General features: G+C 69.3%; 40 protein-coding genes, 4 pseudogenes and 1 riboswitch. Of the genes and pseudogenes, 23 read left to right on the top strand and 21 right to left on the bottom strand.

The window, feature by feature from the left end:
- From Q8A52_RS47225 to Q8A52_RS47215, 3 genes and pseudogenes are all read left to right on the top strand, one after another.
- Positions 1–195: hypothetical protein (locus Q8A52_RS47225; protein WP_316764643.1), on the top strand; the 195-nt coding region annotated here is incomplete at its 5' end.
- A gap of 29 nt (positions 196–224) precedes the next feature.
- A pseudogene (locus tag Q8A52_RS47220) lies at positions 225–695 on the top strand (transposase); the annotation flags it as partial.
- Positions 696–762: 67 nt separating this feature from the next.
- Positions 763–975: a hypothetical protein gene (locus Q8A52_RS47215; protein ID WP_316764640.1), complete on the top strand. Its 213-nt coding sequence runs from the start codon at positions 763–765 to the stop codon at positions 973–975.
- A gap of 246 nt (positions 976–1,221) precedes the next feature.
- Here the strand turns inward: Q8A52_RS47215 and Q8A52_RS47210 are convergent, their stop codons facing one another.
- On the bottom strand, positions 1,222–1,809 hold the full coding sequence (locus Q8A52_RS47210) for a TetR/AcrR family transcriptional regulator (protein WP_316764637.1): 588 nt from the start codon (positions 1,807–1,809) through the stop codon (positions 1,222–1,224).
- A 160-nt stretch (positions 1,810–1,969) separates the two neighbouring features.
- Here Q8A52_RS47210 and Q8A52_RS47205 point away from each other — a divergent pair, with 160 nt between their 5' ends.
- A complete protein-coding gene (locus Q8A52_RS47205; RefSeq protein WP_316764635.1) occupies positions 1,970–2,929 on the top strand; it encodes an alpha/beta hydrolase family protein in 960 nt (319 codons plus the stop codon).
- A 261-nt stretch (positions 2,930–3,190) separates the two neighbouring features.
- Here Q8A52_RS47205 and Q8A52_RS47200 read toward each other — a convergent pair.
- The 4 genes and pseudogenes from Q8A52_RS47200 to Q8A52_RS47185 all read right to left on the bottom strand — a co-directional run.
- Positions 3,191–3,976: pseudogene (locus tag Q8A52_RS47200) on the bottom strand (Tn3 family transposase); the annotation flags it as partial.
- A gap of 226 nt (positions 3,977–4,202) precedes the next feature.
- Positions 4,203–4,748, bottom strand: a complete 546-nt coding sequence (gene grpE, locus Q8A52_RS47195) for a nucleotide exchange factor GrpE (protein WP_316764632.1) — start codon at positions 4,746–4,748, stop codon at positions 4,203–4,205.
- A 2-nt stretch (positions 4,749–4,750) separates the two neighbouring features.
- Entirely contained in the window at positions 4,751–6,619 is a 1,869-nt protein-coding gene (dnaK, locus tag Q8A52_RS47190) for a molecular chaperone DnaK (RefSeq protein WP_316764629.1), read from the bottom strand.
- A 38-nt stretch (positions 6,620–6,657) separates the two neighbouring features.
- Entirely contained in the window at positions 6,658–7,023 is a 366-nt protein-coding gene (locus tag Q8A52_RS47185; RefSeq protein WP_316764627.1) for a J domain-containing protein, read from the bottom strand.
- 245 nt (positions 7,024–7,268) lie between these two features.
- On the opposite strand from Q8A52_RS47185, the gene Q8A52_RS47180 reads away from it, so the two are divergent.
- The 3 genes from Q8A52_RS47180 (at position 7,269) to Q8A52_RS47170 (ending at position 8,393) form a co-directional block, all read left to right on the top strand.
- Positions 7,269–7,649 carry an STAS domain-containing protein gene (locus Q8A52_RS47180; protein WP_316764625.1) on the top strand — a complete coding sequence of 127 codons (381 nt, stop codon included), beginning with the start codon at positions 7,269–7,271 and terminating at the stop codon, positions 7,647–7,649.
- Positions 7,646–8,032, top strand: coding sequence for a hypothetical protein (locus tag Q8A52_RS47175; protein ID WP_316764624.1), 387 nt, complete (start codon positions 7,646–7,648; stop codon positions 8,030–8,032). The genes Q8A52_RS47180 and Q8A52_RS47175 overlap by 4 nt, the downstream gene beginning before the upstream one ends.
- A 208-nt stretch (positions 8,033–8,240) precedes the next feature.
- Positions 8,241–8,393, top strand: a complete 153-nt coding sequence (locus Q8A52_RS47170) for a hypothetical protein (RefSeq protein WP_316764620.1) — start codon at positions 8,241–8,243, stop codon at positions 8,391–8,393.
- Between the two features lie 515 nt (positions 8,394–8,908).
- On the opposite strand, the gene Q8A52_RS47165 is transcribed toward Q8A52_RS47170, so the two are convergent.
- A complete protein-coding gene (locus tag Q8A52_RS47165) occupies positions 8,909–9,331 on the bottom strand; it encodes an Hsp20/alpha crystallin family protein (RefSeq protein WP_316764617.1) in 423 nt (140 codons plus the stop codon).
- Positions 9,332–9,781: 450 nt separating this feature from the next.
- Here Q8A52_RS47165 and Q8A52_RS47160 point away from each other — a divergent pair, with 450 nt between their 5' ends.
- Positions 9,782–10,126 carry a DUF6343 family protein gene (locus Q8A52_RS47160; protein ID WP_408649388.1) on the top strand — a complete coding sequence of 115 codons (345 nt, stop codon included), beginning with the start codon at positions 9,782–9,784 and terminating at the stop codon, positions 10,124–10,126.
- A 58-nt stretch (positions 10,127–10,184) separates the two neighbouring features.
- Here the strand turns inward: Q8A52_RS47160 and Q8A52_RS47155 are convergent, their stop codons facing one another.
- Together Q8A52_RS47155 and Q8A52_RS47150 are read right to left on the bottom strand one after the other, a co-directional pair.
- Positions 10,185–10,550: an STAS domain-containing protein gene (locus Q8A52_RS47155; RefSeq protein WP_316764615.1), complete on the bottom strand. Its 366-nt coding sequence runs from the start codon at positions 10,548–10,550 to the stop codon at positions 10,185–10,187.
- A 50-nt stretch (positions 10,551–10,600) separates the two neighbouring features.
- Complete coding sequence (locus tag Q8A52_RS47150) at positions 10,601–11,830, bottom strand: PP2C family protein-serine/threonine phosphatase (RefSeq protein WP_316764613.1); 1,230 nt, start codon at positions 11,828–11,830, stop codon at positions 10,601–10,603.
- A 376-nt stretch (positions 11,831–12,206) separates the two neighbouring features.
- Here Q8A52_RS47150 and Q8A52_RS47145 point away from each other — a divergent pair, with 376 nt between their 5' ends.
- From Q8A52_RS47145 to Q8A52_RS47120, 6 genes and pseudogenes are all read left to right on the top strand, one after another.
- Entirely contained in the window at positions 12,207–13,214 is a 1,008-nt protein-coding gene (locus Q8A52_RS47145; RefSeq protein ID WP_316764611.1) for a YihY/virulence factor BrkB family protein, read from the top strand.
- Between the two features lie 674 nt (positions 13,215–13,888).
- Positions 13,889–14,320, top strand: coding sequence for a phage holin family protein (locus Q8A52_RS47140; RefSeq protein ID WP_316764609.1), 432 nt, complete (start codon positions 13,889–13,891; stop codon positions 14,318–14,320).
- Positions 14,317–14,793, top strand: coding sequence for a DUF3618 domain-containing protein (locus Q8A52_RS47135; protein WP_316764607.1), 477 nt, complete (start codon positions 14,317–14,319; stop codon positions 14,791–14,793). The genes Q8A52_RS47140 and Q8A52_RS47135 overlap by 4 nt, the downstream gene beginning before the upstream one ends.
- A gap of 4 nt (positions 14,794–14,797) precedes the next feature.
- On the top strand, positions 14,798–15,064 hold the full coding sequence (locus Q8A52_RS47130; RefSeq protein WP_316764605.1) for a DUF4235 domain-containing protein: 267 nt from the start codon (positions 14,798–14,800) through the stop codon (positions 15,062–15,064).
- 438 nt (positions 15,065–15,502) lie between these two features.
- Positions 15,503–16,221: pseudogene (locus Q8A52_RS47125) on the top strand (IS6 family transposase).
- Positions 16,222–16,555: 334 nt separating this feature from the next.
- A complete protein-coding gene (locus tag Q8A52_RS47120; protein ID WP_316764603.1) occupies positions 16,556–16,948 on the top strand; it encodes a DDE-type integrase/transposase/recombinase in 393 nt (130 codons plus the stop codon).
- 48 nt (positions 16,949–16,996) lie between these two features.
- Here the strand turns inward: Q8A52_RS47120 and Q8A52_RS47115 are convergent, their stop codons facing one another.
- The 7 genes from Q8A52_RS47115 to Q8A52_RS47085 form a co-directional block, all read right to left on the bottom strand.
- Positions 16,997–17,896 (bottom strand): phosphate ABC transporter ATP-binding protein, encoded by a 900-nt coding sequence (locus Q8A52_RS47115; protein ID WP_316764600.1) that lies wholly within the window; start codon positions 17,894–17,896, stop codon positions 16,997–16,999.
- Between the two features lie 25 nt (positions 17,897–17,921).
- A complete protein-coding gene (locus Q8A52_RS47110) occupies positions 17,922–18,767 on the bottom strand; it encodes a sortase (protein WP_316764597.1) in 846 nt (281 codons plus the stop codon).
- A gap of 92 nt (positions 18,768–18,859) precedes the next feature.
- Entirely contained in the window at positions 18,860–21,478 is a 2,619-nt protein-coding gene (locus tag Q8A52_RS47105) for a hypothetical protein (protein ID WP_316764594.1), read from the bottom strand.
- Positions 21,475–23,136: a substrate-binding domain-containing protein gene (locus Q8A52_RS47100; RefSeq protein ID WP_316764592.1), complete on the bottom strand. Its 1,662-nt coding sequence runs from the start codon at positions 23,134–23,136 to the stop codon at positions 21,475–21,477. Before Q8A52_RS47100 ends, Q8A52_RS47105 begins: the two co-directional genes overlap by 4 nt.
- Positions 23,136–24,371, bottom strand: a complete 1,236-nt coding sequence (pstA, locus tag Q8A52_RS47095) for a phosphate ABC transporter permease PstA (RefSeq protein ID WP_316764589.1) — start codon at positions 24,369–24,371, stop codon at positions 23,136–23,138. The genes Q8A52_RS47100 and pstA overlap by 1 nt, the downstream gene beginning before the upstream one ends.
- 4 nt (positions 24,372–24,375) lie before the next feature.
- Positions 24,376–25,380 (bottom strand): phosphate ABC transporter permease subunit PstC, encoded by a 1,005-nt coding sequence (gene pstC, locus Q8A52_RS47090; RefSeq protein WP_316764586.1) that lies wholly within the window; start codon positions 25,378–25,380, stop codon positions 24,376–24,378.
- A 103-nt stretch (positions 25,381–25,483) separates the two neighbouring features.
- Positions 25,484–27,547 (bottom strand): Ig-like domain repeat protein, encoded by a 2,064-nt coding sequence (locus tag Q8A52_RS47085; protein WP_316764583.1) that lies wholly within the window; start codon positions 27,545–27,547, stop codon positions 25,484–25,486.
- Between the two features lie 746 nt (positions 27,548–28,293).
- Positions 28,294–28,403: riboswitch (SAM riboswitch) on the top strand.
- A gap of 259 nt (positions 28,404–28,662) precedes the next feature.
- Between Q8A52_RS47085 and Q8A52_RS47080 the strand changes: the two genes are divergently transcribed.
- The 7 genes from Q8A52_RS47080 (at position 28,663) to Q8A52_RS47050 (ending at position 36,292) form a co-directional block, all read left to right on the top strand.
- Entirely contained in the window at positions 28,663–30,303 is a 1,641-nt protein-coding gene (locus tag Q8A52_RS47080; protein ID WP_316764581.1) for an ABC transporter substrate-binding protein, read from the top strand.
- Positions 30,300–31,382, top strand: coding sequence for an ABC transporter permease (locus Q8A52_RS47075; RefSeq protein ID WP_316764579.1), 1,083 nt, complete (start codon positions 30,300–30,302; stop codon positions 31,380–31,382). Before Q8A52_RS47080 ends, Q8A52_RS47075 begins: the two co-directional genes overlap by 4 nt.
- Positions 31,383–31,385: 3 nt before the next feature.
- Positions 31,386–32,333, top strand: coding sequence for an ABC transporter permease (locus Q8A52_RS47070; protein WP_316764576.1), 948 nt, complete (start codon positions 31,386–31,388; stop codon positions 32,331–32,333).
- Complete coding sequence (locus Q8A52_RS47065; protein WP_316764574.1) at positions 32,326–33,999, top strand: ABC transporter ATP-binding protein; 1,674 nt, start codon at positions 32,326–32,328, stop codon at positions 33,997–33,999. Before Q8A52_RS47070 ends, Q8A52_RS47065 begins: the two co-directional genes overlap by 8 nt.
- Positions 33,996–34,370, top strand: coding sequence for a membrane dipeptidase (locus tag Q8A52_RS47060; RefSeq protein WP_408649387.1), 375 nt, complete (start codon positions 33,996–33,998; stop codon positions 34,368–34,370). The genes Q8A52_RS47065 and Q8A52_RS47060 overlap by 4 nt, the downstream gene beginning before the upstream one ends.
- Before the next feature lie 83 nt (positions 34,371–34,453).
- The gene (locus tag Q8A52_RS49400; protein ID WP_408649386.1) at positions 34,454–34,606 is read left to right on the top strand and encodes a DUF6059 family protein; all 153 of its coding nucleotides are present in this window, start codon (positions 34,454–34,456) and stop codon (positions 34,604–34,606) included.
- A gap of 423 nt (positions 34,607–35,029) precedes the next feature.
- Positions 35,030–36,292: a vanadium-dependent haloperoxidase gene (locus Q8A52_RS47050; RefSeq protein ID WP_316764569.1), complete on the top strand. Its 1,263-nt coding sequence runs from the start codon at positions 35,030–35,032 to the stop codon at positions 36,290–36,292.
- Positions 36,293–36,835: 543 nt separating this feature from the next.
- Here Q8A52_RS47050 and Q8A52_RS47045 read toward each other — a convergent pair.
- From Q8A52_RS47045 to Q8A52_RS47035, 3 genes are all read right to left on the bottom strand, one after another.
- Positions 36,836–38,464, bottom strand: a complete 1,629-nt coding sequence (locus Q8A52_RS47045; RefSeq protein WP_316764567.1) for a S53 family peptidase — start codon at positions 38,462–38,464, stop codon at positions 36,836–36,838.
- A gap of 177 nt (positions 38,465–38,641) precedes the next feature.
- The gene (locus tag Q8A52_RS47040; RefSeq protein ID WP_316764564.1) at positions 38,642–41,476 is read right to left on the bottom strand and encodes a helix-turn-helix transcriptional regulator; all 2,835 of its coding nucleotides are present in this window, start codon (positions 41,474–41,476) and stop codon (positions 38,642–38,644) included.
- Between the two features lie 711 nt (positions 41,477–42,187).
- On the bottom strand, positions 42,188–42,811 hold the full coding sequence (locus tag Q8A52_RS47035; protein ID WP_316764561.1) for a TauD/TfdA dioxygenase family protein: 624 nt from the start codon (positions 42,809–42,811) through the stop codon (positions 42,188–42,190).
- A gap of 442 nt (positions 42,812–43,253) precedes the next feature.
- On the opposite strand from Q8A52_RS47035, the gene Q8A52_RS47030 reads away from it, so the two are divergent.
- Positions 43,254–44,969 carry an eCIS core domain-containing protein gene (locus tag Q8A52_RS47030; RefSeq protein ID WP_316764559.1) on the top strand — a complete coding sequence of 572 codons (1,716 nt, stop codon included), beginning with the start codon at positions 43,254–43,256 and terminating at the stop codon, positions 44,967–44,969.
- 54 nt (positions 44,970–45,023) lie between these two features.
- Here Q8A52_RS47030 and Q8A52_RS47025 read toward each other — a convergent pair.
- Positions 45,024–45,814 (bottom strand): annotated as a pseudogene (locus tag Q8A52_RS47025) (IS5 family transposase); the annotation flags it as partial.
- 147 nt (positions 45,815–45,961) lie between these two features.
- Here Q8A52_RS47025 and Q8A52_RS49395 point away from each other — a divergent pair.
- Positions 45,962–46,249, top strand: coding sequence for a transposase (locus Q8A52_RS49395; RefSeq protein WP_361620257.1), 288 nt, complete (start codon positions 45,962–45,964; stop codon positions 46,247–46,249).
- Between the two features lie 28 nt (positions 46,250–46,277).
- Here Q8A52_RS49395 and Q8A52_RS47020 read toward each other — a convergent pair whose 3' ends face one another.
- Both Q8A52_RS47020 and Q8A52_RS47015 read right to left on the bottom strand, forming a co-directional pair.
- Positions 46,278–46,925 (bottom strand): tetratricopeptide repeat protein, encoded by a 648-nt coding sequence (locus Q8A52_RS47020; RefSeq protein WP_316764556.1) that lies wholly within the window; start codon positions 46,923–46,925, stop codon positions 46,278–46,280.
- A gap of 39 nt (positions 46,926–46,964) precedes the next feature.
- A complete protein-coding gene (locus Q8A52_RS47015; protein ID WP_316764553.1) occupies positions 46,965–47,153 on the bottom strand; it encodes a hypothetical protein in 189 nt (62 codons plus the stop codon).
- Between the last annotated feature and the right edge of the window lie 190 nt (positions 47,154–47,343).

Below are 47,343 nucleotides of genomic sequence, written 5' to 3'. Positions count from 1 at the left end.
GAGGAAACGCCTGTGTCAGCACCCCGACCGCGACCCGATCCGACAGTCGCCCACCTGATGACTTCAGTTGACCTGCTCTTGGCACACCACAACAACGACCAGATTGCCCCTAAGTTACCGGTATTGAAGTTAACCTCGCCGTTTCGCTCGGGTACGGCGGCTGTTGAGGCGGAAAATACGAAAGTGCTTTCCTGACCTGGGACGATGAACCTTGCTGAGGGGGACTGTCGGTCCAGGCGGAGGGCACTTTCTACGTGCAGGCTATCGGGTTGCGTCCCAAGGTTCAGGTCGGTGCCGATGGTTCGGGGGTGGTCGGGCATGCCGGGGCACGGCTGCTGGCGGATCTCGCTGATGCCACCGGGCTGACCGCCGCGTACTCTGCCGCTCTCCGGCCGCTTCGGCCGCGCGGGACCGGACATGCTCCAGGCCGGATCGCTACCGACCTGGCGGTGATGTTCGCCGACGGCGGCGAGGCCATTGCTGACCTTGCCGTACTGCGGGACCAGGCAGCAGTCTTCGGACCCATCGCCTCGACACCGACGGCCTGGCGGCTGCTCGCCGACGTCGAGGAGACTGCCCTCGCCTCGCTGGCTTCTGCCCGCGCCCGGGCCCGGGAAGTCGCCTGGCTGCAGGCCGCCGAGCACGGTGAGGGCATCCCCGCAGCCCGGGCCGCAGGGCGCGTGCTGCCCGGTCTGGGGAAAGGTTGAAGGAGGCTCGTACCGCCCGCCGCTCGGAGGGCTCCCGGCTCGCGCCGTCGAGGCGTTGCAACTCGTCCAGACGCGTGTGCTCGTCGCGCAGGTCGGCGGCCAGGAAGGCCGCAGGTCGGTGGGGGGCGGCGGCCAGGATCGCGGCGGCAATGCGCAGGGCCAGCGGCAGGCCGTCACACAGGGCGGCGATGGTCTCGGCCGCCCGGGGGTCGTCGATGATGCGGGTATCCGCGTCGCCTCGCGTGGCGCGCAGCGCAGCGTCCATTAGGCCGCGTGAGGCGGGCCACCGGCAGGAGGGGCCGGATTCGCCCGCAGAACGGGCCTGCTCGTCCTCGTCCCAGGCGTCGCGCGTCTACCCCGTCGAGAGTGTGGCGAGAGGTGCGTCAGCTCCATGGCGGCAGTCTCTCAGAAGTGCCTCGCACAACGCGCGAGTTTCGAGAGGACTTTTGCGAGCGGCGACCGGGGGAAACGCGATCGCTGCGAAGGCTCTCGCAGAACTCTCACAGATGGCCGTTTATGAGAGTCGCAGCCCTTGGAGGAGTAGTTCGATCAGCCTTCGAGGGTCGTAGCGGGGGTCGCTGTCGTGCCCGAGGCAGAGGTTGCCGATGCCGCGCATGAGTTCGTAGGGCTGTATGCCGGGCCTGATCTCGGCGGCGTCGACGGCGGCGTCGAGCAGCTGGGCGCAGACGGGCATCAGCCGGTCGAGGAAGTGGGTGTGCAGCGTGGCGAAGCGGTCGCTGTCGGACTGGAGGGCGTCGGCGAGTCCGTGCTTGGTGACCAGGAAGTCGGCGAAGAGGCCGACCCACTGGCGCAGCGCGTCGATCGGGGAGGCGGCATCGGCCAGCAGCTTCGGGCCGGCTTCGGCGCAGGCCTCGATCTGATGGTGATAGACGGCGGTGACCAGGTCCGCCCGGGTGGGGAAGTGGCGGTAGAGCGTCCCCAGCCCGACACCCGCCCGGGCTGCGATCTGGCGGATCGGTGCGTCGATCCCGGAGCTCACGAACACCTCCGCTGCGGCGTCGAGCAGCGTCTGCTGGTTGCGTACCGCGTCTGCTCGCTTGTTGCGGGCGGACGCTCCTTCGGCCGGGCCTGCTGCGGGCACCACGCTCTCCTTCCGGCGGCCGTTGACGAAACGGATCAGCGTTCCGTATCGTAAATGGAACAACGATCCGCTTTCAGGTTAGCTGACTGCGGGCACTCCGCCATACCCGCCGCCGCCGTACGCGGCCAAGCGGCGGGTGTCATCGAAGGGCATGCTCCTCATGAGTGCACCTGCTTCCACAGCCCACACCTTCCACTCGCCCACCCCCGTCCTTTCCGTCAGCCCGGTGGTGCTGCCGGCCCCCGGCCGCGCCGTGGACCTCCAGGTGCGCGTCTCCGCGCCGGTGACCGGGAGCGAGCTGCCGGTCATTCTCCTCTCGCACGGCCTCGGCTTCTCCAACAACCTCTCCTCGCTGAATGGCTACGCCCCGCTCGCCAACTTCTGGGCCGCACGGGGCTTCGTCGTGATCCAGCCCACCCACCTGGACTCCAGGACGCTGAGCCTGGACCCCGATACCCCCGGGGCCGCCGCGCACTGGCGTACCCGGGCCGAGGACATGACGCGCGTCCTCGACCAGCTCGACGCCATCGAGGAAGCCGTTCCGCAGTTCGCCGGACGTCTCGACCGGAGCCGGATCGCCGTCGCCGGGCACTCCATGGGCGGGCACACCGCGAGCCTGCTGCTCGGCGCCCGCCTCACCGATCCCCACGACGGAACCGAAGTGGACCTGGCCGACCCGCGGATCAAGGCGGGCGTGCTGCTCGCCGCACCCGGCCGGGGCGGCGACGCCCTCACCGAGTTCACCGTCGAGAACTACGCCTTCTTCCTGACCACCGACTTCTCCACGATGACCACCCCCGCACTCGTGGTCGCCGGCGACAAGGACGACTCCGCCTTCCTGACGGTCAGCGGCCCGGACTGGCACACCGATCCCTACACCCTCGCCCCCGGCCCCAAGTCCCTGCTCACCCTGTTCGGCGCGGAGCACGGGCTCGGCGGGGTCTCCGGATACGACGTCGCTGAGACCACCGACGAGAACCCTGAGCGGGTCGCCGCCCTCGCCCACCTCGCCTGGGCCTACCTGCGCAGCGCGTTCCACCCCGAGGACCCCGCCTGGCAGACGGCGCGCGACGCGCTGGCGGCCGACTCCGACCCCATCGGACGCGTCGAATCAAAGTAGGCCAGGAAGCCCGCCCAGTCGAGCCAGGGCTCACCGGCCCGGCCCGGCCTCACTGTCTTCTTCGTCTGCGGCGTCGGTCGGATCACGCAGAGGCCGCAACGCCCCGCCGACCGGACCAGAACCGCGGAAGCTGTGGCGGCCCAGCACGTTGAGGTTGGCGTGGCGAAGCGGGGAAAGCCGGGCGACGTCCTCGTCCAGGACATCGCGGAACTCCTCACCCCGCACCTGCGGGAGGACGCCTTCGAGACAGACTGACCGAGACTATTCCTCCTCCTCACCGTCCTCGCGCGCGTCCGGGTCGCGGAAGGGACGCAGGCCCTGGCCGGGGCCGCTGGCGGTGATGTTGAACAGGTAGCGGCCCAGGAAGTTGATGTGCCGGTCCTTGAGCGGGGAAAGGCGGGCGACGTCCTCGTCCTTGATGTCGTGGTTCTCGGTGCGGAGCCGGGCCACGGCGGCGTCCAGGTAGCGGGTGTTCCAGAGCACCACCGCGTTGAGGACCAAGCCCAGAGCGGCGAGCTGGTCCTCCTGGCCTTCTCGGTACGCCTGGCGGATCTGGCCCCGGCCGCCGTGGCAGATCGCACGAGCGAGCCGGTGGCGGGACTCCTGCACGGTGAGCTGCCGGTTCATCAGCCGCCGGTAGGTATCGTCCACCGGGTCGACCAGGGCGAGCAGGTGCATGGTCTTGTCGATCTGCCCGTACTCGGCGAACGCCGCCCCCAGCGGGGTCGGGTGCCCCTCGCGGCCGAACATCCGCAGCAGGTCGTAGGCCCGCACCTGGTTGGTGATGAGCGATCCGGCCACCCGCAGCATGTCCGGCCAGTGCGTGGCGATCTTCTTCAGGTTGACCTTGTTGCAGGCCACGGCCTCCAGCGGCCCGTACCCGGCGGCCGGCTCCTCGCCGTCGGGCAGGTCGGCTCGCCAGAACCGCTGATCATCCAGGTCTCGGAAGCGCGGGGCGAAGCGGAAGCCAAGCATCTTGTACAGGCCGAACGCCATGTCGGAGTACGAGGCGTTGTCGGCCGCGACCATCTCCGGCCACACTCCGCCCGCGTGATGCTGGTCCGGGCTGGTCTCAACCCGGCTAGTGCTGATCGCGGAAGACCAGACCAGGCGCTGCCTGGCCTGGCAGCGTGAGCTAGAAATCCCCGATCAGCCCTGGAGGGTGAAGAATCCCCTCCCTTCAGGGAGGGGAGGTTTCAACTCCGCTTGCTAGCGATCTGATGGCATCGAATGCGACGCCCTCTTCCCCGGTACCCACGTGGGGGCAAGCCTGTCAGCTCCGCACGACAGGCAGGGGCGGCTTTTCTGCGCGGGCGGATGCACCCCGTACGCCGCGCTCCGGCGCCGGTGCGCTCTTCGCGGGCGGGGCCGGCCCGGTGACCTCCACAGTCGCCGGGCGCAGCAGGTTCTCGCCCAGACGGTAGCCGAGACGCAGAACCGCCGAGCACACCAGGCGGTCCGCGGCGGCGCAGACGTGGTGGGTGAGAGCGTCGTGGCACGCGGGATCGAACGGATCGCCCACCCGGCCGAACGACGTGACGCCCAGCGAGCCGAATTGCTCCTGCAGGCTGTCGGCGATGTCTTTGAGACCGGGCGTGAGCGGCTCGTTGGCGCACGCCCGGTCAACGGCGTCCAGTACGGGCAGCAGCGCCTTGAGCACGTTGGCCACCGCGATTTCGCGCACGGCCAGGCGGTCCCGCCGCACCCGCTTGCGGTAGTTGTCGTACTCGGCCTTGATCCGCTGCAGGTCGGCGGTCCGCTCCTGAACCAGGCGCCGCAGCGTGTCCAGCTCGGTGCTCTGCGGACCGCTCCCGGTCATCGTCAGCCAGCCTCCGGCTTGTCGTCGTCGACGATCTCGGCGTCCACCACGTCATCATCGGACGAACCACCGCTCGGATCACCGTCCGTGGACGCGCTGGCCGCACCCCCCGGCTGCTCGGCCTGGGACTGCTGATACAGGGCCGTGCCGATCTTCTGCGCGGCCTGTGCGGTACGGTTGATCGCCTGCCGGATCGCGGCGGTGTCCTCTCCCTTCAGCTTCTCCTTCAGCTCGGCCAGCGCCGTCTCCGTCTCGGACCTGGCATCCGCCGGGATCTGCTCGGCGTTGTCCTTCAGGAGCTTCTCGGTGGAGTAGACGAGCTGTTCGCCCTGGTTGCGGGTCTCGGCCGCCTCACGCCGCTTGCGGTCTTCCTCGGCGTGCTGCTCGGCTTCGTGGACCATGCGGTCGATGTCGTCCCTGGGCAGCGCCGAGCCGCCGGTCACCGTCATCTTCTGCTCCTTGCCGGTGCCCAGGTCCTTGGCGGAGACGTGCATGATGCCGTTGGCGTCGATGTCGAAGGTCACCTCGATCTGCGGCACCCCGCGGGGCGCCGGGGGCAGGCCGGTCAGCTCGAACATGCCGAGCTTCTTGTTGTACGCGGCGATCTCCCGCTCGCCCTGGAAGACCTGGATCGTCACCGACGGCTGGTTGTCCTCCGCGGTGGTGAAGATCTCCGAACGGCGGGTCGGGATCGTGGTGTTGCGCTCGATCAGCTTCGTCATGATGCCGCCCTTGGTCTCGATGCCCAGGGACAGCGGGGTGACGTCCAGCAGCAGGACGTCCTTGACCTCGCCCTTGAGAACACCGGCCTGCAGCGAGGCACCCACCGCGACGACCTCGTCGGGGTTGACGCCCTTGTGCGGATCCTTGCCGGTCAGCTCCTTCACCAGGTCGGTGACCGCGGGCATGCGGGTGGAGCCGCCCACCAGGACGACGTGGTCGATGTCGGAGACCTTGATCCCGGCGTCCTTGATCGCGTTGTGGAACGGCGCCTTGCACCGCTCCAGCAGATCGGCGGTCAGCTGCTGGAACTGGGCGCGGGTCAGCTTCTCGTCCAGGTGGAGCGGGCCCTCGGCCGAGGCGGTGACGTACGGCAGGTTGATGGTCGTCTCGGTGGATGACGACAGCTCGACCTTCGCCTTCTCCGCCGCCTCGCGCAGCCGCTGCACGGCCATCTTGTCCTTGGACAGGTCGACGCCGTAGTGGTTCTTGCACTGCTTGACCAGGTGGTCGACGATCCGCTGGTCCCAGTCGTCGCCGCCGAGGTGGGTGTCGCCGTTGGTGGCCTTGACCTCGATGACGCCCTCGCCCATTTCCAGCAGCGACACGTCGAAGGTGCCGCCGCCCAGGTCGAAGACGAGGACGGTCTGGTCGTTCTCCTTGTCCAGGCCGTAGGCCAGGGCCGCGGCGGTGGGCTCGTTGATGATGCGCAGGACGTTCAGGCCCGCGATCTCACCGGCCTCCTTGGTCGCCTGCCGCTGGGCGTCGTCGAAGTAGGCCGGGACGGTGATCACCGCGTCGGTGACGTCCTCGCCCAGGTAGGACTCGGCGTCCCTCTTCAGCTTCTGCAGCACGCGAGCGGAGATTTCCTGCGCGGTGTACCGCTTGCCGTCGACGTCCCCGTGCTCCGGGAACCGCCACGTGTGGTCACCCATGTGTCGCTTGACCGAGCGGGCGGTGCGCTCGACGTTCGTGACGGCCTGACGCTTGGCGACCTCGCCGACGAGCACCTCGCCGTTCTTGGAGAACGCCACCACCGACGGGGTGGTCCGCGCGCCTTCGGTGTTGGTGATGACGGTGGGCTCGCCGCCCTCCAGGACCGAGACCACCGAGTTGGTCGTTCCCAGGTCGATACCAACCGCACGTGCCATCTGTGCTCTCCTCCTCGTCCCTTACCTCGTCTTTCGTCTCACCGGCCGGGAATCCACCGGACCGGCCCCGCACGCAGCGGCGGCTCGGGGCGCACGTCCCCGAGTACGCCCGCGTACCGCCACGTGGGCCGCACGGGCTGTGTTGGGGCAGGGCCCCGACGGGCCGCCGGCCCTGGTTGGCGCTCGTGGCGCTGGTCGTAGGCCGCCCGCAGGATGGGATCGCGCAGCGTCTCGTACGCGGCCCGCACCTGGCCGAACCGTGCGGCGGTGTCCGCGTCCACGCGGGTGTCGGGGCGCAGTTCCCACACCCGGGCACGGAAGGCCGAGGTGATCGCCTCGCCCGTCGCCGAGGGCTGTACCCCCAGCACCGCGTACAGGTCCGATTCCTGCTCCCGCACCCGCACGTCCGGCCACCTCCTTGCCTATGCTGAGCTGCGGTTTCCAACCTGCTTGCCCACCTATCTGGAATAAAACTTGAGTCTTTCCTTGTCAAGTCTGGGCGGGGTATAGAGGGAGCTGTCCGCGGTACTCCGTGATTGCAGAACGCAGAGGGGTGCGGTGGGCGAAGGAGTTGAAAACCAGGGATCCGGGGACGCCGGCCGTGGGCGGATCGCGCAGGCACTGGGAAGCGGAGAGTGGGGTGCGAATCATGGCACTGTTCCTCGCGGCGCACTGGCACAACGGCTGGGCCGTGATAGAGATCAAAGGCGTCCTGGACGCGGCCACGGCCCGGGAACTGCGTGACTTCGCAGCCTCCGTCACCGCGCAGCACCGGCACCAGCACCTGATCCTGGACCTGTCCGAACTGACCCATGCCGACGCCGACGGCATTGACGCTCTGATATCCGTGCGGACGCTGCTGGACCAGGACCAGGGGGAGCTACGCCTGGTATGCCCACAAGGGCGGATGGAGCGGCTGCTGCACAGCAGCGGCGCCGCTGCCGCTTTGCCCGTGTACCCCTCTCTCGATGCGGCCCTGTCAGCACCCTGGACCGTTCCCGCACATCGGATGGGAGGTGGAGTTCAGTGATCACCGAACTCGCTGTCGAACGTGTGGAGTTCACCTGCGGCTCGTGCTGGCACAGCTGGAGCGTCGACTACGACGTCCAGCGCTACCAAGATGCTCTCGACGCCGAGTGGGAAGTCTTCTACCGCGATAACACAGCCGTTCCCTCCCCGTACACGCCGCAGGGCGCCCCGCCCTGCGAGCACTGCGGCCGCCGCTGGGTCGGACGCTTGGTGGCGCGCCGGCCCGTGCCGCTGCCCGACGCCGAGGCGCCGCGCAGCCTTGTCCCGGCCGAGGGTGCCGACCGTCCCGAGCGGCACGCCGCGCCGATGCTGCACGCCGCCGGCCATCCGCAGCCGCAACCCGGCGCACGAGCAGCCCAGCCGTCCACGAAGCCGTCCCGGTGATCCGGACAGTGCGCGCCCGCCCTTGACGGCGGGCGCGCACTGTCTGCCAGGAACTTGGAGCGCTGACTTCTTGGGCGCTGCGGCGGGACCCTCGGATGAAAAGCGGGCGTCAACGATCGGCGCTCACGTGTGAGCTGCGGCATTGTCGGTCCACGCGGTCGGCCTCCACGATGACCGGACCAGACGAGGTCAAGGAAGGCAGCTCCTCATGGGTGATCATGTGCACGTGCGGCTCGGCCAGGGTTTGAGCGTGTCGGCCGAGGGAGAACTGATCGAGCACTCCCGCTGCCGGTGCGGGGCCACCTTCACGAAGGTGTTCGACGTCGACGGCGGGGAGCCGGAACGCCTGCCCGGGGCCTGATGCCGGCCCCGCCGCCGTGCGGCCGGTCGCAGGTCAGTCGCCGGGGCTGGCGTGCTCGGATCTCCCAGACTGGGCAGCGTTTGTGGCCCGGTCGCGGGCCTGGCGTTCGCGTTCGCGTCGGCTGTAGGTGGCCTGGCGCACGGCTTCCTCGGTGTCCAGGCTGGAGCCGAGAGCACCGGCCACAATGCCCATCGAGGACGACAGCCAGGCCGGCGTTGCGTAATCTCCGACGCCGGTCGAGTGCCCGAGCCGGGAGGCGAGCTAGCTGGAGTCGATGACGATGAATGCCGACACCAGCGCCAAGGCGTACAGCAGTACGTACATGGGCACAGCCCGCCGAGGAACAAAGTGGTCAGGGTCAGCCGCGTACCCCGCGCACCCCGCCCGTCACCTGCTCATAGGCGGACGCGCGTCGGGCTCTGCAACGGCTGGCACGTCCACGGCAGGCCACGAACGGCTTCAGGGCCCGGGAGGTGATGCCCGAGGCCCTGAAGTCCTGTGATGTGGCCGTGGCGTCAGCTGCCGAGTTCCTTGCGGTCGCTGTCGCCACTGATGGCGATCTTGCGCGGCTTGGCCTGCTCGGCGACCGGGATCCGCAGCTTCAGCACACCGGCCTCGTAGGAGGCTTCGATCTTGTCGGTGTCGAGAGTCTCGCCGAGGAACAGCTGTCGGCTGAACGTCCCCGCGGGCCGCTCGGTGACCACCGTCTCGGTGCTCTCGCCGTACGACGGCTTGCGTTCGGCCTTCACCGTCAGGACGTTGCGCTCGACATCGAGGTCGATCGACTCCAGGTCCACGCCCGGCAGGTCCAGATCCACGAAGAACGTCTCACCCTCGCGCCATGCATCCAGCGGCATGCCCGCCGGGTGAGCGGCCGTGCCCCAGACCCGCTCGACGAGCCGGTCAAACTCGCGGAAGGGATCCGTACGCATCAGCATCTTTCAACCCTCCTTGACGTTTCCCGCGTCCTTCGCTCTCCTTCTGATGTACCACTACGCCAGAAAATTGACAATACCCGACTCAATCTGTCGGGCATTCCTCGCTATGGCCTGTCGTAACCCGGCCGCGCGGCCCTTTGCGGCGGAGGCGGGCGGTCGAAGGTCGTCAGCCCGCGGTTGTGGCACGCGCAGTTCATGGCAGTGCCGCGATGGGGTTCGGACTGCCGTCCCCAGGTCCATCTGGCGGCACACCCCATCGGGTCGGGCCGCCAGGTTGGGTCGGCCGGCCCGCGCTCGGCGAGTGCCACACAAGCCGCTGTCCCACACTCGCGGGCACGGACTCCCAGCTGTGCCCGAGTTGAACAAAATGAAGCGAATTCGAACCAGTTTGCTGGCGTCGCTGCGGGCTACGCGGACAACACGGCGGCGCCTGTGACAGGAGGGCCCCACATGCGCGATGATCAGCGTGGCCGAGCATCACCGACGCCCCAAGCCCGCTCCGGGGTGACAAGGCGGCATCCGGTACGCACCGGCACCGAGCCCGTGACCGCACGCAGCGCCCTCGGTTTGCGGGTGGTGCTGTCGGCCGTTTTCCTGCCGATCTTCACCGCAGCCACCGCAGGTTTCGCTGTCTGGGCCGCACACCAGGGACCCGGTGACAACCCGGGCAACGGCCCGCTGACTGTGCTCGCGGTGGCCTGCGGGGTCCTCGCCTTGGCAGCGGTCGCCGACCTCCTGGTGGTGACGGCACGAAGGCGTCGAAGCGAACATGCCGGCGGCACGCCACGCCGGTAGCGGGGGCCGATCGACTCGACGCAACCTGCTCCAGGTGGCCCAGCCCGGCGGGCACGATTCAGGGTGAGGTCCGGGGGTCGCTCAGAGCGGTGAGGGCCTCGTCGGTGGTGGTGAACAGGTCAAGAACGCTGCTCGCGCCGGTGAGGGTGAGCAGCCGCATCACCTGGTCCGGGATGCAGGCCAGCGCCAGGGTGCCGCCGGTTGCTCGGGCGTGGCGGTGCAGGCGCAGGAGGGTGTTGAGGCCGGAGGAGTCGCAGAAGGCGACGCTGGACAGATCCAGCACCAGTTCCCGGTGGGTGTTCAGCAGGCCGGCGGCCTGCTCATGCAGGGCGGGGGTGGTGTGCAGGTCCATGACGCCCCGCACGGCGGCTGCCGCCAGATCGCCCCGGGTTTCCCGGATGATCACGTTCAGGTCGGTGCTCATGGGCGGGGGCTCCCTGTGCTGGCTCTCGGCCTCAGGGCAGGGATCGGTGGTCATGGCGGGGTGAGTCCGGCCAGGGCCTCGGCCTCGGTGGTGAAGTCGGGGTCAGGGCCGAGCCATTCGCAGAACAGCACGGTGGCGTCGTCCTCCAGCCGGCCGTCGTGGTATTCAAGGACGGCGTGGATGAGGCGGCGCAGTGTCTCGGGTACGGGCAGGCCGTCGGCGTGATGGCGCAGGAGGAAGTCGGTGAACCGCTCCAGACCGAATTCCACGTCACCCAGGCCACGGGCTTCGGTGATGCCGTCGGTGTAGAACACGATCCGGTCGCCGGGCTCCAGCTGCTCATGGCACAGGGTCGTCTTCAGTCCCAGGCCGGTGCCCATGGGGTGGGCCGGCGGGCAGTGCAGCTCGCTGGTCCAGCGTCCGCCGCGGATGATCACCGGCGGGTGGTGGCCGCGGTTGACCCAGGTCAGCATGCCGGTGCTGGTGTCGAGGTCGGCCAGGATTCCGGTCGCGTAGCGGGTCTTGCCGTACTGCTCGATCAGAGCCTCCTCGATCCGTTCGGTGATCTCCACCAGTCCGGCGTTGCGGCGGCGGGAGTTGCGGCAGGTGGCCATGGCGAGGTTCGCGGTCAGCCCGGCGGCGGTGTCGTGCCCCATCGCGTCGAAGATCGACAGGTGCATGACCGGTCCAGCCGTCGCATAGTCGAACGCGTCGCCGCTGATGCGGTAGGCGGGCTCCATCGCCGCGGAGATCACCACCCGTCCGTCGGCGTACGTGCGCGGCGGCATCAGATGCCACTGCATCTCGGCGGCGATGTTCATCGGTTCGGTCCGCGTCAGCCGCTGGTAGGAGTCGCTGTGCCCGCGCTTGCTGACCAGGATCAGCGAGACCAGGGACGCCAGCCCCACCATGTCCTGCCGTATCCGCGCGGTGTCGGAGGCCGCGGTGATGCGCAGCACTCCGAGGCGCTCGGTGCCGTCCAGCAGCGGCACCCACCACCGGTGCTCGCGCGTGTCGGCGGAGCTGTCGGTCAGCACCTGGGCGTACTGGTAGGCGCGTCCGGGCAGCGTCCCTTCGACCTTCAGCTCGGCTTCTTCGCTTTCCCCTGCCGGGCCGGCATCCTCAACGCACCCGGCCAGCAGCCGCAGCACGTTGCGCTGCACGTCCCCGACGTAGATCAGCACGTCGGCCAGGTCCGCTGCAGCCGCGTGCTCGGCCACCCGGGCGGGCAGGCGTTCCAGCGGCATCAGGTGGCTGGCGGCCAGTAGCCCTTCCAGCATCCGGCGACCACCACCGTTGCGGTCCTCCACAGCAAGCACCCTCTTTCCTAGGCTCAGCTCAACGCCGTCCGCAAACAGGTGCGCCTGTATCCGAGTCCCCCCTTCGGCCGGCCTGATCCCCACCGCGTCCCGGTACTCCTGCCGTCCAGCTTCCCGGTCACGATCACCACACAGTGGTCAGGTCCCCGCTGCCGGGCCGCAGCGCGCAACGTCGGGCACGCCCCCTTTTCTGTGCTGATGCGCCTGTGCGTCCAGGGAACCCTCAGATGACGCGATGGTGATCATCCGGGCTGGTGTCGGATGGCGCGACCGGGGCACCGGGAGGCTGAGCGTCCGCCGTGGTGCGGACTCGCACCCCCATGGTGTGGGAGGGCACATGAATGTGCTGCTGCGGCTGGACCGGTATCAGCGACGGCACAAGAGGGCGGGCCTGCCGATCGCGGTCATGTACAAGTTCTTCGACGACCAGGCCACCTACCTCGCCGCACTGCTGGCGTACTACGGCTTCGTCTCCCTTTTCCCGCTGCTGCTGTTCCTGGTGGCGATCCTCAGCGGCGCCCTGCACGGCAATCAGCATCTGCAGCAGTCGGTGCTTCACTCCGCGCTCGGCGAATTCCCGGTGATCGGAGACCAGCTCGGCCAGAACATCCACTCCTTCCACGGCAGCGGAGCCGCCGTCGCGGTCGGCGTCATCGGCAGCTTGTACGGCGCCCTCGGCGTCGCCCAGGCCGTCCAGCAGGCACTGAACAAGATCTTCGCCGTGCCGCGGCACGCCCGGCCGGACCCGCTGCGCTCCCGAGTGAAGAGCCTGTACTTCCTCCTTCTGCTCGCGGCCGGGCTGTGCCTGACGACGGCGCTGTCCACCGCCGAATCCGCCGCCCCCCTCCTGGGAACCCGGCTGGCAGTAGGGATCCGCATCGTCGTCGGTGTCACCGGCATCGTCCTCAACGCCACGCTGCTGCTTGCGAGTTACCGGCTTATGACCCGGCGCAAGCTGCCGCTTCGTCCCATGTACGGGCCGGCGCTGGGAGCCGCATGCGCCTGGCAGGGCCTGCAATGGGGCGGCGCGTACTACGTCGGACACGTGCTGCGAGGTGCCACGGCGACCTACGGCATGTTCGGCATCGTGCTCGGCCTGCTGGCCTGGATCTACCTCGCCGCCATCGTCTTCCTCACCGCAGCGGAGATCATCGCCGTGCGCTGCCTGCGCTTGTGGCCGCGCAGCCTCGCCGCGCCCTTCACCGACCACGTCCACCTCGCGACGGGCGACCTGCGCGCCTACCGCTCCTACGCGGCCACGGAGTCGTTCAAGGGCTTCGAGAAGATCTCCGTCCGGTTCGGCGAGCCTCCGTCGCCGGCCATGGGTGACAAGGCGCCACCCTAAGTTCCTGCGGAGTCATCACGAGACAGTGGTCATCGGCCTGGGTGCGACCTGGCTCGTCCGCCGCAGCCCCCGCTGGGCGCTGCGGTGGCGGCTGCCGTAGCCGCGCCGACCGGAGGACGCGGCACGCACGAGCGTGTGAAGGTCCCGTGGGCGATGGCATTCCTGTCGTGGAAAGCGCCCCTTACTGGGCAGAAGTTCCATCAGCACTTCCCCGTGCCTGCGCGGTGCGGCCAGTGGGGCAGTGGCATCGCGTGCTCGCCACCCCGGCCGCACCGCTCAGGCAAAGCCCGCGAAGTGCAGCGCACGCGGTCGCGGCCATGTGGCGTCCCCGTGCCCGTGGCAGCGCTACCGGCGCCACGGCTCAGGTCACAGTAGGCGCGACTCCGAGTGCTCCCAGTTGGACTGGGTGATCAGGGCCCTCGGTGCGATAGACCTCTCCCGCCCGGGAGCTCCTGCTTCCCCGCGGAACCCTCTTCCCCCTCTGTGCCGAGAGGGAAAGACCGTGCCAGCCCGTCCTGCTGGACACCGTGGACGGGCCAGGCGCAGTGACGCCGCGTGCGCCAGCGAACCCACATCGGTGCCCTGAACTGTTCCGTTCGGGGTACTCGCGCGTACACCAGGAGGTGCCGCGGCGCCCTTCTGGGCGAAGAAACCAGTACAGGGAGGTGATTGCCATGTCGTCCAGCACGCAGCCGCACCACGACCCAGGCCGGCAGACGCCCGGGGCGGAGCCGGTGGGCGAACTGGTGCAGCGCGCCTCGCAGCAGCTGACCGAGTTGGTGCGCGGCGAACTGCGCCTGGCGCAGGCGGAGATGAAACAGAAGGGCAAGCGCTACGGCAAGGGCGGTGGGCTGTTCGGCGGCGCCGGAGTTGTCGGCTTCCTGATGCTGCAGGCGCTGGTCGCCACCGTGATCGCCGCGCTGGCGGTGGCGCTGCCGGTCTGGGCGGCGGCGCTGATCGTCACGGCGGTGCTGGGTGTGATCGCCGCGGTGATGGCCATCAGCGGAAAGAAGCAGGTCGACCAGGCCGCCCCGCCCACACCCGAGCAGACGGTCGAGAACGTGAAGGCCGACGTGGCCGAGATCAAGGAGAGTGCGCACCGATGACCCAGCCGCCTCACGACGAGCCCACCGCCGAGAACACCGAGGAGCTGCGCGAGCAGGGCGAGCAGACACGCGAAGAGCTCGGTCAGACCGTGGAGGCCCTCGCCAAGAGTGACGTCAAGGCCCGCGCCCAGGAGAAGGCCGCCGAGGTCAAGAGCCAGGCCGCCGACAAGGCCGGTGAGCTGAAGGACCAGGCCGCGCTCAAGACCAGTCAGGTGAAGCAGAAGGCGGCCGAGGCCGCCTCCAAGGTGCAGGACAAGCTGCCGGACGCGGTTAAGGACACAGCCGCCCAGGCCGCCGAGCAGGCCCGGGCCACGGCGGCCCACGCCGGCCAACTGTGGGAGGAAAAGGCCCCGGAGCCGGTGCGGACCAGGACGGCCCAGGCTGCCAAGGCGGCCCGGGACAACCGTCTGCCGCTGGCGGCCGTCGGCGCGGCCGTCCTGGGCTGGCTGGTGTGCCGCCGCCGGAAGGGATGAGCCGATGAAAGGGGCCAAGATCGCCTATAAACCGGTCGGTCTCGCTCTCGGCGCGGTCAGCGGCATGCTCGCCGGCGGCCTGTTCAAACAGGCGTGGAAACTGGTGGGCCATGACGAAGACGCCCCGGACGCCACCGACGAGAACCGCGGCTGGAGCGAGGTCTTGCTCGCCGCTACGCTGCAAGGCGCAATCTTCGCAGGCGTCAAGGCGGCCGTGGACCGGGCAGGAGCAGCCGCCACCCGCCGCCTGACCGGAACCTGGCCGGGCTGACCAGCAACAAGGAGAAGGAGACCGGTAGGAACCTCGAACCGGTCCCTCCCACGCCACTACTCCGACGAAAGCCCCCACAGATGTCCGATCAGAACGCGGCCACCTCGCTCACAGCCGCCGGAGTCATTGCCTTGATCCTGATCGCTAGGGCAACAGTCCTTCATCACAGCCGAGACCGCGCCGCCCGCACGGCCTATCCCCGGCCCCACCACACCAAGCCCAACGCCGATACGACTCCAACCCTTGCTGCCGCACCGCCGGACGACGTTGCTCTCTGCGCGGTGCGCGAGGCTGAACAGTACGTCCATCGCTGCTGGCAACAGTTTCAGGCCCATACCGACCCACCCGAGTGACCTTGGAAAGCGTTGGACGGCACTGTCACATTGGCCGATGAATGAGATGATCTTCGGGTTGGGCCGTGGCTGGGAGGGGTTTGTCGTGGGGAGCGGGTCGCCGTCGTACAAGGGCCACCGCTGCCCGGTCGAGGTGATTTCCCACTGCGTGTGGCTGTCCTTCTGGTTCCCACTCAGCTTCCGGGAGGTCGAGGAGCTGATGCTTGAACGCGGTGTGGTCGTCTCGCATGAGACGGTCCGCCGCTGGTGCGGGAAGTTCGGGCAGGCCTACGCGAACGCGCTGCGGCGCCGGCGGCCCCGGCCCGGGGCACGTGCCACGTGGACGAGGTCTTCATCACGGTCAGCGGTGAGCGGAAGTACCTGTGGCGGGCCGTGGACCAGGACGGCATGGTGCTGGGCATCCTCGTTCAGTGCCGCCGGGACAAGGCCGCGGCCAGGCGCTTCTTCCGGAGGCTGATGCAGACGAGGGGTGCGGTGCCGCGGGTGATGGTCACGGACAAGCTCCGCTCCTACGGCGCCGCCCACCGGGAGGTCATGCCCTCGGTGGAGCACCGCTCGCACAAGGGGCTGAACAACCGGGCCGAGAACTCCCACCAGTCCACCCGGCAGCGCGAACGCGCGATTAAGGGCTTCCGCTCGGTCGGCGGGGCACAGCGGTTCCTGTCCGCGTTCAGCGGTATCTCACCCCCCTTCCGGCCCCGCCGGCACCTGATGACCGCCGCCGAACACCGCCTCGAGATGACCGTTCGCTTCACCATCTGGGACCAGATCACCGAGAGCATCGGCCTGCCCGCCACAGCCTGACCCAGAATCCTGCACCAGGCCCCACCCGCTCGAACGCGCCGTCAGGCACCCACGCACCCAACAACGTGACAACGCCCGCAATCGCCTTGCACGACAGGCCAGGTGATCACTATTCAGCCGGATGGCGTGGTGTTCTGGAGGCGCCGTCCCACGGCGTGGTTGGAGCGCGGAGCCTGGTCAGGGAGCAAGTTGGCCTCAGGTCTTCCTGGGTGGATGACCCCAGCCGGGGTTCCCGGGACAGAACCGCTCGTGGAGATCGGCGGTCTCGGCATACACCTCCGGCTCTCCAGGCCGGCGGAGAACGACGTGCGACGGCGTCGGCCGCCTGCCTCCAGTGTGGCGCTGGGCCGGGCTCGTCGTCGACGCGCTGAGGATGGCCGCCGGCCGAGGCGGGCTGAAAGAGGGCTGCATCGCGCACTCGGATCGCGGTTCGGAATGCACCTCACGCGAATACCGCATTCTCATAATGGAGTTGGGACTTCGGCAGAGCATGGGCAGAACGGGCTCATGTTGCGATAACGCCGCAGCTGAGAGCTTCTTTGGTCTGTTGAAAGCGGAGATCGGCACCACCATCTGGCCATCCCACGAGGCGGCTCGCGTCGATGTCTTTCGCTTCATCGAGGTCGAGTACAACCGCACCCGCCTGCGGAAGCATCCCGTCTACGGATACGTCACCCCGATCGAAACCAGGGCCCTGGCAGCACAAGACCTCGCCGCAGCGGCGTAACCATCCCCTGTCCACGATCACGGGGGAACTTCACTGCGCGCGTGCCCCTCAGCCGAAACGCCCGTTGACGTAGTCCGCCGTGCGCTGGTCCTGTGGGTTGTGGAACATGGCGTCGGTCGGGCCGTATTCGACGACGCCGCCCGGGACGCCCTGCTCGGCGAGGAAGAAGGCACACTGGTCGGAGACGCGTGCGGCCTGCTGCATGTTGTGAGTCACGATGACGACGGTGACTTCCTGCGACAGGCTGTGGATGGTCTCCTCCACGCGCCGCGTGGACGTCGGGTCCAGCGCCGAGCACGGCTCGTCCATCAGCAGCACGCGCGGGCGTACGGCGAGGGCCCGGGCGATGCAGAGACGCTGTTGCTGGCCGCCGGACAGAGCTCCGCCGGGTCGGCGCAGCCTGTCCCGTACTTCCTGCCACAGGCCCGCGCGGGTCAGGCATTCCTCGACCAGCGCGTCCTTGGTCGAACGGCCGGCCTTGACGCCGGTCAGCCTGAGCCCCGCCACCACGTTGTCGTAGATCGACATCGCCGGGAAGGGGTTGGGCTTCTGGAACACCATGCCGATGTCCCGCCGTGCCTGGGTGAGTCTGCGCCCGGGCGCGTACAGGTCGGCGCCGTCCAGCAGTACCTCGCCCGCGAAGGCCGCGCCGCTCACCAGCTCGTGCATGCGGTTGAGGGTGCGCAGGAAGGTGGACTTGCCACAGCCCGATGGACCGATCAGGGCTGTGACCCGGCCGGCGGGCATGGTCAGGGAGACCCGGTCGAGCACCTTGTGACTGCCGAACCAGGCGGACACGGTGCGGGCGTCCAACTCGGCAGGACCCGCACCGGTCGGCGGGTCGGAGGCCCGGACGGGGGGCTGCCGGGCCGTCCCGTCCTGGTCTTCTACGGCGGTCAGGAGCCTGGTCTCTTCGGCGACTTCAGTGGCAGCGGGGATGTCGGTCATTGTTGAATCCTCGGTACTCGACGGGTCAAAGCAGATTGGGGAGGAGCCGGGTGACCTGTTCCGCCATCTGCAGGCCGATGGCGCCGAGCAGCCCGGTGAACACGATCCAGGTCTGACGGCGCCCCCAGCGGAACCAGGCCCAGACCGCTGCCACGGAGGCGGCGGCCAGCGCCTGGAGCCAGAGCACCAGCTCCCACCAGATGACGGAGCCGCCGCGGAGCGGGAGTTCGTTCGACGGCAGGGTTTCCGGGGCGATCCTCAGCGCCGGGGTGTCGGCCGCGTTGCCGACCAGGTCGGCGTCGAGACGCAGCACGCCCTTCGGCAGGTAGGGCGGGCCGGTCGCGGTCATCAGCACGACCCGGCCCTTGCCCGCGGCGGGTGCGGCCGGGGCGCGGTCGCCGGCGTGCCGCAGGTCGAGGACCCGGAAGGTGAAACGTCCCTGACCCGTCGTGATCCGGAAGGTCGTGCCGGGGGTCAGGTCCTCCAAGTGCCCGAACGGTCCGCCGTAGGCAGCGGCCCGGGCCATGATCACGCTGGTCCCGGCCTGGCCGGGCAGCAGCGTGTCCCGGCGGTGGCCGGGGCCCTTGGCCAGTACGTCGGAGTCGGTGCCCTCGAAGACCACCTCGCGGACGTGTAGCTGCGGGATTTCCAGCAGCATCAGCGGGGTGCCCGGGGTGAGCAGCCGCCCGCGCTGGTCGGTCTGCGACACGGCCACGGTTCCGGCGGCCAGTTCGCCACGCAGCGTGTCGAAGCCGGCCGTTTGGGCGGCGCGGTGCTGCAGCGGGCTGAGCAGGACCAGCTGGGCGCAGATGCCGAGTAGCAGCACGCTCACCGTGAGCAGCGCGCCGCCCACCGCGTAGGGCCTCGTCAAGCCGCGCTTCCGCTTGCTTGTCTTGGCTGCCTTGTCACCAGGGGACAGACGCACGGCGCCTTCAGTTCCAGCGAGGTTGTCGATCGTGGCGGTCACCCGCGGAACCTCCTGCCAAGTCGGCGAGTCGTACGGCGGACGAAGCCGGACGCCTCGAAGCGCGCGGCGGCCGGACCCCGGGGACGCCAGCCGGCCGCGAACGGCGCGATCAGCCCGGTGAGCGCGCCGAGCCCCGCGCCGACGGGAAGGGCCAGGCGCAACGGGACGGCTGGGTCGGCAGGGGTGAGACCGCCGGCGGTGGTGATCAGGTCGGGTGCGGTGCTGCCGTGCGGGAGGGCGGAGGTGCCCGACGGGGATGCCGTGGTACTTGTCGGGGTCCCGTTGCCGGTACCCGTGTCACCGCTCCCGGTGGTGGCAGCCGCTCCCCCTGTGCCGCCCGCGCCGCCGCCGGTCCCGGAGGCGGTGGTGCCACCGGCCGCGCCGCCGCCCTTGTAGGTCTCCAGCAGTTTCGCCGCGGTCAGCGCCCTGTCGCGCAGTGCGCGGTCCAGCGGCGCGTAGCCGATGGGCAGGTCACCGAGTTCGATGCCGGTGTGCTGGCCCGCCCGCACGGCGTAGCGCAGCAGCGCGGCGTAGCTCTCGCGCCCGGCCGCCTTGAGCCGGCCGGGGCGGACCACCGCGTCGACCAGCATGGCCAGGGGGTACGCGCCCGTCCGGGACGCGGTGACCGGGACGACGGCGGGACTGCCCTTGGCCGAGGCGGCCGCGGCGGTCAGGGAGGCCGAGGTCGGAGTGACGTACTTGCCGGCCGAGTTGAGCAGACCGGCGGTCTGCAGACCGTAACGGGCCGCCGAGGCCGCATCGGTGACGACCAGTTGGACGCGCTGGCCGACATTCTGCGGGCCGGGGGACTTCCACACCGGGGGGTTGGCGGTCGCGTCCCAGCTGGACTTCCACAGCTGGTCGCCGCGGCGCGCGTGCACAGCGGCGAAGAGCATGTCGTCCACGTAGGGGTGGAAGTCGGTCATGCCCTGCTTGACGGTGGCCTCGGCGGAGCCCGGCGGGATGGTGGTCCACGGGTCGGCCTTGGGGTAGTCGTCCCGGGCGGCGGTGAAGGCGTAACCGGTGGGGTTCAGGTCGGCGTTGGTGCTGTAGTAGGGGTTCACCCGCATGCCGTTGTCGTCGGGTACGCCTGCCAGGAACCGCCGGGCGTCCTTGTCGGCGCGTACGTAGTCCCACAGCTGCCGGGCCGCGTCGGTGTGACCGAGCGCGACTTCGAGGTCCGTGTCGGTGCTGGGGTTCTCGGGGATGGACTGGTTGGCGTACTCGGGGTTGAGCGCCAGGAACTCGGGGTCGGACAGCAGACCTGCCGGGTTGTTCAGGGCCCAGCCGTAGCCCTTGGCGGCTGTCAGTGTGGCAGTGCCGCCCGAGTAGTTGGTTTTGACCGCTCCCCAGGGAGAGCCGCGGTACGACTCGGTGAGCAGCTTGGCGATCAGCCGCGGGTTGAGCTTCATCGAGGTGAACCTGGTTCCCTCCAGGGCCTTTTGGGCACTGGTGGCCGTGGAGCCGGGTTGTCGTTCGATGTTGAAGCCGATGACGACGCCCGAGAGCGCGACCGGGGCGTAGGTCACTGCCCCCGCGGGCCTGGTCGTACCGTCGTCCGAGCCGAGCGGCCGGGTGACGAAGCCGAGGGTGTCGGCGCCGGAGGTGATCTGGGCACGGGTGTCGGCGTCGCCGAGCTGGGTGAATCCGTAGACGGTGCCGGTGGCGCACAGCTTGGCCTGCCAGCTGCTCATGGCCTCGGCGACGAGTTCGCTGCCGACGGTGTCCTGCTCCTCGGCGCCGATCTTGCAGGAGGCGCCGACGGGGTTGAAGCCGAGCCGGACGGCGATGCGGTTCTTCCAGTTGGTCGAGGACACCGGGGAGCCGGCGTTGACCTGGGTCCGGTCCTCGTAGGGCTGGCCGTCGAGGTCGAGGTGGCCTTGCGGGACGATGACCAGCCAGCAGGAGCGGCCGGTGACGGTGCCGTCGGCGTGGGTGACCGGGGCGCCGCAGCCGAGCTGCGGGGCCTCGGTGACGGTCTGGGTCTCGAAGATCTCCGAACCGGTGCCGTCCGCCTCGGTGCGTGCGAAGTCGATCTCGTTGGTGGTGGCGTGGCTGAAGAACTTGTTGTTCTGCGTGCCGTTGGTGACGACGGTGCCGTCGACCGACTTGAACGGCACCTCACCGAGGCCGTACGGCATGGTGGAGCCGTACGTGTCGTCCTGTCCGTAGTGGCCGGGCTTGGCGCGGTAGACGACGGCGCGGGTGTCGTCGTCCCCGTTGCCGGGCCAGTTGGAGCGGTCGGTGGTGGGCGAGGCGCCGTACTCGCACTGGGTGCGTGGCGGACCGGGGTCGTCCGCGACGGTGCCGTCGTCGTCGCCCCAGCACTGCATGATCTGGACGAAGTCGGTGTTGAACTGGTTTCCGGCGAAGGTGGTGGGGGTGCCGCCGGTCCAGGAGACGGTGATGGCCCGGTCGGTCAGCCCCTCGGTCTGACTCACGGTGAACCGCATGTCCGTGAACTCGCCGCGCCCGGAGACGGTCACGGCGGAATCGTCCGTCGTGGCTGCGGGGGCCGCGCCCGCGCCGGGCGCCGCCGCCAGCGAGAGCAGCGCGCCCGCGAGGGCGCCCGCGGTCGCGCCCACGGCCACCCGGAAGAGCTGACGTGTCCTCACTTCTGCCCTCTCTTGTCGTTGCGTCCCGCCAGTACCTGCGCGGTGACGGCGGGGACCAGGACCACGACGAGCAGGGTGAGCCCGGCCAGCACCATCAGGGTCTGCGAGGTGCTCCAGCCGTCGTCGGCCGCCACGGAGACGGGCGAGGCCAGCACCGTGGTGCCGCCACCGCCCGACGCGGCCGAGACGGTCTGACCGGTGTCCGGGTCGACGCTCGCGTCGGCCGTGGGGGCTGCAGCCCCGGATGTTCCCCTCGTGGCGGTGGCCCCCGTGCCACCGGTCGCGCCACCGGTGCCACCACCGGACGAGCCGGTCGAGCCGCCGCTCGTGGATCCGCCGGTGCCGCTGTTCGCGGTCGTCTGCTTCGCGCCGCCGGAGCCGGTGGCGCACTGCCGGGTCGCGCCCTTCTTGTCGCAGGCGGGCGGCATGGGCGCGGTGGTGGCGAGCCGGTTGGTGCCGTCCGGACTGAAGGTCGGGTTGTTGCAGCCCTTGATGTTGATGTTCTTGGGCACCACGCCGGGAATCTTGCGGATCTGGTCGAAGCCCGCCTTGACGAGGTTGATCGGCAGGGGCGAGTAGCCCAGTTCGGGCGCCTGCTGCTGACCCTGGCACATGAAGTAGTAGGAGAACGCGCCGAGTGTCTTTCCCTTGGCGGTGGTGAAGGTCCCCTGTTCCTTGAGCGGCAGGATCATGTACGAGTAGCTGGAGAGCACGTAGGAGCGGGGATCGGGGTCGGTGTAGACGCCGTCCAGGTGCTGGGTGAGGTAGTCCGCGGAGCTCTTGTCCGTGTTGATCTTCGCCTTGAGCAGCGACACCGCGACGTTCTGCGCGGTCGGCTCGGTGTAGTACCCGGCCTTGTTCAGGAGCTTGGCGACGGGGTAGTGCGCGTTGAGGGCGTAGGAGTAGTTGACGTACCCGATGGACCCCTCGCCGTAGCCCTGGGAGACGTACCCGGCCACGCCGAGGTCGCCGGACTGGGCGATCATGCCGGTGACAGTCGGGTAGTACGAGGTCTCCCCGCAGGCGTTGGAGCGGCCGACCTTGGCGCAGTACGCCTTCCACAGCGCGCTCTGCCGCTTCGCCATCCACAGCGTGAACTGGGCCGTGGCGCCCGAGCCGTCCGAGCGGACGACGGGCACGATGGCCCGGTGCGGCAGCTTCAGTCCCGGGTTGTCCGCCCGGATCGAGGAATCGTCCCAGTACCGTACGGCCGCGGTGAAGATCTTGGTCAAGGTGTCTTGGCCCAGCCGCAGGTTGGTGACCCGCTGCCCGTTGATCGTCAGGTGGTACATGAACGCGGTGCCGCCCGCCACGATGGGCATGTACGCATACGACCCGGCCACCGGCCGCTCCGGTGCGGAGCCGTCCTTCGGGTTGGTCTGGAAGGGAATGTCCGAGACGGCGAAGTCCGTGGTGCCGGCCAGGAACTGCTGGCGGCCGTAGGAAGAACCCTGCGGGCTGTAGGAGATCTGCATGCCGTACTGCCTGACGTCCCGGCGCCACTGGTCGACGGCGTTGAAGGCCCAACTGGAACCCGACCCACTGATCGGGGTGTAACTCGTGGCGGTCGCGGGCGCGGCGGCACCGAGCAGCACCGCCGAGGCCAGGACGAGTGCCGCGACGGCGGATCGCAGCGAGGAACGTGTCCGACGGAGCATTAGTCCACCTCGGCGGGAGCGGGGTTCGGGGTCTCGAAGCGGCGCAGGTCACGCTGTGAGCGGCGGTCCGCGTGGCGGGACTGGCGGTGGCTCAGGTGCCCGGGTCCACGGCCGCCGACGACGCGGGCGAGCGTGAAGAGGAGCAGCACCAGTGCCAGCAGCACCAGCGCAGTTCCGAAGGCGCGCGTGATCATGGTCGGCTCGGGCGATCTGATGAACGTGAATACCGCGAGCGGCAGCGACATCATGGGGCCCTGGGTCGGGTCGACGTTGAGCGCGGCCGTCGCACCGGCGGTGAGCAGCACCGGGGAGGTCTCGCCGATGCCGCGCGCGGTGCCCAGGATGACGGCGGTGGCCAGGCCTGAGCGTGCGGAGGGCAGCACCACGTGCCACACGGTGCGCCAGCGCGGCGCGCCCAGCGCCTCCGCGGCCTCGGTGAGGGTGCCCGGCACGAGGCGCAGCACCACGTCGGCGGCGCGGATGACGATCGGCAGCATCATCACGCTGATGGCGAGTGCCGCCGCCAGACCCGACTTCTCGAAGCCCAGCATGAGGATCCAGCTCGCGTAGACGAAGAGGCCGGCCACGATCGAGGGCAGCGCGGTCATCGCCTCGACGATGGTGCGTACGAACCGGGAGAACCGTCCGGGTACTTGCCCGAGGTAGACGGCGCAGGTGATGCCCAGCGGGATGGTGATGGCGAGCGCGGTGCCGATCTGGATCAGGGTGCCGGCGACCGCGTGCTGGACGCCGCCGACGGTGATCGGGTCCAGCGGGCCCGCCGCCTGCATGTCCTGCGTGTAGAAGCCGGTGTGCGGCAGGGCGTGCCAGCCGCGGGCCGCGGTGAAGCCGATGACCAGGACCAGCGCGGCGAACAGCAGCACGGCGGCGGAGCTCAGGACGAGGGTCAGGAGCCGGTCGCGGACCGCGGGACCGGCGCAGGAGTCGTCGGCCGTGGCGTCCATCCACACCAGCACCGCGTAGACCAGCAGGAAGATCAGATAGGCGACGACGACGAAGCCGAACGGCCCCGAGAGCGGCGCCAGTTCTCCGAAGAGCAGCCAGGCCAGGCTGAGGCCGGTCGTGGCCGCGCCGCCGAGGGCGAGCAGGTCGTCGCGGCGCGGTCCGCCCACGCGCCGGTGCTCCTGCGGTTCGTCCGGCGGCTCGGGGCGCGGCACGACGGTGGTACTGGTGCCGGGCGTCGGAGCCGACGGCTTGTCGAGAGTGGTCGTCATGGGCTCATGCCTCGCTCTGGGCGCCGGACCGGGAGCGGGCCACGATCGACGACGCGGTGAAGTTGACCACCAGGGTCAGCAGGAACAGGGCGAGCCCGGCTGCCATCAGCGCGGAGACGCCGAAGCCGGAGGAGTCGCCGTAGTGCAGGGCGATCAGGGAGGAGACCGAGTTCGAGCCGGTCTGCAGGATGTGCGGCTGGATGGTGAAGACCGGTGAGATGATCAGGTACACCGCGATGGTCTCGCCCAGGGCGCGGCCGAGCCCGAGCATGGTGCCGCCGATGATGCCGGCGGCCCCGTACGGCAGGACCACGCTTCGGATCATGCCCGCGCGGGTCGAACCGAGCGCGTACGCGCCCTCCCGTTCGCCGACGGGCGCGCGGCTGAACACCTCGCGCATCACCGAGCACTGGATCGGCGACACCATGAGCGCGACCACGATGCCCGCGACGAACGTCGAGGCGGTGTACACGCTGGCGGACGCGAGCGGGTCGTCCTGGTGCGCCCCGTCCACGTGCAGGAACGGGATCCAGCCGAACCAGGTGGAGAGCCAGCGGGACAGCCCGATCACTTTGCTCTGCAGGAAGAACAGCCCCCACAGGCCGTAGACCACCGATGGCACCGCGGCCATCAGGTCCACCAGCGCGATCAGGGTGCGCCGCAGCCGGGCCGGCGCGATCTCGGAGATGTACAGCGCGGTCCCGAGCGCCAGCGGCACCGACACCACGATGGCCACGACGGCGATCAGCAGGGTGCCGGTGAGTACGGCGGCGATGCCGAAGTCGTGCGTGTCGGGTTCCCAGCGCTCGGTGGTGAGGAAGGAGAACCCGGCGGTGCGCAGCGCCTGGAGGGCGCGTAGCAGCAGGAACAGGCCGACGGCCGCCATGATGGCGAGCACGGCGAGACCGGAGCCGCGCAGCGCCCCCCGGAAGAGGCGGTCACCGGCGCCCCGTGCGGTGGACAGCCGCCGTGGTGTGTCCTCGCCCGGCGCGGTCAGCGGGAGGCCCAAGGTCGTGCTCCTTTCTGGTTTCGGCTGTGCGGCGCCCGGGGCCGGAGCCGGCGCATGGGCCGGCTCCAGCCCCTTCAGGCGGACTTCTGGTGGTGCTTCGGCGTCAGTAGCTGGTGATGGTGACGCTCTTGGACTTGGCCTTCACGAAGCTGTTGCCGGCGTAGCGGACGCTGAGCGTGTGCGTGCCCTTGGCGAGCCTGGCGATGGTGACGGTGACCTTGCCGCCGCTGAGGGTGCCGCTGCCGACCAAAGTGGAGCCCTTGTAGATCCGGACCTTGCCCGTCGGGGTGACGCCGGTGGCGCTCACCTTGACGCTGACCGTGGCGTGCTTGAGGTGGCTGATCCGGGTCGGGGCGGTGACGGTCAGGGTCGGGGTGGCCTTGACGACGGTGATGGTGACGTTCTTGCTGGAGGCGGTGTGGGCTCCGTCGCCGCCGTAGCGGATGCTCAGGGCCTTGGTACCGACGGCGCCGAGCTTGGTGGTGGCGACCTTGACCGTGGCCTTGCCGGAGGAGTTCAGGGTGGCGGACCCCACCTTGGTACTGCCGTAATAGGCCGCGACGGTGCCGGTCGGCACGAGGGCGTCGGTGTGGCCGACGGTCACCGCGATCGACTCGGTGGTCCCGTACGCGGGCTTGGCCACCGCCGCCGAGGCGGTCACGGTCGTCGCCGTCTTCGCGGCGGGGACCACCACGCTGGTCGTGGTTGCGTCGCTGTTGCCGTTGATGTCAGCGGCATAGACCGTGACGGTGTACGAACCGGCCGCCAGCCCCGTCAGGTTCGCGCCGGTGCTGGCGGCGGGCACGTCCTTGTAAGCGTAACCGCCCACGGCCGCGCCGGTGCTGTCCTGCACGGTGACGCGGTAGTCGCTCACGGCGGCACCGGAAGCCGGGGCCCAGGACAGCTTGAGCGCACCGGCGCCTGGCGTAGCGGTCACGGACGGGGCCGCCGGGACCGCCGAGGAGAGGTTGCCGTCCTCCAGGCCGCCCCGCTTGACGTGCTTGTTGGTCGGGTCGGCGATGCCGTTGTAACTGACGTTCAGGAAGCCGAACTTGCCGATCACGGACTGGGCCGAGCTGGAGGCGAGCGCCGCCGTGTGGCTGTCGTCGGTCACGAAGACGTCGTAGAGGGGCTGGTTGAAGAAGACGCTGGTCGGGTCGATGGCCCGAGTGGAGACCACGTTGGAGACGTCGCGGCCGAAGGTGGTGTCAGCGAAGAAATCGGGGTTGGAGGAGATCGTGCCGTCGGCGTTCTGTATCACCGGTGCGGTGTAGGTCCCGCTGTTCGCCTCGTCCAGCGCGCCGAGGAACGCGCCGCCCGCGACGGAGGTCGCACTGCGGTCCGGGGCAGTGCCGTTGTGCTGGGCGACGAAGCTGGCGACGGAGAGCGGGACGATGTCACCGTCGTTCTCGATGACGTTGTTCAGACGGTTCTGCTGGACCGCCTTGCCGTCGTAGTCCAGCGTGTCGACGTTGCTGCCGAGCTGGGCGTCGGTGACACCGATGGCCTTCTGGAAGAAGGTGCGGGTGCCGGCGCCGGAGTTGGGGATGAACGGGTGGATCTTGACCCCGTTGATCTCCGTCAGCGCCCCGGTGTAGATGTCGTGCAGCTGCTGCTTCGTCAGCTGGGCGAGCGCGGAGCCCTTGGCTGCGTAGCCCACGGCGTCCCGGGCGAAGGGGATCGCGGTCAGCGCGGTGCCGGAGACCGCGGGCGCGCTGGTGTTGCGGGCGAAGTCGATCTGGTCCTGGATGTTCACCGTGCCGTCGTTGGCACTGGAGGAGACGGCGTAGTTGCCGCCTGCGACCGAGTCGCTCAGGGCGAGGCGGCCGGCATTGGCGCCGTTGGGACGCAGGAACGTCGGCCCGCTCGTCCGGGTCTGGATCTGCGAGGTCGTGGAGCCGGTGCCGGGCTCGGTCGCGTCGTAGGACGCGAGCGTGTAGCCGTCCGCAGTGACGGCGGTCGCGGCGTAGCTGGTGCCGTTGACCGTCTCACCGGCCAGCGCGTCCAGGACGTCCTGGGTGACGTCCGAGCCGACGCCGACCAACTGGTGGGCGGCGATCCCCGCGCCGGGATCGGCGAACGCGGTACCGGAGGTCAGGACGAGAGGGGAGGCGAGCGTGGCGACGACGACAGCGATCGCCACGACGGAGGTACGTCTCAGACGCATGGTTGAACTCCTCGGAAGGCGGCCCACGGGCAGGCAGCATGCGCGCGGGAACAGCGAGCGCGGGTGCGGCGGACGCAGGCACGGGAAAGCGGGAAAGCGGATGACCGCAGGACTGAAACACCGGAAGCCGAACGGCCGTGGGCCGAACGTCCGGGAGAAGGATTCGCCTAGGCGTGCCCGCGCACGTGGGGGTCACGGCCGGGAGGAGTGAGCGCGCGTGTGAGTGTCGGTTCAGACTCAGCAGCAGGCCACGGCGACGCCGGGGCAACAGCTCGCGCTGCGCACGCGCATCAGGTCGACGGCGCGACGCCGCGTCAACGCCGGGGTGGATGTCCGAATCACGGCGGGAACAGTAGCAGCGCCTCTCACAAGAACAACACAAATTCGGCAGCGTCTCGTATGCCGATACGTAGTTGTTCGGACGTGACTGGTTCGCCCTGATTTGCACACGTCGATTTTGAGACGGTCCCATCCCGCATCTTGTCGACTGTACTTTGGCCAACCAGAGGGGCAGTCGTGGGTGGAGCACGGCAGGCGGACCCTGGCGGGCTCGGAAAGTCATCACCGAGCCGCGAGCCGACATCCCTCCCCGGGGCGGTGCTGCAGACGGGCCTCCATTGCCGCCGAGATCCTGGCCGAGCTGGGCCTGCACATATGGTTGTCCGTGCAACAGCCGCGCCTGCGCAGGTCATCCCGCCAGGGCGAACTCTTGACGCCGAGAGAATTGTCGATCTACGGTGAGCGCGAGCTACGAGTTCCGGTGATCAAGCCCTGGCTGGCCGGACGGCAACCCTCGACGCAGCGGGGTGCCCCAGGTGAAGGCTCGGCGGATTTCCCTGTTCTGCAAGTGCGTTTCCTTCGGCCCGTGCGCCGACGACACCCCCAGGAGGACGGCGTGGCAAGTGGCCTCGTGCTGTGCTCCCGACGTCATGTGGATCTGCTGCTGGTCTGCAGCTGTCTCTGTCAGAACTGACTGAGCCGTCGGCGGGAAACGCGCCGACGCATCGTCAACTCTCTTTTCCTTCACCTTCCCACGCGACAACGCGCGCCGTCCGGCAGGTCCAGCCCGGCGCGGCTCCGTCGCGTACCCGCCCATGCGGAAGCGGAGACCAGCCATGACACAGCACATCACGCCCAGATCGCTCCGAACCGGCCTCGGCGCCCTTTCCTTCGGTACGGCGTTCCTGGTGGCCCTGACCGGATGCACCAGCACCAAGGACGGCGGCAACGCGGCCTCGATCAAGGCGCTGACCATCGGCACGACGGACCAGGTGACCAGCCTGGATCCGGCGGGCGCCTGGGACGCGGGCTCCGGCACCATCGAGACCGAGGTCTACTCGACCCTGCTCGGCGTGAAGAACGGCTCCACGGAGGCGTCCCCGGACCTGGCCACCGGTATCAAGCTGACGGGACCCAAGGAGTACACGGTCACCCTCAAGAAGGGCCTGAAGTTCGCCAACGGGCACCAACTGACCTCCTCTGACGTCAAGTTCAGCTTCGATCGCACGCTGAAGATCGCCGACGAGAACGGCCCGTCGTCGCTCCTGTACAACCTCGCCTCCGTCACCGCCCCGGACTCGGCCACCGTCGTCTTCACCCTCAAGTCGGCCAACGACACGCTGTTCCCACAGGTGCTGTCCACGGCGGCCGGCTACATCGTCGACGAGCAGGTCTTCCCGGCGGACAAGATCCTCGACGACAAGTCGGTCGTCGCGGGCAAGCCCTGGAGCGGGCCGTACGGCGTCACGAGCTACGACAAGAACTCCCTGGTCTCCTTCACCGCCAACAGCGCCTACCAGGGCCAGCAGGGCACCCCGAAGACCAAGAACATCCAGCTCAAGTACTACACCGACGCCAGCAATCTGAAGCTCGACGTCCAGCAAGGGGGCATCGACGCCGTCTACCGCACCCTCACCACCGCCGACCTCGACGACCTGGCCAAGAAGAAGGACATCAAGGTCCACACCGGCTCCGGCAACGGCATCCGGTACATCGTCTTCGACTTCCAGACCCAGCCGTACGGCACCAAGTCCAAGAACGCCGACAAGGCCAAGGCGCTGGCCGTACGGCAGGCTGTCGCCGACTCCGTCGACCGGGCCCAACTCGCCCAGCAGGTCTACAAGAACAGCTTCCAGCCGCTCTACAGCTCGGTGCCCGACGGCCTCGCCGGAGCCACACCCGCCTTCAAGTCGCTCTACGGCGACAAGAAGGGCGGCCCCGACAAGACGGCAGCGGCTGCGAAGCTGAAGGCGGCGAAGGTGAGCATCCCGGTCACCCTCAACCTGCAGTACAACAGCGACCACTACGGCTCGTCCTCGGCGGACGAGTACGCGCTGATCAAGACCCAGCTGGAGGCCACCGGCCTGTTCAAGGTGAACCTGCAGTCCACGGAGTGGACCCAGTACGGCAAGGACCGCGTCAAGCACCTGTACCCGCTGTACCAGCTCGGCTGGTACGCCGACTACCTCGACGCCGACAACTACCTCTCGCCCTTCTACGCGGCCAACAGTTGGGTCGCCAACGGCTATGACGACCACGCCGTACGCGCGCTGATCAAGAAGGAGGAGACCGAGACCGACGCGGCCAAGCGGACCGAACTGCTGAAGCAGGCCCAGGACAAGGCCGCCGCGCAGGTGCCGCTGCTGCCGCTGCTGCAGGGGTCCACGGCGATCGTCACCCGCACCGACGTCAGCGGAGTGCCGGATGAGCTGAACAGCGCTTACCAGTTCCGCTGGACGGGGCTTGCGAAGAAGTGAGCGCCCTGACACAGGACACCCCCGGCGCCGTCACCACTTCGGGCGACGGCGCCGCCGGGTACGGACTCGCCCGCTACCTGGTGATCCGCTTCCTGCTCATCATCCCCACCGTGCTGGTCCTGGTCAGCCTGGTCTTCTTCCTGATGCGTGCCACCGGCGACCCGATCAGCGCCGCCTTCGGCGATCGGCTCACCCCGGACCAGCTCCAGGCCAAGCTTCATCAGGCGGGCTACGACCGGCCGTTGTTCACCCAGTACCTGGACTATCTGAAGTCCCTGGTCACCGGCGACTTCGGCCACACGGTCACCGACAACCAGCAGGTGACACACGTGCTGGGCACCTATGGCGCCGCCACCGTCGAACTCGCCTTCTACGCCCTGGCCGTGGCCCTGATCGTGGGCGTCCCGCTGGGCATGGCGGCGGCCTCGTACCGGGACCGCGCGCCCGACGCGGCTCTGCGACTGTTCGCCATCCTCACCTATGCCACGCCCGTGTTCTTCGTCGGCCTGTTGCTCAAGCTCGTCTTCGCGATCCAGTTCGGCTGGCTGCCCGCGTCCGGCCGGGCGAGCACCGACGTCCAGCTCTTCCTCCAGAGCCAGACCAGCACGACGGGGCTCTACCTCGTCGACGCCCTGCGCAGCGGCAGCGGGGCGGCGGTCGCAGACGTCCTGAAGCACGCCGTACTGCCCGGCCTTGCACTGGGGCTGCTCGTCGCGGGCATTCTCCTGCGCCTGGTCCGCACGAACCTGATCGGCACGCTGAACTCCGACTACGTCGAGGCCGCCCGCTCACGTGGCGTCGCACCCTTCCGTCTGGTCACCCGGCACGCCACCCGACCCGCCCTGATCCCCGTCGTCACCGTCCTCGGGCTCCAGGTCGCGGGTCTCCTCGGCGGAGCGGTGCTGACGGAGACCACCTTCGAGTGGAAGGGCCTCGGCTTCGAACTGGCCCACTACCTGACGGTCCGTGACTTTCCGGCAGTGCAGGGCATCGTGGTCCTGTTCGCCGTCGTCGTGGCGGTGACGAACTTCCTCGTCGACGTCATCGCGGCCCTGATCGACCCCCGAGTGAGGTACTGAGCCGTGGCGCAGGTTCTTCTACGACGGCTGCCGCTGCCCCTGCGGGCGAGTGCGGGCGTGCAACGGACCATGCTGGTCACCGGCGTGGTCCTGACCGGACTGTTCGTGCTCACCGCGTTGGTCGGGCCGCTGGTCGCTCCGTACGGCTACGCGCAACTCCGGGACGCCGGCGGGCTGTTCGGCTCGCAGCAGCATCCCAGCGGCGAGCACCTGCTGGGCACCACCATCGCGGGCTACGACGTGCTGTCCCGCATGGTGTGGGGCGCCCGCACCGCCCTGGAGATCATCCTCGCCGCGCTGCTGCTGTCGGTGGTCCCCGGCACGGTTCTCGGCCTGGCCTCAGGCTATCTCGGCGGCCGGCTGGACCGGCTCCTGGTGGGCCTGGCCGACGCGCTCTACGCGTTCCCGCCGCTGCTGCTCGCCATCGTCATGTCGATCGTGATCAGCGGCGGACAGTCCAGCCTCGTCGGTGGCCTCGGCGCGGCCGCCTGCTCGGTCGCCGTCGCCTTCGTACCGCAGTACTTCCGTGTCCTACGGGCCGAGGTGATCCGCGTGAAGGCGGAGCCCTTCGTGGACGCGGCCCGGGTGATCGGTACCGGGACCTGGCGGATCATGTTCCGGCACGTGCTGCGCAACTCGGTGCGCACCCTCCCGCTGATCTTCACCATCAACGCCTCGGAGGCCATCCTCACCCTCGCCGGCCTCGGCTTCCTCGGCTTCGGCATTGAGCCCAACTCGGCCGCAGAGTGGGGCTACGACCTCAACCGCTCGGTCGCGGACGTCACTTCGGGCCTGTGGTGGACGGCGATCCCGCCCGGCCTGGCCATCGTGCTCACCGTGCTCGGCACCACCCTGCTCGGTGAGAGCCTGACCGACCTGGCCGACCCGCGGCTGCGGCGGCGTGGCGCCTCGACCATCGCCGGCACGGAAGGAGTCGCGAACGATGACTGACCTGCTGCGCATCGAGGACCTGCACATTTCTTTCGCCACGGACGCCGGAACGTCCCAGGCCGTGAAGGGGGTGAACCTCTGCGTCGCTCCCGGGGAGGTGCTGGCCCTGGTCGGCGAGAGCGGCAGCGGCAAGACCGTGACCGCCAAGTCGGTCCTGGGCCTGCTGCCGGTCACGGCGACCGTCCGTGGCCGTGTCCTGCTCGGCGACGGCACCGCAGACCCGGCCGAGGACGTCCTCACCGCACCTCCCGCGAGGCTCCGTGAACTGCGTGGCACACACGCCGCGGCGGTGTTCCAGGAGCCGTCCACCGCGCTCAACCCGGTCTTCACCATCGGCTGGCAGCTCACCGAGGGCCTGCGTGCCCACGGCCGCGGCGGCAGCAAGGCCGAACGCCGGGCTCTGGCCGTCGACTGGCTCGACAAGGTCGGCATCCCGGACCCGGCCACCCGCGTGGACCACTACCCGCACCAGCTCTCCGGCGGCCAGAAACAGCGCGCCGTCATCGCCATGGCCCTGGCCCTCGGCACCAAACTCATCGTGGCCGACGAGCCCACCACGGCCCTGGACGTCACCGTCCAGGCGGAAATCCTGGAACTTCTCCACCGCTGCCGTACCGACTTCGGCACCGCCGTCCTCCTCATCACGCACAACATGGGCGTGGTCGCCGACCTCGCGGACCGCGTGGCCGTGATGAGCGAGGGCGAGGTCGTCGAGCAGGCCCCGGTCCGCGAGCTGTTCGCTGCGCCCGCTCACCCGTACACGCGGAAACTGCTGGCCGCCGTACCCGTCTTCGGGGGTGGAGGCCGTACGGAAGCTTCCGCACCGTACGACGGGCAACAAAAGGTCGTACGGGCCTCCCGCCTTGTCGTGGACTATCCCGGCCGACTGGGCAGGAAGGGCTTCCGGGCCGTCGACGGCGTGAGCTTCGAGATCGGGCTGGGGGAGGTGGTCGGACTGGTCGGGGAGAGCGGCAGCGGCAAGACCACCATCGGGCGGGCCGTCGCCGGCCTCGCGTCCGTGACCGGCGGTCGACTCGATGTGTTCGGCGAGCAGTTGACGACCCGCCGCCGCACCCGCGGCCGGGCCGGCCACATCGGCTTCGTCTTCCAGGACCCTGCGACCAGCTTCAACCCGCTGCTGACCATAGCCGACAGCATCGCGGAACCGTTGAACGTCCACCGGCGCGAACTGGGGGCGAAGGCCATCCGGGCCGAGGCCGAGGCGCTGCTGGAGTCGGTCCACCTGCCCCGTTCCTACGCCGACCGCTACCCCCACGAGCTCAGCGGCGGCCAGCGCCAGCGCGCCGCACTGGCCCGCGCGCTCGCCCTGCGGCCCCCGCTGCTGATCGCGGATGAACCCACCTCCGCCCTCGACGTGTCGGTCCAGGCCAAGGTGCTCGACCTGTTCACCGAACTCCAGCAGGAGCTGGGCTTCGCGGCGCTGTTCATCAGCCATGACCTCGCGGTGGTCGAGCAGGTCGCCGACCGTGTCATGGTTCTGCACCGCGGCCGGATCGCCGCCTCGGGTTCCACGGCCCAGGTGCTGGGCAGCCCGCAGGACGACTACACCCGGCGGCTGGTCGCTGCCCTACCCGTCCCCGACCCGGTCCGGCAGGCACGACGCCGGCCCCTCGACGCTCTCGACGAGGGAGTGGTGAGCACATGACCGACACCGTGGTGGACGTGGTCGAGCAGGTCCTCGGCAGCACACCCGTCTTCGACGGCCACAACGACCCCCCGCGCCCCGAGGTGACGGTGGCCCAGGTCGCCGATCACGTCGAACACGCCCGCCAGGTGGCCGGCGTGAACCATATCGGGCTCGGCGGCGACTACGACGGCGTCGACCAGCAGCCCACCGGCCTCGCCGACGTTGCCGGTTACCCGGTCCTGCTGCGCGAGCTCGCCGGCCGCGGCTGGTCCCGGTCCGACCTGGAGGCGCTGACGGGCCGCAACGTGCTCCGCGTCCTGCGCGAGGCAGAACGGCGTACGACGGAACCGCTGTGGCCGACAGCCCCCCTGAGGGTGAGCGCGCGGTGAAGCGGAGACACCGATGGGCCGATGTCATCGTCCGATGGACGCCGGGACTCCTTGCGGTCGGGTGCTGCCTGTGGGGACTTCCGGTGCCCGGGGTCTCCGTCAGCACCGAGGACCGTGGGCGCACGCGAGAGCCGGACGGCCGGCTGCCACCCGGCCACCCGGAGTGCCATGCCGCGCACATACCGCTGACGGAGGTGGAGCGGGAACTCTGGTCTGCCCTGAACCTGGAGGCCTGACCAGCGCGTTGGGCCGCGTGGACGGCGACCGTCGACCATTGCGCCGCGGGTGCCGGTCGGACGCTCCGCCAAGCACTTGACCAACTGCCGGCCCGGGCCGAGGACAGCGGTGATGCCGTGGTCACGGCCAGGGTAACGGGGGCATGACGCAGGCGCGAAGGCGTCGTTGCAATGCTGAGCTGTCAATATCCAATGTGTTGACCGGGAATTGAGGCGCGGATAGCGTTCAGGCATGCGGATCTCTGTGCGGTTCGCCCGGCGGCGAGCCGTTGACCTGTTGCGTGTCGCCGCCGCGCTCTGTAGCTGACGCCTCGTCGAACGCAGCCGTCCCATGCTGACCGCCGACCATGGCGGTTTCCTTCGTGTGCGCGCGTTCGGCGTCCCGGCCACAGCACTTGCCCGCACATCCGCGAAGGAGTATCCGTGAACCCGCTCATAGCCCGCCGCTTCGCCCTGAAGGCGCTGGGCTCGGCAGCCCTGCTGACCGCCTCCGCCACCGTTCCGCTCGCCACGCCCGCCGTTGCGGACGAACGGCAGCAGCACCTGTCCGTGACGCTCGACTGGTACGACACGACGGCCGTGACCGTCGCGGTGGCGGGCGCAGCCACCCAGATCACCAACAGCCGGACCTGGGCCGTCAGCTGGCTGGCGGCCGCCCGGGCCACCCGCGAGGTGCCGGCCAGCGTCGACCGGAGAGACTTCCAGAATGCGGCCCTGGCATCCGCCGTGCACGACGCCCTGGTGGCGCTGATCCCGTCCCGCACCCAGGAACTGGATGCCGCGTTGCGCTCGACGCTGGACCGCGTTCCGGACGGGCCGGCCAAGGCGAAGGGTGTGGCGGCCGGTGCGCGCCAGGCACGGCTGGTCCTCGCTTTGCGGGAGGGCGACGGTCTCGACCCGGCTTCGGTGAACGCGCCGTTCACCGTGCCGCCGGCGGCTCCCGGCGTGTGGCAGCCGACTCCGCCCGCCTACGCCCCGGCCGCGCAGTACGGCAACCGGCTCGCCCGGCCCTTCCTGCTGGACAGCCCCGACCAGTACCGGCTGTCCGCGCCGCCCGCCCTGGACTCCGGGCGCTACCGTGCCGACCTGGCCGAGGTCCGTGCGTACGGGGCCGCACACAGCACCGTACGCACGGCGCTGCAGACCGAGACCGCCAACTTCTGGTTCGGCTCCTCACTGACGCTGTACACCGAGCCGCTGAGGGTGGCCCTGGCCCGGTCGTCACGCTCCATCCCCGCCCGGGCCGCGCTGGTGGCGCTGTTCCACGTCGCCCTGGTGGACACGCAGATCGCCACCTCCGACACCAAGTACGCCTACCTGCGCTGGCGCCCGGTCACGGCCATCCGCACCGGCACGATCGACCCCGACCCCGACTGGACGCCGCTGCACGTGACGCCGGCCCATCCCGACTACCCCAGTGGCCACAACACGTACTCGGGAGCGGCGGAAACGATCCTCACGGCGCTCACCGGGCCGCGCACCGCACCGTTCGAGCTCACCAGCCTCACCGCCCCCGGAGTGACGCGCACCTATACGGCCTGGGGGCAGTTGTCGCAGGAGAACGAGGACGCCCGCGTGTACTCCGGCATCCACACCCGCTCGGCCGACGTGGCCGGCCTCGCCCTCGGCAAGCGGGTCGCGGGGCACGCGCTGCGCAGCGCGGGGCGCCTGTTCAACGTGCTGTGAGCAACACTGCCGGCCACCCGGCGGCACAGCCCCGAACCGTTCCCTACTCGAAGGCGGCCGCCGCCTCCCGCAGTGCCTGAGCACCACCCGGGGCGAGTGCGGGCCCGGGGCGCCCGGGTGGTAAGTGACGCGCGGAGGGCGCGGCGCGGACCTGTCGGGCGGCGGCCGCGAGGAGAACGGTGCGGGTCTCGGGCGAGGGGGCCCGCGAACGGGTTTTTGTACGCGGCCGATGTGTCGTTGGCCCGTGTACAGCCGGGCAGATAGTGGGGGGCGCGAAATCCAACTTCCAGACGTCCTTCGGCTTCTCCGTGGAGAGGTTCCCACACGCCCTCGCCGGTGGCCGCCCACACCTTGCCGCCGCTGAAGCGCAGTTCGTGGATGGTGCTGGCCCATCGGCGCCTTACACGCCGAGGCGCAACATCACCGGATGTGGGGCCGGGACACTGAGTTGACAATGCCGGATATGCGTACGCCGTACGCCGCAGCGTGGGCCGGGAGTGATCCCGGCCCACGCCTCATGGGTTGGTCTTCAGCTGCTGGGGGTCAGCCGAGCAGCTTCTTCGCGAGTGTCGCGGCGTTGTACGAGCCCCATCCGGTGGTGAAGTCCCAGCCAGTGGCGGCGGAGTAGGCGCCGTTGCTGCCACTGGTGATGTCGTGGAAGCCGGTGCCGCTCGCCGTGTAGAGGGCGGGGTTGGCGAAGCCGAGGTTGGCCTTGCCGGCCGCCGCGGCCTGCTGGTTGTACAGTGCGGCGAATGCCGCCCATTCGGGCGCGGCGGCGCTGGTACCGCCGACCGAGGACCAGGAACCCTGCGAGTAGATCGAGACACCGGGACTGGGGTTGGCGTGGGCCGAGACGTCCGGCACCTGGCGGTAGCCGCCGCCGGCGCTCTTCTGCACCGCGGTCTGCCAGCTCGGGATCTTGAAGACGGAGGACTTTCCGCCGCCGCCTCCGGACCAGGCCACCTCCTTGCTCCAGGCGTTTGCGGAGGTGACGGTCAGCTTGGTGCCGCCGACGCCGGTGACGTACGGGTCGCTGGCCGGGTAGTCGACGGAGGTGCCGCCGTCGCCCGCGTCGTCCGATCCGCTGTCACCGGAGGCCGCGTAGAAGCCGAGGCCCTGGGCGGCGCCCGCCTTGAAGACGGCGTCCACGGCGTTGATGTTGGAGGTGGTGCGCGCACTCTCGGCGGCGCCCCAGCTGATCGAGGTGGTCGGGATGCCGCTGTCGACGATGGCCTGGTAGGTGTCGACCTCGCCGGCGTCGGAATTGGGGCCCTCAAAGACGGTGACGTTCGCCTTCGGGGCGATCGCGTGCAGGACCTCGATGTCGAGCTCGACCTCGACCTGCCCGTCACCGAGCGAGCCGGAGCCGCCGTCCACCTTGGACACGGTCGGGGTCGGCGACCCCAGGTTGTAGTTGTTGTCGTACTTCGTGATGTTGGACTGCTGGAAGCCGTCGAACTCGATCAGCGCGATCTTCTGGCCGCTGCCGGTGTACGTACCGGAGACGTTGTAGCCGCCCTTGAGCTGGGCCGGGGTGTAGCCGCCGCCCGGGCCGTTGTGCGGGGTGACGGTGGAGGGCGCCTGGTGGTGCCGGTGGGCGCGGTTGTTGAGGCCCGCCACGTCACTGACGAGGGAGGCGATGGCGGTCGGCAGGGTCGGCGCGGTGTCGTTGGCGTAGAACGAGCGCCCCGACGAGGCGTCCTTCCAGGTCGACAGCTTTGTGCCAAAGGCCTTCTCCAGCTGGGCGGCGGTGCCGCTGGCGTCGACCAGCAGGTTGCCCGAGTGGACGGTGCCGACGGTGAGCCCCTGCGCGCGCAGGTAGTCCTTGAGCTGCTTGACCTCGGCATCGGTCCGGCCGAAGCGGGCGGCGAACTGGCGCTTGGTCAGATAACGGCCGTAGGAACTCGACCGCGGGTTGCTGACCTTGGCGACGAAGGTGTCGAGGGCCTTGTCGTTTCTGGGGGTCAGGCTGATCGCCACCGATATCCGCTTGCCGGGAGCGACCTTGCCGGTACGGGTCACGTTCTCGTTCAGGCCCTTCAGGACATCTCCGGTGATGGCCGCGCGGGTTGAGTGCGGCTGGGCGCTGCCGGCGGCGTAGGCGGCGGGTACGGCGGCGGCGAGCAGGGCCGGCACGGTGACCAGGCCGAGCAGTTTCAGGCGTGACTTCACTGAGGTCCTCCGGAGAGTGGGGGTGGTGTCCCGGAAGCGGAACGGCTTCAACGTAGGAACATCCGCCCCACCCGCATAAGCGGGGGAACCCTTGCTTTACGTGTTAACTGCTGATGTCACGTTAACGGCGAGTGTCGAGTGTGCGGGCAGTCCGGATACTGCAGGGCTGACTAGCCGTCACTGTCGTGCCTGAGTGGTCACTTGGTCCTGGTCGCCGGAGTCCACGGCCGCCCCGGCGACGATGACGGCGACCGCCATCGCGTGGGCGAGCGCGGTGCGGGAGCGGACCCCGAGCTTGCGGTAGACCCGCGAGAGGGCACCTTCCACCGTCTTGACGCTGATGAACAGCTCAGCGGCGACTTCCCGGTTGGTGGCCCCGCCGCCGACCAGTTCGGCGATCCTCGCTTCCGTGGGGGTGAGTTCGGGTCTGCCCGCGCCCGCCTCATCGCTGCGTTCTCCGTCCAGCCGCGCCAGTTCGTCCCTGGCCCGCGCCGCCAGCGGAGCGGCGCCGATCCGTGTCGCGGTTTCCAACGCTTCGCCGAGGACCGTTCGTGCCGCGCTCTTGCGGCGCGAGCGGCGCTCGACCGTGCCGAGCGCGATCAGGGTGCGCACCAGCTCCACGGGCAACGGGAGTTGACGCAGGCGCTCCACGGCGGCACGCAGCCGTACCGCCCCCTCCTTGGGCCGGCCGAGCCCCGCCTCACGCAGCCCCTCCGCCCGCTCCAGAGCTGCCAGTACGCTGTCGGGCGCATCGCCGGTCGCACGCGCACGGGCCTCGCGGATCACGGCCCCGGCCGCGTCCGTCTCGCCGAGGACGACCAGGGCCTCGGTCAGATCGCCGTACCAGCGCAGCAGCGGCGGGTCGGCGGCGCACATGGCCTCGCCGAGTTCCATGACGCGTTGCAGTGCCTCGACCGCGGCCGCCGCCCCCCGCGGGTCGCCGACGAGCAACTCGGCCTGCCCGAGCACCGCCAGCGCACGCAGCAGGAACAACCGGTCACCGTCCGCCTCCGAAACCCGTACCGCCTGCTGGGCGAGGTGCCGGGCCTCGTCGACGGTGCCGCCGGCGGTCGCGGCCAGCGCCGCCGCATACAGCGCCGGAGCGGCCTGAACGCCCGTCTCAGCCAGGACGCGCGAGCAGCGGGCGGCGGTGTGCAGCGCCTCCCGGCACTGCCCGGAGCGCACCTGGATACGGGTCAGTGTCACCAAGGTCGCCATGACCTCTTCGACCCCGGCGAACTCGCCTATTCCCGCGAGGAGTTTGGCGACCTGCTCCCCGGCCTCGGTGACCTTGTCGGAGTCCAGGGCGAGTATCGCCCGCATCCGGATCAGTCTCCAGCTCTCCGGGCCGGCGTCGGCGCCGCCGACCAGTGCGAGCGCCTCCTCGAGCACGGCGCCGGCGGCGACCGGTTCCCCGGCCAGGGAACGCACCCGGGCGAGGGTGGCGAGGGCCCCGATCCGAGTGTCCGTGTCGCCTGCCCGGGCCGCCTGCCGGGCAGCGCGCCGGGCATGCCGGGCGGCCTCCGCCAACTCCCCACACAACAGGCCGCGTACAGCCGCCCAATGATGCAGCCACGCCTCGGCCTCCGGGTCGCCGTCGGCATCTCGGAGGCCCTCTTCGATCAGATCATGGGCACCCTCCAGCGCCTGCCCGACGTTGCGCAGCAGGATCAGCCGGGCCCGCACCCGATGCCGTGCCGAGCCCGACCCGGACAGGACGGTCTCGGCAGCCTGGCCCGCCTCTTCCCGTCGTCCTGCGTCGCACGCGTACTCGGCTGCGGCCAGCAGCCGGTCGGCGCGGTCCGCGGCACGGGCGCCGGGAGTGCGCCGGGCAGCGAGCCAGGCCAGTTCGAAGGCGGCATCAGGTGTGCCGTTGCGGCGTGCGGACTCGGCCGCGGACATCAGCGTGCGGGCAGTGGTCTCGTCCTCGTACGGGTGGGCGAGGGCGAGGTGGCGGGCCTGCTCCACGGGCTCGGGGACCGCACGGGCCAGAAGAGCGTGCGCCTGTCGGCGGCTGTGCTCCGGGGCATCGGCGTATACGGCGGCCCGGATCACCGGATGCCCAAAACGTACGATTCCGCCGACGTCGGCCGTCGCCACACCGAGTCGTTCGGCCTGCGCGAGGTCAGCGCCGGGGTCATGGAGCCCGGCGGCACGCAGCACACTGAGGCTGGGGTGGGCGGCGGCGCTCGTGACCAGGAGGGTGCGCCGCGCTGTTTCCGGGAGCCTACGCACCTGGTCCAGCAGCTGGGTACGAAGCCTTCGGGGCACGGGAAGGGTCCGGCCGAAGCCGACGGCCGCTGCGTCACGCGGAGCTGCCCGCCCCAACTCCAGTGCGTACCACGGGTTTCCGGCCGCGGCGTCCTGGATCGCCCGCAGCACCGCCGGTGGCAGGTCGGCACCGATGGCGGTGCGCACGAGGTGTGCCACCTCGCCGTCCGCCAGCGGCGGCACAGGAAGTTCGACGGTGCCCGGCGGGCAGCAGCCCAGCCGTTCGGGCTGCTCGCCGTCGGCCACTCGCTCGGAGGCCACCACCCGTATGCCGAGGCCCTTGACGCGCCGTACAGCGAAGGCAAGCACCTCGGCGCTCGGCCCGTCGAGCCACTGGAGGTCGTCGATGACCAGCAGAACGGGCCCGGTGGTGGCGAGGGCTCGCAGCACTTCGAGGACGGCGATGCGCACCGCGAGCCGACTGCGGTCGTCGACCGGTTCCCGGCCGCGTAGTAGGGCCGCCCTCAGTGCCGCCCGGGGCTCGGGCGCCAGGGCCTCCTGGAAACTCTCCGGCACCCCTGCGAACAGGTCGATGAGGCCGATGAACGGGAGCCGGGCGTCCTCCTGAGCCGGCGAGCAGTGAAGCACCGTGCCGGCCGGCAGGGCATGCGCGGTCAGGGACGTCATGAGGGCAGCCACGAGCGTGGACTTGCCGATCCCCGCCGGACCGTGGAAGAGCACTCCGGGACGGGTGGTCAACTCGATCTGGGCGGATTCGAGCAGCTCGTGGCGACCGGTCAATGACCGTGCGCCCACGACAGACGCCCGCCCGTTGCCCTGGGGAGGGCACGCGTGATCTTGGTGCACGCTGCGCCCAGTGACCGGCTACAACCCGAGCAGAGTGCCAGGCCATTGGCTCGACGAGTGCAGCAGGTCCCAGGGCGTTGCAGCATGTGTTCATGACAACGTCCGCGGAATCGCCGTGTCAATGACGTCCGTCACGCCGCCTGTTCGTCAGGTCCTGACGGCACGAGCGGGACGCGTGTCGGTATGCGGCCGACACCGTGTGTCGCCCGGGCCTGGCCAGGTGCTAACCAGCGACCGTGGCATGATGGTCGCCCGTGAAGCTGCGCTTTGCCTATCTGGCCGCTACCAGCACCTTCGCAGCGCTGCTCCACGGTGGTACGAGCAGCGGAAGTGCCTACAGCACGGTGCTGAATGTCAAGTGTCGGTAGTCCGAGCCGCTGTGGGGCGGGAGCCGACGCCCGCCCCACGCGTACTCGTCACCCAAGGACGGCAATCGCAAAGGCCGTGGACGACGCGATAGCAGCAGGCGCGCAGTTCGCCCGACGCATCATGGACAGCCGTCCGAACGACGAGGAGTTCGCGGTCTAGGTCAATGAACGCTGTTCTGTGTGGGGCATAGACCGTGAGGTTCTGCTCACGCAGGTCCAAGGAGTCGTGCTCGCGATTGTCACCGCACCCGACGAAGTTGGTACGGACGAGGCGGGGTCAGGAGGCAACGGCGACCCGGTGGTCGGCGGTGAAGGCGCGTCCGGCGACCAGTTCGGACTCGCGTCCGTCCGGCCCGACGGGTACGTCACCGATCAGAGTGACCCGGTGCAGACGCCGTTCGACGGTCAGGTGGTCCAGGTCGCGCGGGGCGAGGTGGGCGGTGGCGCGGTTGTCCCAGAAGGCAACATGTCCGGGCTCCCAGCGGAAGCGCACCGTGTACTCAGGGCGAGTGATCTCGGCATAGAGCAGGTCGAGGATGCGCTTGCTCTCACTCGGAGTGACGTCCACGATGTGGCTGGTGAAGCCAGGATTGACGAACAGCGCACGCTCCCCGGTCTCCGGGTGCACCCGCACCACAGGGTGCACGGCCACCAGCAGGTTGTCGTTAATGCGGCGGGCGTACTCGCTGTCGCCGTCCACCGGCCTGCTGCCGCCGTAGCGGTGTTCGGCACGAAGGGTGTCCACGAAGGCGCGGACAGGGGCGGACAGGCCCTCGTACGCGGCGACGAGGTATCGATATCGGCGCCGATGTGACCGGCGACGGGGCGGACGGAGAGCGTGCTCATACGGGCGGTGTCCTTTCGGGCCATATCTGGACGGGGCCACGGCGGCGCCAGGCATGTGCGGCGTCACCCCGCCGATCACTTGCTCGTAGACCTGGAAGAGGGCGACTTGGCGCTGCCGCGCAGGGAGCGAGGGAAGAATGCTGTGCCTGTCAACGCCGCGGCGCGGTCACGAAGACGGGCCTCGGCGGAATGCCGGTCGGCGGGCGCAACAGCCCAGTCCGGCTGCGGAGACCACGCTTGCCCCGCCGCACCGGCGGGACCCGGTCGTCATCCGGGGCACCGCGCCGGGCGCCGTTGTCGAGCTTCCGGCGAACCTTCGCCGCCAGTGCGGGCTGAGGCCAAATGCCTCTCCCGTGGATTTCGTTCATCGCCTTCTTCACATCACGCAGTCATGGTGACGTTGCAGTGACGCTCTAAGCGAATAATTCCGGGAAATGCCGTACAAGATCCTGCCGGGTTACTGAAGAGCGGTCCTACGGCCTGCAAGGAGGTCGGCTTTGTATCGTCAGTCGCAGCGCGTGACGAAGAACCATTCCAGGGACGACGCGTTCCACCGGAACGGCAGTTCTGAGGTGCCTGAGGCGGTGCTCGATGTGCTGAAGCGACCAGGCATGATCTTGGATCAGGAAGTCCGGTTGCCCTTTGAAGCCCGATGGGGACACGACTTCAGCCGGGTGAGGGTCCATTCCGATGAGGCTGCGGACAGGGCAACACAGTCGATCGGTGCGCAGGCATTCACGCTGGGATTAGATATCGCATTCGCAAGGGGCGCGTACGCTCCTGACACCAGTGAGGGCAGCGATCTACTCGCCCACGAACTGGCCCACGTGATACAGCAGCGCGGTTCCCCCTCTCCCGCCCAGCGTATCGGCCCCATCAGCTCTCCTGCCGAGAATGTTGCCCAATCTGCGATCAACAGCGGCGAACTGACACACTGTTTCGATACAGTTGGCACGGTCCAGCGCCAAGGCGTCCCTGACGCCGGCCCACTGGAATCAGGCGCGGAGGGGATCACAGACGCGGGCGAGACATTGCCTGGAGGTGTGCCTCCCACCGCCGAGGAGATCGAAGCGAACCGGCTGCGCGCCAACGCTCCTGAGCTAATGGAGGATCAGGATCTCGGGCCGGCATACGACCAGGCACTCCTCGATCGGGACGACGCACGGTGCGCCGCGATACTCGATCAGATCCGGAATCGGGACGGTGGATACGGCGGGATAGGCGTGGGCCTGCCGAGTGCCATCCCCAAAGGGGCACTGGGTAACGTCCTCCTCACGCCGGACGTGGCGCTATCCATGATCGAGAACATGGTGGCAGGAAAACCTCCGTTCCGGCCGGAGCTCGGAGTCGGAGGAGCTTCTTGGTTCGTGACGGAAGGGACTCCTTATACAGGGGTTGGTCCTGAGTCCGGCGTCGCGATGCAGATCGATCTGATGGACAGTGAGGGTGGCCTCGTTTATCAGCAGGCAGACCTCGACCGGATTTACCTTGAGGAGGCAGCACAAGCGCAGCCCACCGTGGAGACCCAGGTACGGGAACAGTTCCGCGTAAGCACCGGCAGGGACGCGGCGTCCGCATTGTCCAAGGCCCTGCGCGACAAAATTGCCCACCATTTGGATCGCCTTGCACAGCGGCGCATGTGGGAGCGCATCGGCCGTGAAGTTGCCGGCTCGGCGCGAAAGGTCGGCGAGGTCGTATTAGAGGCTGGTGGGCGCTTCTCAGCGACAGCGGGCAGGTTCAAGGTCATCGCGGATGCAGCGAAGATCCGGGTGCGGGGAGGCGTTGCGGCACTTCTCCGTGCAGTGGAGAAGTCGGGGCTGGCACGCCCTGCTCCGTCTCTCGCTGCCTCGGCCGAAGAACTCGCGCGGACCATGAAGCTCGCCGGCCGGGTACGGACGGTATTCCGAGTCGGCGGCAAGATCCTCATTGTCGTCGCAGTCGCGGCTGACATCGTTGAAATCATTCTCGCCGAGGATCACTTGGAGGCCCTGGTGGTCTCCGCCTCCGGATGGGCGGGCGCAACAGCTGGTTCAGCAGCCTTCACTGCCATGTGGACTCCAGCCGACGTCGCCGGCCCGTGGGCTTGGGCCGCACATGGAGTCGGTGTTCTTGTCAGTGGCGCGATAGGCTATTGGGTTGGCTCTTCGGTCACGCGATACGTGTACCGACTTGTCGTCACGTCACGTCGCCAGGTTCGGGAGGAGACGCCGTAACGCACCGGAGCCGTCGTGACTCGTCAGTGGCAACAGCGGCTGACGCAATGAGCCGAGTTGTCGGTGGGTGATGAGGCAGCAGGCGAGTTTGAGGAACGCTTCGTGGATGTCAGCTCGTCGTTCCCACCGGATGCGCAGACGTCGGAAGCCGTGCAGCCACGCGAAACTCCTCTCGACGACCCAGCGGTAGGTGCCCAGTCCCGTGCCGTGCAGGGTGCCGCGGCGGGCGATGGCGGGCACGATGCCGCGGGCGCGGACCTGGTCGCGGTAGATGTCGTGGTCGTAGCCGCGGTCGGCGAACAGCGAGTCCGGCTTGCGGCGGGGACGACCGACCCGGCCGCGGACCGGCGGGATCGCGTCGAGCAGGGGCAGGAGCTGGGTGACGTCGTTGCGGTTGCCGCCGGTCAGCAGGACCGCGAGCGGGGTGCCGTGCCCGTCGGTGATCAGATGGTGCTTCGAGCCGGCCCGGCCCCGGTCGACCAGCGACGGGCCCGTGTGCTGCCCCCTTTTAACGCCCGAACGTGCGAGGAGTCGACCACGCAGCGGGACCAGTCCAGTCGCGAGGCCGCGTTCAGTTCGGACAGCAGGACCTCGTGCAGCCGCTGCCACACGCCGGCCTCGTTCCAGTCCCGCAGCCTGCGCCAGCACGTCATGCCCGACCGGAAGCCCAGCTCTTTGGGCAGGTACTCCCACTGGATCCCGGTGTGCAGCACATACAAGATCCCGCAGAGCACGTCCCGGTCAGGCAACGGCTTGCGGCCCGGGTACCGGAACCTGCGCTCACGCTGCGGCAGCAGCGGCTCCAAGTGATCCCACAGCTCATCCGACACGATCCACGGCGACATCCCCACACCGGACCGAACGCTCAACTCCGGCCCCGGACACCGCAACCAGGAGCGATCCACCTCATTGTGTTAGCCGCTATTAAGGAGCTGGAGACGAAGGTAAAGGAACTTCTCTCCCGGCACCCTCAGGCGCCCATCGTCCTTTCCATGCCCGGATTCGGCGGAGTTCTCGCGGCCGAACTTTTCTCAGCGATCGGCGACATTTCACGGTCCGCGACCGCTGGCCGGCTCGCTGTGGCATCAGGAATGGCCCCCGTCTCCCGTGACTCTGGATCAAACACCGGAAACCGCCTGCGCCCGACCCCGTACAGTCGTCCCCTCCAGCGGGCATTTTTGCCCATTAAGAGTCTCAAGCGCCACCGGGCCGTGGCCAAGAGGTACGAACTTGCCGTCCGTTACGAGGCGACTGTGCTGGTCGCAGTCCTCAACGAGTGACTGTGACCAGCACTTTTCCAGTCAGAACCTAGGAGCGGATGAGCGTGCGGGCTTGCTCGATCCACCCCGACACGGCCTTGGCACCGCAGCTCTCGGCGACCGACTGGGCTTCGTCGAGGTGGCGGAACGCCGCCGATGAGTCGCCGGTTTCGGCCGCGAGGTAGGCCAGTGCCACCAGACCGGCCGCTTCTCCGGCCCTGAAGCCGATCTCTCGGCGCAGTGTCACCGATTCGGTCAGCCGCTCGCGGGCCTGGTCGAAGTGGCCTGCGTCCTTGTCTGCGAAGCCGAGATGGCGAATCGCGTAGGACATTGTCATCCGGTCGTCGACGGATTTCGCCAACGCGTACGACCGCTCGAAGTACGGCCTGCCGGTGGCGCCGTCGCCCTTGACCACCTGATGCCAGCAGCCGACCCAGAACAACGCGTCCGCCTCACCCGACGCGTCCCCCAGACGTTCGTACAACTCGGCCGCGCGCTCGAACAGCACCAGTTCCTGGCTGTTCTCCTCGCGGTCGTTCAGAAAGCGCACGTGCAGTACCTTGCCCCGCCCCATGGAAAGCGGCGCCTCGACCGCGTCCAGCACGTCATCGGACCGCTCCAGCGCGGACGTGTCCCCGCCGAACATCGCCGCTTCGAACAGCTCTCCCGCACGTTCGATCCAGTCCTGCCCTCGCATACTTCAACCCCTCCCCGTTGGACGATGGCAGCGCTGAGGCTATCTCCCTGCCCCCGGGGGAGACGGGAATTTCGCGGCCAGCGCGGCCAGCTCCTCCAGCAGTTCGACGGACAGACCGTTCACGGACATCGGCATCGACTTCACGTCGGCACCCTCGGGGCCCACACCGGCCACGGCAAGCGACATGCCCTCAGCGTCCTCGATCAGGTGATCCGCTGACGTGCTCATCAGGTGACTCCTTCGTGGAAGTACACACCTGATTCATGACACTCCCCGTTCGTACGCGGGGGGCGGGTGTGTCTGAAAGATCGTGTAAGTCCGTGACGTGACAGGCTGGCCGGGGTCCGGTGTAGGGCCTTGACCAGCCGGGACGGACGGATATGGCAGACAACGAGAACCCGGCTGTGGAGCCGGTCGA

The sequence above is a fragment of the Streptomyces herbicida genome (genome assembly GCF_032656585.1).
Lineage (GTDB): Bacteria > Actinomycetota > Actinomycetes > Streptomycetales > Streptomycetaceae > Streptomyces > Streptomyces herbicida.
This window is presented reverse-complemented; position numbering and strand designations above follow the sequence as displayed.

What these genes read in the sequence shown, in the direction of transcription:
- Q8A52_RS47155 (WP_316764615.1), bottom strand. Translation starts at nt 10,550, where the DNA reads ATGAGCACCGACCTGAACGTGATCATCCGGGAAACCCGGGGCGATCTG.
- Q8A52_RS47020 (WP_316764556.1), bottom strand. Translation starts at nt 46,925, where the DNA reads ATGCGAGGGCAGGACTGGATCGAACGTGCGGGAGAGCTGTTCGAAGCG.
- Q8A52_RS47065 (WP_316764574.1), top strand. Translation starts at nt 32,326, where the DNA reads ATGACTGACCTGCTGCGCATCGAGGACCTGCACATTTCTTTCGCCACG.
- Q8A52_RS47080 (WP_316764581.1), top strand. Translation starts at nt 28,663, where the DNA reads ATGACACAGCACATCACGCCCAGATCGCTCCGAACCGGCCTCGGCGCC.
- Q8A52_RS47135 (WP_316764607.1), top strand. Translation starts at nt 14,317, where the DNA reads ATGACCCAGCCGCCTCACGACGAGCCCACCGCCGAGAACACCGAGGAG.
- Q8A52_RS49395 (WP_361620257.1), top strand. Translation starts at nt 45,962, where the DNA reads ATGCCCGGATTCGGCGGAGTTCTCGCGGCCGAACTTTTCTCAGCGATC.
- Q8A52_RS47060 (WP_408649387.1), top strand. Translation starts at nt 33,996, where the DNA reads ATGACCGACACCGTGGTGGACGTGGTCGAGCAGGTCCTCGGCAGCACA.
- Q8A52_RS47150 (WP_316764613.1), bottom strand. Translation starts at nt 11,830, where the DNA reads ATGCTGGAAGGGCTACTGGCCGCCAGCCACCTGATGCCGCTGGAACGC.
- Q8A52_RS47085 (WP_316764583.1), bottom strand. Translation starts at nt 27,547, where the DNA reads ATGCGTCTGAGACGTACCTCCGTCGTGGCGATCGCTGTCGTCGTCGCC.
- Q8A52_RS47180 (WP_316764625.1), top strand. Translation starts at nt 7,269, where the DNA reads ATGGCACTGTTCCTCGCGGCGCACTGGCACAACGGCTGGGCCGTGATA.
- Q8A52_RS47115 (WP_316764600.1), bottom strand. Translation starts at nt 17,896, where the DNA reads ATGACCGACATCCCCGCTGCCACTGAAGTCGCCGAAGAGACCAGGCTC.
- Q8A52_RS47205 (WP_316764635.1), top strand. Translation starts at nt 1,970, where the DNA reads ATGAGTGCACCTGCTTCCACAGCCCACACCTTCCACTCGCCCACCCCC.
- Q8A52_RS47015 (WP_316764553.1), bottom strand. Translation starts at nt 47,153, where the DNA reads ATGAGCACGTCAGCGGATCACCTGATCGAGGACGCTGAGGGCATGTCG.
- Q8A52_RS47165 (WP_316764617.1), bottom strand. Translation starts at nt 9,331, where the DNA reads ATGCTGATGCGTACGGATCCCTTCCGCGAGTTTGACCGGCTCGTCGAG.
- Q8A52_RS47035 (WP_316764561.1), bottom strand. Translation starts at nt 42,811, where the DNA reads ATGCCTGGCGCCGCCGTGGCCCCGTCCAGATATGGCCCGAAAGGACAC.
- Q8A52_RS47160 (WP_408649388.1), top strand. Translation starts at nt 9,782, where the DNA reads ATGCGCGATGATCAGCGTGGCCGAGCATCACCGACGCCCCAAGCCCGC.
- grpE (WP_316764632.1), bottom strand. Translation starts at nt 4,748, where the DNA reads ATGACCGGGAGCGGTCCGCAGAGCACCGAGCTGGACACGCTGCGGCGC.
- Q8A52_RS47100 (WP_316764592.1), bottom strand. Translation starts at nt 23,136, where the DNA reads ATGCTCCGTCGGACACGTTCCTCGCTGCGATCCGCCGTCGCGGCACTC.
- Q8A52_RS47130 (WP_316764605.1), top strand. Translation starts at nt 14,798, where the DNA reads ATGAAAGGGGCCAAGATCGCCTATAAACCGGTCGGTCTCGCTCTCGGC.
- Q8A52_RS47140 (WP_316764609.1), top strand. Translation starts at nt 13,889, where the DNA reads ATGTCGTCCAGCACGCAGCCGCACCACGACCCAGGCCGGCAGACGCCC.
- Q8A52_RS47170 (WP_316764620.1), top strand. Translation starts at nt 8,241, where the DNA reads ATGGGTGATCATGTGCACGTGCGGCTCGGCCAGGGTTTGAGCGTGTCG.
- Q8A52_RS47145 (WP_316764611.1), top strand. Translation starts at nt 12,207, where the DNA reads ATGAATGTGCTGCTGCGGCTGGACCGGTATCAGCGACGGCACAAGAGG.
- pstA (WP_316764589.1), bottom strand. Translation starts at nt 24,371, where the DNA reads ATGACGACCACTCTCGACAAGCCGTCGGCTCCGACGCCCGGCACCAGT.
- dnaK (WP_316764629.1), bottom strand. Translation starts at nt 6,619, where the DNA reads ATGGCACGTGCGGTTGGTATCGACCTGGGAACGACCAACTCGGTGGTC.